This is a genomic window from Achromobacter sp. SLBN-14, assembly GCF_006715415.1.
Taxonomy (GTDB): Bacteria; Pseudomonadota; Gammaproteobacteria; order Burkholderiales; family Burkholderiaceae_B; genus Achromobacter; species Achromobacter mucicolens.
In genome coordinates, this window is the sequence record NZ_VFNE01000001.1 from 5,906,998 (window position 1) to 5,961,569 (window position 54,572).

General features: G+C 65.6%; 60 protein-coding genes (2 of these 60 only partly in view). 16 read left to right on the forward strand and 44 right to left on the reverse strand.

Annotated elements, in window-relative coordinates:
• Nucleotides 1-158: the start of a tetratricopeptide repeat protein gene (locus FBY20_RS27115; RefSeq protein WP_082586181.1), read on the reverse strand. The gene continues 175 nt to the left of window position 1, outside the view; only the first 158 of its 333 coding nucleotides appear in the window; the start codon lies at nt 156-158; its stop codon lies beyond the left edge, outside the window.
• A 158-nt stretch (nt 159-316) separates the two neighbouring features.
• On the opposite strand from FBY20_RS27115, the gene FBY20_RS27120 reads away from it, so the two are divergent.
• Nucleotides 317-808: a glutathione peroxidase gene (locus tag FBY20_RS27120; RefSeq protein WP_056316888.1), complete on the forward strand. Its 492-nt coding sequence runs from the start codon at nt 317-319 to the stop codon at nt 806-808.
• Here the strand turns inward: FBY20_RS27120 and FBY20_RS27125 are convergent.
• Nucleotides 805-1,272: an Lrp/AsnC family transcriptional regulator gene (locus FBY20_RS27125; protein WP_056318685.1), complete on the reverse strand. Its 468-nt coding sequence runs from the start codon at nt 1,270-1,272 to the stop codon at nt 805-807. The genes FBY20_RS27120 and FBY20_RS27125 overlap by 4 nt on opposite strands.
• Nucleotides 1,273-1,394: 122 nt before the next feature.
• Here FBY20_RS27125 and FBY20_RS27130 point away from each other — a divergent pair, with 122 nt between their 5' ends.
• The 6 genes from FBY20_RS27130 (at nt 1,395) to FBY20_RS27155 (ending at nt 5,558) form a co-directional block, all read left to right on the forward strand.
• On the forward strand, nt 1,395-2,300 hold the full coding sequence (locus tag FBY20_RS27130; protein ID WP_142055657.1) for a DMT family transporter: 906 nt from the start codon (nt 1,395-1,397) through the stop codon (nt 2,298-2,300).
• 140 nt (nt 2,301-2,440) lie between these two features.
• Complete coding sequence (locus FBY20_RS27135) at nt 2,441-3,142, forward strand: glutathione S-transferase N-terminal domain-containing protein (RefSeq protein WP_142055659.1); 702 nt, start codon at nt 2,441-2,443, stop codon at nt 3,140-3,142.
• Nucleotides 3,143-3,159: 17 nt separating this feature from the next.
• On the forward strand, nt 3,160-3,624 hold the full coding sequence (locus FBY20_RS27140) for a GNAT family N-acetyltransferase (protein WP_142055661.1): 465 nt from the start codon (nt 3,160-3,162) through the stop codon (nt 3,622-3,624).
• 36 nt (nt 3,625-3,660) lie between these two features.
• Nucleotides 3,661-3,936, forward strand: a complete 276-nt coding sequence (locus tag FBY20_RS27145) for a lipoate protein ligase C-terminal domain-containing protein (protein ID WP_056318682.1) — start codon at nt 3,661-3,663, stop codon at nt 3,934-3,936.
• On the forward strand, nt 3,933-4,709 hold the full coding sequence (locus tag FBY20_RS27150; protein ID WP_142055663.1) for a biotin/lipoate A/B protein ligase family protein: 777 nt from the start codon (nt 3,933-3,935) through the stop codon (nt 4,707-4,709). Before FBY20_RS27145 ends, FBY20_RS27150 begins: the two co-directional genes overlap by 4 nt.
• 30 nt (nt 4,710-4,739) lie before the next feature.
• A complete protein-coding gene (locus FBY20_RS27155; protein ID WP_142055665.1) occupies nt 4,740-5,558 on the forward strand; it encodes an RsiV family protein in 819 nt (272 codons plus the stop codon).
• 135 nt (nt 5,559-5,693) lie between these two features.
• On the opposite strand, the gene FBY20_RS27160 is transcribed toward FBY20_RS27155, so the two are convergent.
• The 11 genes from FBY20_RS27160 to mltG form a co-directional block, all read right to left on the reverse strand.
• The gene (locus tag FBY20_RS27160) at nt 5,694-6,983 is read right to left on the reverse strand and encodes a Glu/Leu/Phe/Val dehydrogenase (RefSeq protein WP_056316875.1); all 1,290 of its coding nucleotides are present in this window, start codon (nt 6,981-6,983) and stop codon (nt 5,694-5,696) included.
• 314 nt (nt 6,984-7,297) lie between these two features.
• Complete coding sequence (hutG, locus tag FBY20_RS27165) at nt 7,298-8,245, reverse strand: formimidoylglutamase (protein WP_142055667.1); 948 nt, start codon at nt 8,243-8,245, stop codon at nt 7,298-7,300.
• Entirely contained in the window at nt 8,242-9,030 is a 789-nt protein-coding gene (locus FBY20_RS27170) for an amino acid ABC transporter ATP-binding protein (protein ID WP_056316871.1), read from the reverse strand. The genes hutG and FBY20_RS27170 overlap by 4 nt, the downstream gene beginning before the upstream one ends.
• Entirely contained in the window at nt 9,027-9,695 is a 669-nt protein-coding gene (locus FBY20_RS27175) for an amino acid ABC transporter permease (RefSeq protein ID WP_056316867.1), read from the reverse strand. Before FBY20_RS27175 ends, FBY20_RS27170 begins: the two co-directional genes overlap by 4 nt.
• Nucleotides 9,692-10,435 carry a glutamine ABC transporter substrate-binding protein gene (locus FBY20_RS27180; protein ID WP_142055669.1) on the reverse strand — a complete coding sequence of 248 codons (744 nt, stop codon included), beginning with the start codon at nt 10,433-10,435 and terminating at the stop codon, nt 9,692-9,694. Before FBY20_RS27180 ends, FBY20_RS27175 begins: the two co-directional genes overlap by 4 nt.
• A 55-nt stretch (nt 10,436-10,490) precedes the next feature.
• On the reverse strand, nt 10,491-11,231 hold the full coding sequence (locus FBY20_RS27185; protein WP_142055671.1) for an IclR family transcriptional regulator: 741 nt from the start codon (nt 11,229-11,231) through the stop codon (nt 10,491-10,493).
• 204 nt (nt 11,232-11,435) lie between these two features.
• A complete protein-coding gene (locus FBY20_RS27190) occupies nt 11,436-12,317 on the reverse strand; it encodes an ankyrin repeat domain-containing protein (RefSeq protein ID WP_142055673.1) in 882 nt (293 codons plus the stop codon).
• Between the two features lie 38 nt (nt 12,318-12,355).
• Entirely contained in the window at nt 12,356-13,126 is a 771-nt protein-coding gene (locus FBY20_RS27195) for a TatD family hydrolase (protein WP_056316856.1), read from the reverse strand.
• Nucleotides 13,127-13,192: 66 nt separating this feature from the next.
• Nucleotides 13,193-14,242, reverse strand: a complete 1,050-nt coding sequence (gene holB / locus FBY20_RS27200) for a DNA polymerase III subunit delta' (RefSeq protein WP_056316853.1) — start codon at nt 14,240-14,242, stop codon at nt 13,193-13,195.
• Nucleotides 14,239-14,862, reverse strand: a complete 624-nt coding sequence (gene tmk / locus FBY20_RS27205) for a dTMP kinase (protein WP_056316851.1) — start codon at nt 14,860-14,862, stop codon at nt 14,239-14,241. Before tmk ends, holB begins: the two co-directional genes overlap by 4 nt.
• Complete coding sequence (mltG, locus tag FBY20_RS27210; protein ID WP_370458358.1) at nt 14,859-15,956, reverse strand: endolytic transglycosylase MltG; 1,098 nt, start codon at nt 15,954-15,956, stop codon at nt 14,859-14,861. The genes tmk and mltG overlap by 4 nt, the downstream gene beginning before the upstream one ends.
• 160 nt (nt 15,957-16,116) lie before the next feature.
• Here mltG and FBY20_RS27215 point away from each other — a divergent pair, with 160 nt between their 5' ends.
• On the forward strand, nt 16,117-17,115 hold the full coding sequence (locus FBY20_RS27215; RefSeq protein ID WP_142055676.1) for a folate-binding protein YgfZ: 999 nt from the start codon (nt 16,117-16,119) through the stop codon (nt 17,113-17,115).
• 54 nt (nt 17,116-17,169) lie between these two features.
• Here the strand turns inward: FBY20_RS27215 and FBY20_RS27220 are convergent, their stop codons facing one another.
• The 7 genes from FBY20_RS27220 to FBY20_RS27250 all read right to left on the reverse strand — a co-directional run bounded on the left by FBY20_RS27220 (nt 17,170) and on the right by FBY20_RS27250 (nt 22,699).
• Nucleotides 17,170-17,859, reverse strand: coding sequence for a VIT family protein (locus FBY20_RS27220; protein WP_056316842.1), 690 nt, complete (start codon nt 17,857-17,859; stop codon nt 17,170-17,172).
• A gap of 74 nt (nt 17,860-17,933) precedes the next feature.
• Nucleotides 17,934-18,371, reverse strand: coding sequence for a PaaI family thioesterase (locus FBY20_RS27225; RefSeq protein WP_255452514.1), 438 nt, complete (start codon nt 18,369-18,371; stop codon nt 17,934-17,936).
• Between the two features lies 1 nt (nt 18,372).
• Nucleotides 18,373-19,263: a 3-hydroxyisobutyrate dehydrogenase gene (gene mmsB, locus FBY20_RS27230; protein ID WP_056316836.1), complete on the reverse strand. Its 891-nt coding sequence runs from the start codon at nt 19,261-19,263 to the stop codon at nt 18,373-18,375.
• Between the two features lie 89 nt (nt 19,264-19,352).
• Entirely contained in the window at nt 19,353-20,528 is a 1,176-nt protein-coding gene (locus FBY20_RS27235) for an enoyl-CoA hydratase/isomerase family protein (RefSeq protein WP_142055678.1), read from the reverse strand.
• Complete coding sequence (locus tag FBY20_RS27240; RefSeq protein ID WP_062841365.1) at nt 20,525-21,679, reverse strand: acyl-CoA dehydrogenase family protein; 1,155 nt, start codon at nt 21,677-21,679, stop codon at nt 20,525-20,527. The genes FBY20_RS27235 and FBY20_RS27240 overlap by 4 nt, the downstream gene beginning before the upstream one ends.
• Nucleotides 21,680-21,927: 248 nt before the next feature.
• A complete protein-coding gene (locus FBY20_RS27245) occupies nt 21,928-22,275 on the reverse strand; it encodes an RnfH family protein (protein ID WP_056316828.1) in 348 nt (115 codons plus the stop codon).
• Nucleotides 22,265-22,699, reverse strand: a complete 435-nt coding sequence (locus tag FBY20_RS27250) for a type II toxin-antitoxin system RatA family toxin (RefSeq protein WP_056316825.1) — start codon at nt 22,697-22,699, stop codon at nt 22,265-22,267. The genes FBY20_RS27245 and FBY20_RS27250 overlap by 11 nt, the downstream gene beginning before the upstream one ends.
• A gap of 191 nt (nt 22,700-22,890) precedes the next feature.
• On the opposite strand from FBY20_RS27250, the gene smpB reads away from it, so the two are divergent.
• Nucleotides 22,891-23,364 (forward strand): SsrA-binding protein SmpB, encoded by a 474-nt coding sequence (smpB, locus tag FBY20_RS27255; protein WP_056316820.1) that lies wholly within the window; start codon nt 22,891-22,893, stop codon nt 23,362-23,364.
• A 1-nt stretch (nt 23,365) separates the two neighbouring features.
• On the opposite strand, the gene FBY20_RS27260 is transcribed toward smpB, so the two are convergent.
• The 3 genes from FBY20_RS27260 to FBY20_RS27270 all read right to left on the reverse strand — a co-directional run bounded on the left by FBY20_RS27260 (nt 23,366) and on the right by FBY20_RS27270 (nt 26,032).
• The gene (locus FBY20_RS27260) at nt 23,366-24,553 is read right to left on the reverse strand and encodes a GGDEF domain-containing protein (RefSeq protein ID WP_056316817.1); all 1,188 of its coding nucleotides are present in this window, start codon (nt 24,551-24,553) and stop codon (nt 23,366-23,368) included.
• Nucleotides 24,554-24,578: 25 nt separating this feature from the next.
• Nucleotides 24,579-25,505 (reverse strand): SPFH domain-containing protein, encoded by a 927-nt coding sequence (locus tag FBY20_RS27265; RefSeq protein WP_056318680.1) that lies wholly within the window; start codon nt 25,503-25,505, stop codon nt 24,579-24,581.
• A 95-nt stretch (nt 25,506-25,600) separates the two neighbouring features.
• A complete protein-coding gene (locus FBY20_RS27270; protein WP_142055680.1) occupies nt 25,601-26,032 on the reverse strand; it encodes an NfeD family protein in 432 nt (143 codons plus the stop codon).
• 169 nt (nt 26,033-26,201) lie between these two features.
• Here FBY20_RS27270 and FBY20_RS27275 point away from each other — a divergent pair, with 169 nt between their 5' ends.
• Complete coding sequence (locus FBY20_RS27275) at nt 26,202-26,942, forward strand: glutamine amidotransferase (protein WP_056316812.1); 741 nt, start codon at nt 26,202-26,204, stop codon at nt 26,940-26,942.
• Between the two features lie 151 nt (nt 26,943-27,093).
• Nucleotides 27,094-27,939: a bifunctional transcriptional activator/DNA repair enzyme AdaA gene (locus FBY20_RS27280; protein ID WP_142055682.1), complete on the forward strand. Its 846-nt coding sequence runs from the start codon at nt 27,094-27,096 to the stop codon at nt 27,937-27,939.
• An 81-nt stretch (nt 27,940-28,020) separates the two neighbouring features.
• On the opposite strand, the gene ppsA is transcribed toward FBY20_RS27280, so the two are convergent.
• Nucleotides 28,021-30,387 (reverse strand): phosphoenolpyruvate synthase, encoded by a 2,367-nt coding sequence (gene ppsA, locus FBY20_RS27285; RefSeq protein ID WP_056316805.1) that lies wholly within the window; start codon nt 30,385-30,387, stop codon nt 28,021-28,023.
• Nucleotides 30,388-30,601: 214 nt separating this feature from the next.
• Here ppsA and FBY20_RS27290 point away from each other — a divergent pair, with 214 nt between their 5' ends.
• Complete coding sequence (locus FBY20_RS27290; RefSeq protein WP_056316802.1) at nt 30,602-31,429, forward strand: pyruvate, water dikinase regulatory protein; 828 nt, start codon at nt 30,602-30,604, stop codon at nt 31,427-31,429.
• A 72-nt stretch (nt 31,430-31,501) separates the two neighbouring features.
• On the opposite strand, the gene FBY20_RS27295 is transcribed toward FBY20_RS27290, so the two are convergent.
• The 20 genes from FBY20_RS27295 to rpsB form a co-directional block, all read right to left on the reverse strand.
• Entirely contained in the window at nt 31,502-31,981 is a 480-nt protein-coding gene (locus tag FBY20_RS27295) for a DUF2846 domain-containing protein (RefSeq protein WP_056316799.1), read from the reverse strand.
• A gap of 22 nt (nt 31,982-32,003) precedes the next feature.
• Nucleotides 32,004-32,483, reverse strand: coding sequence for a DUF2846 domain-containing protein (locus tag FBY20_RS27300; protein ID WP_056316797.1), 480 nt, complete (start codon nt 32,481-32,483; stop codon nt 32,004-32,006).
• On the reverse strand, nt 32,480-32,812 hold the full coding sequence (locus tag FBY20_RS27305; RefSeq protein ID WP_226849033.1) for a hypothetical protein: 333 nt from the start codon (nt 32,810-32,812) through the stop codon (nt 32,480-32,482). Before FBY20_RS27305 ends, FBY20_RS27300 begins: the two co-directional genes overlap by 4 nt.
• A gap of 166 nt (nt 32,813-32,978) precedes the next feature.
• Complete coding sequence (locus tag FBY20_RS27310; protein WP_062841373.1) at nt 32,979-33,446, reverse strand: DUF2846 domain-containing protein; 468 nt, start codon at nt 33,444-33,446, stop codon at nt 32,979-32,981.
• A gap of 125 nt (nt 33,447-33,571) precedes the next feature.
• Nucleotides 33,572-34,360: an RNA methyltransferase gene (locus FBY20_RS27315; protein ID WP_056316793.1), complete on the reverse strand. Its 789-nt coding sequence runs from the start codon at nt 34,358-34,360 to the stop codon at nt 33,572-33,574.
• On the reverse strand, nt 34,357-34,965 hold the full coding sequence (gene rnhB / locus FBY20_RS27320; protein ID WP_056316790.1) for a ribonuclease HII: 609 nt from the start codon (nt 34,963-34,965) through the stop codon (nt 34,357-34,359). The genes FBY20_RS27315 and rnhB overlap by 4 nt, the downstream gene beginning before the upstream one ends.
• A complete protein-coding gene (lpxB, locus tag FBY20_RS27325) occupies nt 34,952-36,148 on the reverse strand; it encodes a lipid-A-disaccharide synthase (RefSeq protein WP_056316787.1) in 1,197 nt (398 codons plus the stop codon). Before lpxB ends, rnhB begins: the two co-directional genes overlap by 14 nt.
• Complete coding sequence (lpxA, locus tag FBY20_RS27330) at nt 36,145-36,939, reverse strand: acyl-ACP--UDP-N-acetylglucosamine O-acyltransferase (protein ID WP_062841377.1); 795 nt, start codon at nt 36,937-36,939, stop codon at nt 36,145-36,147. Before lpxA ends, lpxB begins: the two co-directional genes overlap by 4 nt.
• On the reverse strand, nt 36,940-37,395 hold the full coding sequence (gene fabZ, locus FBY20_RS27335) for a 3-hydroxyacyl-ACP dehydratase FabZ (RefSeq protein WP_006385190.1): 456 nt from the start codon (nt 37,393-37,395) through the stop codon (nt 36,940-36,942).
• Between the two features lie 67 nt (nt 37,396-37,462).
• Complete coding sequence (gene lpxD / locus FBY20_RS27340; protein ID WP_142055684.1) at nt 37,463-38,560, reverse strand: UDP-3-O-(3-hydroxymyristoyl)glucosamine N-acyltransferase; 1,098 nt, start codon at nt 38,558-38,560, stop codon at nt 37,463-37,465.
• An 18-nt stretch (nt 38,561-38,578) separates the two neighbouring features.
• A complete protein-coding gene (locus tag FBY20_RS27345) occupies nt 38,579-39,139 on the reverse strand; it encodes an OmpH family outer membrane protein (protein ID WP_056316777.1) in 561 nt (186 codons plus the stop codon).
• A 109-nt stretch (nt 39,140-39,248) separates the two neighbouring features.
• Nucleotides 39,249-41,582, reverse strand: a complete 2,334-nt coding sequence (gene bamA, locus FBY20_RS27350) for an outer membrane protein assembly factor BamA (protein ID WP_056316774.1) — start codon at nt 41,580-41,582, stop codon at nt 39,249-39,251.
• Between the two features lie 53 nt (nt 41,583-41,635).
• Nucleotides 41,636-42,967: an RIP metalloprotease RseP gene (gene rseP / locus FBY20_RS27355; RefSeq protein ID WP_142055686.1), complete on the reverse strand. Its 1,332-nt coding sequence runs from the start codon at nt 42,965-42,967 to the stop codon at nt 41,636-41,638.
• A gap of 54 nt (nt 42,968-43,021) precedes the next feature.
• Complete coding sequence (locus FBY20_RS27360; protein ID WP_142055689.1) at nt 43,022-44,221, reverse strand: 1-deoxy-D-xylulose-5-phosphate reductoisomerase; 1,200 nt, start codon at nt 44,219-44,221, stop codon at nt 43,022-43,024.
• Entirely contained in the window at nt 44,218-45,075 is an 858-nt protein-coding gene (locus FBY20_RS27365) for a phosphatidate cytidylyltransferase (RefSeq protein WP_056316764.1), read from the reverse strand. Before FBY20_RS27365 ends, FBY20_RS27360 begins: the two co-directional genes overlap by 4 nt.
• 51 nt (nt 45,076-45,126) lie before the next feature.
• Nucleotides 45,127-45,891: a polyprenyl diphosphate synthase gene (gene uppS, locus FBY20_RS27370; RefSeq protein ID WP_056316763.1), complete on the reverse strand. Its 765-nt coding sequence runs from the start codon at nt 45,889-45,891 to the stop codon at nt 45,127-45,129.
• 176 nt (nt 45,892-46,067) lie between these two features.
• Entirely contained in the window at nt 46,068-46,628 is a 561-nt protein-coding gene (gene frr / locus FBY20_RS27375; RefSeq protein ID WP_056316760.1) for a ribosome recycling factor, read from the reverse strand.
• 15 nt (nt 46,629-46,643) lie between these two features.
• A complete protein-coding gene (pyrH, locus tag FBY20_RS27380; protein ID WP_056316757.1) occupies nt 46,644-47,360 on the reverse strand; it encodes a UMP kinase in 717 nt (238 codons plus the stop codon).
• Nucleotides 47,361-47,539: 179 nt separating this feature from the next.
• Nucleotides 47,540-48,418, reverse strand: a complete 879-nt coding sequence (tsf, locus tag FBY20_RS27385; protein WP_056316754.1) for a translation elongation factor Ts — start codon at nt 48,416-48,418, stop codon at nt 47,540-47,542.
• Nucleotides 48,419-48,598: 180 nt separating this feature from the next.
• Nucleotides 48,599-49,348 carry a 30S ribosomal protein S2 gene (gene rpsB / locus FBY20_RS27390; protein WP_056316750.1) on the reverse strand — a complete coding sequence of 250 codons (750 nt, stop codon included), beginning with the start codon at nt 49,346-49,348 and terminating at the stop codon, nt 48,599-48,601.
• 899 nt (nt 49,349-50,247) lie between these two features.
• Here rpsB and map point away from each other — a divergent pair.
• From map to FBY20_RS27410, 4 genes are all read left to right on the forward strand, one after another.
• Nucleotides 50,248-51,069, forward strand: a complete 822-nt coding sequence (gene map, locus FBY20_RS27395; protein ID WP_142055691.1) for a type I methionyl aminopeptidase — start codon at nt 50,248-50,250, stop codon at nt 51,067-51,069.
• Between the two features lie 16 nt (nt 51,070-51,085).
• Complete coding sequence (locus FBY20_RS27400; protein WP_056316745.1) at nt 51,086-53,692, forward strand: [protein-PII] uridylyltransferase; 2,607 nt, start codon at nt 51,086-51,088, stop codon at nt 53,690-53,692.
• A gap of 68 nt (nt 53,693-53,760) precedes the next feature.
• Complete coding sequence (locus tag FBY20_RS27405) at nt 53,761-54,474, forward strand: MarC family protein (protein ID WP_056316742.1); 714 nt, start codon at nt 53,761-53,763, stop codon at nt 54,472-54,474.
• Nucleotides 54,475-54,523: 49 nt separating this feature from the next.
• Nucleotides 54,524-54,572, forward strand: the start of a protein-coding gene (locus FBY20_RS27410) for a disulfide bond formation protein B (RefSeq protein ID WP_056316739.1). 434 nt of this gene lie beyond the right edge of the window; 49 of the gene's 483 nt are visible here — the first part of the coding sequence; it begins with the start codon at nt 54,524-54,526; its stop codon lies off the right edge, out of view.

Here is a 54,572-nt window from a genome sequence, read left to right on the forward strand (position 1 = left end):
GAATAAGTGGGATCGAAAGCCAGCGCCGCGCGCAGATGGGTGCAGGCCTCGGCAAAGCGTTCCTGTTCCGCGTAGGCCTTGCCAAGCGAAAACCGCAGCAGCAGATTGTCGGTGCCCTTGGCCAGCATCGCCTCCAGTCGCTCGATCATTCCTTCCATGCGGCCCCTCCTTTCCAGCGTCTTCGGTAAACCCGCATCATAGGCCGGGCCCTGCCGCGGCGCCGCAAAGCCCCCACGCGCGTCTGCGGCGCTACACTCCAAAGTCCGCCTCAACGCCCGCGCCGACGCGCGGACGACGCCCGATTCCAGGAGCCCGCATGAGCACAATCCATGATTTCTCCGCCCGCGCCATCGACGGCACGGAACAGTCCCTAGAGACGTACCGCGGCCGCGTGCTGCTGGTGGTGAACGTTGCCTCCAAATGCGGGTTCACGCCGCAGTATGCCGGTCTGGAAGAGCTTTACCGCGCGTTCCACGACGACGGCCTGACCGTGCTCGGTTTTCCGTGCGACCAGTTCGGCCACCAGGAGCCCGGCGACGAGGCCGAGATCCGCAATTTCTGCAGCACCCAGTACGACATCACCTTTCCGCTCTTTGCCAAGATCGATGTCAACGGCCCGAACGCCCACCCGCTGTACCAATGGCTCAAGGGCGAAAAGCCGGGCGTCTTCGGCACCGAAGGCATCAAGTGGAACTTCACCAAGTTCCTGGTCGGGCGCGACGGCCGCGTGATCAAGCGCTACGCGCCCACCGACACGCCGGCCAGCCTGCGCGACGACATCACCGCGGCCCTGTCCGCCCCCGTCTAACGCAGCGGCGGCAGCCGCCGGCGCACCGTGTGCGACTTGACGATGGCGGTGTTGGTCTCGGCAAATTCGGTCACCCGCTCCAGGATGCCGTCCAGGTGCGTGATGGACCGGAGCACCATGCGGGCGATGAAGCAATCATCGCCCGTTACCTTGTCGCACTCCACGAATTCCGGGATCTGCTGGATCAGGCCCTCGACATGGCGCAACTGCCCGGGCAATGGACGGATGCGCACAACGGCCTCCAGCGAATAACCCAGCGCCACCGGATCCACGTCCAGCGTGTATGCGCGAATTACGCCGGATTCCTCGAGCCGCCGCATGCGATCGGCGACGCTGGGCGCCGACATGCCCACCTGCCGCGCCAGGTCGGCCGTGGTGGTGCGCGCATTGGCAGACAGCATCTCCACGAGACGGCGGTCGATCCCATCCAAAACCGGACTTTCATTTTTTAGGTCGTTCTGCATAAATTCCACCCAAAGCAAGGTTGAATCGCGAAAGTGCCACGGCAACATCATATAAGCGGATGAAACCGCCTGGGATAATTTCTCCATCGAATTCCTGGCCAGATGGCCTTTGGAGAACCACCATGATCCCCTCGACCGAACGCACGGGCCTCGCGCAGATGGCGGCCGCAATGACCCTGTCGGGCACGCTCGGCGTCTTCGTTCTGGAGTCCGGGCAAAGCGCCTGGAACGTAGTTTTCTTTCGCTGCGTGTTCGGCGCCCTGTCGCTCTTTCTGTACTGCTGGGCGCGCGGCTTGCTCAAGCCGGGACTTTTTACCCCGAAAACGCTGGCCCTGGCGCTGGCCGCCGGCGCCGCGCTGGTGCTGAACTGGGTGCTGCTGTTCTCGGCCTATCGGCTGGCGTCCATTTCGCTGGCCACCGCGGTCTACAACGTGCAGCCGTTCTTCCTGATCGGGCTGGGCGTGCTGTTCCTGGGCGAGCGCCCCTCGCGCGGCAAGGTGGCGTGGTCCCTCGTGGCGTTCGCCGGGCTGCTGCTGGTGCTGCGTCTGAGCGATGGCGGCGCGGCGGGCGGCGGCGCCTATCTGACGGGTCTGATGCTGGGCCTGGGCGCGGCGGCGTTGTACGGCATCACCGCCATCATCGTAAAGCGCCTGAAGGGCATCCCCCCGCAGGTGCTGGCGCTGGTGCAGGTGACGCTGGGCGCGGTGATGCTGCTGCCGATGGCCGACTTCAATGCCCTGCCCGCCCAGCCTGTGCAATGGGGATACCTGGTGGCGCTGGGTCTCATCCACACGTGCCTCATGTACATCCTGATGTACTCGGCCATCCAGAAGCTGCCCACCACGTCCACCGCGGCGCTCAGCTTCATCTATCCGGCCGTCGCCATCCTGCTCGACTTCGTGGTCTACGGCCACCGCATGGACGCCTCGCAGATCGCGGGCGTGGCGCTGATCTTCCTGGCCGCCGCCTCGGTCAGCCTGAACTGGACGTGGCGGCTGCCGCGCAGCCCGCGTCCGGGCGCGGTCTGACCCCAGGGCGCCGGGGGGCCCTGCGCGGAAACCCGCATCCGCCCCCCGGTTATTCAGGCATCCGTCCGGTGTGCGCCGCTATCATGGCCCTTCCATCCGCGGGCGCTTGCCCGCGGCGCCATGACACACAGGACACCCCCATGATCGATCTCTATTACTGGACGACCCCCAACGGCCACAAGATCACGCTGTTCCTCGAAGAAACTGGCCTGCCTTACAAGATCCACCCGGTCAACATCGGCCGCGGCGACCAATTCAAGCCCGAATTCCTGGCCATCGCGCCCAACAACCGCATCCCCGCCATCGTGGACCACGCGCCCGCCGACGGCGGTGCGCCGATCTCGTTGTTTGAATCCGGCGCCATCCTGCAATACCTGGCCGAGAAGACCGGCAAGTTCCTGCCCCCCGACGTGCGCGGGCGCGCCGAAGTGTCGCAGTGGCTCTTCTGGCAGATGGGCGGCCTGGGTCCCATGGCCGGCCAGAACCACCACTTTTCCGGCTACGCGCAGGAACGCATCACCTACGCGATCGAGCGCTACGTCAAGGAAACCAATCGCCTGTATGGCGTGCTGAACAAGCGCCTGGCCGACCGCGAGTTCGTCGCGGGCGACTATTCCATCGCGGACATGGCGGCCTATCCGTGGATCGTGCCGCACGCCAAGCAAAGCCAGGACCTGAACGAATTTCCGCACCTCAAGCGCTGGTTCGAAGCCATCCGCGCGCGCCCGGCGACGCAACGCGCCTACGCGCTGGCCGACACCATCAACACCGCCCCGTCGGTCAGCGACGAAGCCTCACGCCGCATCCTGTTCGGCCAGACCGCCCAGAACGTCGCCCGCTGACCGCGAAGGAGCACGCCATGACTGCCCCGCAACGCGTTTTTCGCCGCGCTCGCGCGGCCGATCTGCCCGCCATCGTGGCCATGCTGGCCGATGACGGCCTGGGCGCAGGCCGCGAGGACGCCTCGGTCCCGCTGAACCCGCGCTACCTTGCCGCCTTCGAGGCCATCGAGCAGGATTCCAACCAATTCCTCGCCGTGGTTGAGCAGGATTCACAACTGGCGGGCTGTTTGCAGTTATCGTTCATACCCGGCCTGTCGCGGCGGGGTATGTGGCGGGGCCAGATCGAAAGCGTGCGCATCGCCTCGGCGTTTCGCGGCGCGGGACTGGGCCACGCCATGTTCGAATGGGCCATCGAACAATGCCGGATCCAGGGCTGCGAACTGGTCCAGCTCACCACCGACCGCGCGCGTCCCGATGCGCGCCGGTTCTATGAAAGCCTGGGTTTCAAGGCCAGCCATGACGGCATGAAGCTCAGCCTGTAACGTCTGATTCTGATTTGAAAGGAGCGCCCAATGCCTTTGCATGGCGAATACAAAGTCCCCGGCGGCAAGCTGGTCGTCGCGGATCTGGAAGTGCGCGATGGCCGCCTGGCCGACGTGCGCATCAGCGGCGACTTTTTCCTTGAACCGCCCGAGGCGCTGGAAGCCATCAACCGCGGCCTGAACGGCATGCCCGCGGACGCCGGCGAACTGGAGCTGGCGGTTGCCGTGCAATCGGCCCTGCCGGCCGACGCCGAAATGTTCGGATTCTCGGCCGAAGCCATCGCCGTGGTGCTGCGGAGGGCGCTGGCATGAGCCGCACCGACTGGAACGATTACGACTGGCAGCTGATCCACGAAGGCCCGCAGCCGCCCGCGCTGCACATGGCGCTGGACGCCGTCATCACCGACGAAGTCGGCGCCGGCCAGCGCCCGCCCACCCTGCGCATCTGGGAATGGTCCGCGCCGGCCGTCGTGATCGGCCGCTTTCAATCCCTGAAGAACGAAGTCGATCCGGACGGCGCCAAGCGCCACGGCATCGAAGTGGTGCGCCGCGTGAGCGGCGGCGGCGCGATGTTCATCGAGCCGGGCAACTCCATTACGTATTCGCTGAGCGCGCCGCAGGCGCTGGTCCACGGCATGAGCTTCCAGGAGTCGTATGCCTTCCTGGACGCCTGGGTGCTGACCGCGCTGCAGGGCCTGGGCATCAAGGCCTGGTATCAGCCGCTCAATGACATCGCCTCCGACATCGGCAAGATCGGCGGCGCCGCGCAGGCTCGCCGCGCCGGCGCCGTGCTGCATCACGTCACCATGTCCTACGATATCGACGCCGACAAGATGGTCGAGGTCCTGCGCATCGGGCGCGAGAAGCTTTCCGACAAGGGCACCACCAGCGCCAAGAAGCGCGTCGATCCGCTGCGCACGCAGACCGGGCTGGCACGCGAGGTCATCATCGACCGCATGGTGGAAACTTTTGCCGGGCTGCATCGTCTGACCCCGGGTAGCGTGGGCACGGAAACGTTGGCGCGCGCGCAGGCGCAGGCGGACGAAAAATTCTCCCGCGCCGACTGGACAGGCGTCGTGCCCTGACGGCGCCTTGCGTTTTCTGGAGGTAATTGCATGAATCGCAGCTTCACGCCGGCTGGCGCGATACGCGGTCTGATCCTGGGCGCCGCCCTGCTGGCCTTGGCCGGCTGCGGCAGCACGCCCCCCTCGAACATCACCCTGGCAACGCCCGATGCCTCGTCTTCGGCCACGCCGGAAAAGCTGGGCGACCTGTCCACCGAACGCATCAAATGGGCGGCCAGCAAGCCGGGCTGCGAAGGCGACTGCCCGCGCATCGAAATCGACAGTGTGGCGTTTCCGGGCATCCCGAAACTGACCGCGCTGGTGGACCACGTGCTTGCCTACATGACCGGCACCGACGCCAATCGCCGCGGCCCCTACGAGACGCTGTCGGAATACACGCAGTATTTCTGGTCCACGGCGCGCCCGCGTGATGCGACCTACTTCAAGGCCAGCGTGAAGGACACGGTGGGCGACATCGTCGCCGTCGAACTGCACACGGAACAGTACCTGACCGGCGCCGCGCACGGCATTCCGGCCACCCAGTACCTGAACTGGGAACGCAGCCGCGGCCGCGTCATGAGCCTGGACGAAGCACTGATCCCGGGACGCCGCGCCGAATACGTCGCCGCGTTGCAGCGCGCGCATGCGAAATGGCTGACGGGCAACCCCGACGCCAAGCGCGACCCGGCGGCCTACAACAAGATGTGGCCCTTCCAGGAAAGCGACAACTTCGCGATCACGCGCGATGGCATCGTGGTCAAGTACGACGCCTACTCGATCGCGCCGTATTCGCACGGCGAGCCGGAGCTGACGATTTCGTACCAGGATCTGCGCGGCATCCTGAAGCCTGAATTGCTGCCGGCATCGTGAAGCCTCGGCCAGCCCGGGTCTTGACGTAAAAATGCCGGGCATCTGCCCGGCATTTTTCATCACCACAAATAGGAATCGCCCCTTGCGGAGCGATTCCGGCATGGCGCCCGCGAAGGCGCCATGCCGGTTCAGTCTTTACGGGTACAGGCCACGCACCTGGCGGGCCTGCAGGATGCGCGTGCAAGCAACGATGAACGCGGCGGTACGCAGCGTCACCTTGTGCTCGCGCGACACCTGCGCCACCGACGCGTAGGCTTCGCGCATCAGGCGCTCGAGGCGCTGGTTGATCTCTTCTTCGCTCCAGAAGAAGCTGGAGAAGTCCTGCACCCACTCGAAGTAGCTGACCGTCACGCCGCCGGCGTTGGCCAGCACGTCGGGCACCACGTACACGCCGTTCTCGGCAAGGATGTCGTCCGCTTCCGGCGTGGTCGGGCCGTTGGCGCCTTCCACGACGATCTTGGCGCGCACCTTGGCGGCGTTGTCGACCGTGATCTGGCTTTCCAGGGCTGCCGGGATCAGGAACTCGGTTTCCAGCGTCCAGAACTCGTTCTTGTCCAGCGCCTGGCCACCCGAGAAGCCGCCCACGCCGCCGGTTTGCGACACGTGCGACAGCAGCTTGTGCACGTCCAGGCCGGCCGGGTTGTGAACGGTGCCGGTGTGGTCCTGCGCGGCGATGACCTTGGCGCCGGCCTCGTGGAACAAGCGGGCGGCGGTGCCGCCCACGTTGCCAAAGCCTTGCACGACAACGCGTGCGCCGGCCACATCGATGTTCCTGTCGCGCGCGGCTTCGCACGCCACGACGAACACGCCGCGGCCCGTGGCTTCGACGCGGCCCAGGCTGCCGCCCAGCGCGATCGGCTTGCCCGTGACCACGCCCGTGGCGGTGGCGCCTTCGTTCATGGAGTACGTGTCCATCATCCAGGCCATCGTCTGGGCGTTGGTGTTCACGTCAGGCGCGGGAATGTCCTTGGACGGTCCGATGATGACGCCGATCTCGCTGGTGTAGCGGCGGGTCATGCGTTCGAGTTCCGACGCGGAGAGCTTGCGCGGATCGACACGGATGCCGCCCTTGGCGCCGCCGTACGGCAGGTTGACCGCGGCGTTCTTGACCGACATCCAGGCCGCCAGCGCCATCACTTCGGACAGCGTGACGTCCTGGTGGAAACGCACCCCACCCTTGCCCGGGCCGCGCGACACGTTGTGCTGCACGCGGTAGCCCTCGAAGTGGGCGATGGTGCCGTTGTCCAGTTCGATCGGCACATCGACGATCAGCGAGCGCTTCGGACGCTTCAGCGTCTCGACCCACCGGCTCAGGGAACCGAGGTACGGCGTGACCCGGTCGACTTGTTGCAGGTAATTACCCCAAGGGCCGAGGTCCTCGGCATTCAGATAAGACGGCAAGGCATGGGTGGGAGTTTGAGACATGAGCATGCTCTCCTGACAAAGTTGCGCCATTTTATCCACGAAACTAATACCGTCCCTATTTAAAGTCTAAATTTTTTAAATAGGGACGTATAGATGTTGCGGATACCGAACGGGTCGCAGGCGGGGCCGGAAGCTGCACCTATCCTAAGCCGCGAAACCGGGCGCGTCCAGCCTGCACAGGGCGCCACGGCCGATAAAAAAGGGCGGCCCTCGCAAAGAGGATCCACCCTGCATCTGCCCCGGTGTCTGACACCCTGGTGAGACGGTCTACAGCCTGCACCATCGCAACAAGGGTGTCAGACACCGCTTCCGAATCACGCCGACAACAACTGCCAGGCCAAACGCGCCGCCGCGCGCGCGCCGTGGCCGTCGACGTCGAACTTGGGGTTGAATTCCGCCAGGTCGGCCAGCCGCAGCTTGCCGCTGGCTTTGACACGCAGGACGATTTCCTCGACCACCGCCATCGGCACCCCGTAAGGCGCCGGCGCGGACACCCCCGGCATCACCCCCGCGGGCAGCACGTCCAGGTCGATCGTCAGATACACATGCTGCGCCTTGGCCAGCAACCCATCCACGTCGGCCAGCCGCGCCTCAAGATGACGCTCCTGCATGTCCCGGTCCTCGACCCACTCGGCGCCAATTTCCGCGGCGCGGGCGTACAGTGCGGGCGTATTGGCCAGCCGCGAGACGCCCAGGCAGGCGTATTGCAGTTCGCGCCCGCGCGCCTCGCTGTCTGCCGCAATCTGGTCGAACGGCGTGCCCGAGCTGCCGGGACGGCCCGTACGCAGATCGAAGTGCGCGTCCAGGTTCAGCACCAGCACGGCGCCGGCGTCGCCGCGCGCGTCCAGCCAGCGGGCCAACCCCTGGAAACTGCCCCAGGCGATTTCATGCCCGCCGCCCAGCACGACAGGCCGGGCGCCCCGGCCCATCAGTTCGGCCAGACGCAAGCCCAGGCGCTCCTGTGCGTCCTCCAGCTTGTCGCCGTGGCATTCGACGTCGCCGGCATCCAGCAGGCGCGTCAGACCGTGCGCCGGCAATCCCGCCAGGTACTTGCGGATACCGGCCGGCCCCGCGGCGGCGCCCACGCGCCCCTGGTTGCGCGCCACGCCCGCATCGCAGGCAAAGCCCAGCAGCACGGCTTCGCCCATTTCGCCCTGCCCCGCTTCGGGCTCGACGATATGCGCCAGCCGGCGGGTGTCGCCCTGCTCGGCGCTGTCGTCGCGCGCCTTCCACACGCTCTTGTCCAGTTGCGATGCGTTCATGCTGCCGCCCCCGGACTCGCGCTCAGCACCGCCTGCAGGAACTCGCGGGTGCGGGCCTCGCGTGGCTGGGTGAAGATCACGTCCGGCGGACCGGACTCCAGGATCACGCCGCCGTCCATTACGGCCACCACATCGGCCACGTCGCGGGCAAAGCCCATTTCATGTGTCACGACCATCATGGTCATGCCTTCGCGGGCCAAGAGCTTCATGACCTGCAGCACTTCGCCCACCAATTCCGGGTCCAGCGCCGACGTCGGCTCGTCGAACAGCATGACCTGCGGCTGCATGGCGAGCGCCCGTGCGATGGCCACGCGCTGCTTCTGACCGCCCGACAGGCTGGCGGGCATGGCCGCCATTTTCTGCGACAGGCCCACCTTGTTGAGAAGGTCCGCGGCCAGCCCATTGGCCTCTTCGCGGCCCATGCCGAGCAGCGTGCGCGGGCCGACCGTCACGTTGTCCAGCACCGACAGGTGCGGGAACAGATTGAAGCCCTGGAACACCATGCCCACCTGCGTGCGCAACGCGTTCAGCTCGGCCTCCGGCAACAGCGCGCCGTTGTCCTGCAGTGTCTGGCCGCAGATGTCCACGGTGCCGCGCTGCGCCACTTCAAGGCCGTTGCAGCAACGCAGCAAGGTGCTCTTGCCCGACCCGCTGGGTCCGATGACCACGACCACTTGCGACTTCAGCACATCGAAATCGATGCCGCGCAGGACGGCGTGATCGCCGTAGGATTTATGCAGGCCGCGGATGCGGATCATTTCCTGCCCTTCGATGACGAGGCTCATTGCACCATTCCTCCAGCGCGCAGGTGATGTTCGATCTTGCGCAAAATCACCATGGCGATCGTGGTCAGGGCCAGATAGATCAATGCCACCACCAGGTAGGTTTCCAGCGAGCGGTAAGACACGCTGATGATCTTCTGCCCTTCGTGCATCAGATCGTGAATGGTCAACAGCGACACCAGCGCGGAGTTCTTGATCAACGCGATGAACTCGTTGCCCAGCGGCGGGATCATGCGCACCACTGCCTGCGGCAGGATGATGATGCGCATGGCCTGGCCGGACGACATGCCCAGCGAACGCGCCGCCTCCGTCTGGCCGCGATCCACCGACTGGATCGCGCCCCGCACGATTTCCGACACGTAGGCCCCGGAGTACATGCCCAGGCCCAGCACGCCGCAGGCGAATGCCGGCAGCGTCACGCCGAACTGAGGCAGCCCGAAGAACCAGATGAAAAGCTGCACCAGCAGCGGCGTGCCCCGAAAGAACAGCAGATAGGTGCTGCACAGGTGATAAATGACGCGGCGCTGCGGGTTGAGCCTGCCGATACCGACCAGCAGTCCCATCACGCAGCCCAGCAGCAAGGCGCCGGCGGTCACCTCGATGGTGACCACCGCGCCCCGCAAGAGCGCGTCGAAGTCGGCGAAGACGGGAGAAAAATCCAGGTTCATTTCGCGGGCGCCTCGAACCACTTGTTGACGATGGCCTGGTAGCTACCATCAGCCTTCAACTTCTGCAGCGCGGCGTTCAGGTCGCGCGTGAGCTCAGGCTTGTTCTTGGGCACGGCGATGCCGTAGTCCTCGGTCGTGATCTGCTCGTTCAGCACGGTCAGGCCATTGGTGCTTTGCGCGAACAGCTTGGCGGCGGGCTTGCCCGTCACCGCGGCATCGGCGCGGCCGATCTGCACCAGGTTGAACATCTCCTGGTTCTTTTCGACTTCCACGCGCTGGACCTTGGGGAAATGCTCCTTCAGGTAGTTCACCGATTTCGTGCCGACCTGCACCGACACCTTGCGGCCTTCCAGATCCTTGAGCGTCTTGATGGGACCGTCGGCCTTGGTCAGGACCACCAGACCGCCCGCGTAGTACGGGTCGGTGAAGTCGACGACCTTGCTGCGCTCGGGCGTGATGTAGATGGCGGACACCGCGATGTCGGCGCGGCCGGCTTGCAGCGCGGGAATCAGGCCCTTGAAGTCGATGTCGATCCACTCGACCTTCTTGCCCATCGCACCGGCCAGCGCCTCGACCAGTTCGATGTCAAAGCCGGTGCGCTTGCCGTCCTTGACGAATTCCATCGGCGGGAAGGTGGCGTCGGTGACGGCGCGGATCGTTTCCTGGGCGTGCGCGGAGCCAGCGGCGCAGGCGAGGCTCAGGGACAGAGCGGCGGACAGCAGAGTGCGGCGATTCATCATGGTGGGTCCTATGGAAGTGGGTACGACGGGAGGTAAGAGGGTGTGCAATGCAGCGTCAGGCGGCCTTCAGGCGTTCGGAGATGCGGCGGGCGGCTGCCAAGGTCATGTCGATCAGCGCGTCGGGATGCTGCGCGGCGCGGGTGGACGGCGCCATCAGCGTGATCGAGGCCACGGCCTGGTTGGGCCGCTGGAAGATCGGCACGCTGACGCCCCAGACGCCGGCGTCGACTTCGCTGTCGGTCACGGCATAGCCCTGGTCGCGAATGGCCTCCAGCTCGCTCGCCAGCCGGTCGGCATCCACGGCGGCCTCGTTGGCCAGGTAGGCAAGCGCTGCCTGCAGCCGGGCCTGCGGCATGAACGCCAGCAGCGACTTGGCCGACGCGCCCCGCGCCAGCGGCAGTCCGCGGCCCTTGGTGAACGAGCAGCGCAGCGGATGCTGGCTTTCCACCATGTCCAGGCACACAGCCTGGTCCTTCACGGCGACGAGCAGTCCGATGGTTTCGCCGGACGATGCGGCAAGCGCAGCCATGTCGGGCTGCGCCTCATGAATCAGGAAAGACGACTGGTCAAAGCCCCACGCAAGCTGCACGCACAGCGGCCCGGGTCCGTACTCGCCGTCGTGTTCGGCGACAAAACCCCAGCGCTTGAGGAGCGCAATCTGCCGGTACAGCGTGCTTTGCGCCAGGCCCGTCTTGTCGGCCAGCGCGGCAATGCTGAGCGGGCCGTCGTGCCGGGCCAAGGTGGCCAGCACATACAGGACGCGATCCGCGCCCGCCCCGACAGATGTTTCCGACATAACGACTCAACTCCCAGCAATATGGACGCGAGATTATCAATTTGTGGCGGTTTAGCTTCTATTTTTTCCCACCTAATGAGAATCACAAGGGAAAACCCCGAATGCCGGGCGCAAAAAAACCCGCCGGGAGGCGGGTTTGGTGCATTGGCGGCGTCTGTGGCGGTTGGGTCAGACCGCGGGGCAGATCACGGACAAGACCGAGGATCAGGGCGCGGGCGGCTTCTCGTAATCCGACAGTCCGACGCCGGAGACACCCTTCACACCGCCGCCAGATGCCGGCGCGGCGGCGGCCGGCGCGGGTGCCGGGACCGGCGCAGGCGCCTCGGCGGGTTGCCCCGCGCCCGTGCCAGCGGCGCCCGCCTCCTGCGGCGCCCCTTGCGCCGACGCGCGGCGTTTGCGCTTGGCGTCCGCTTCCTTCTGGGCCATGGCCGAAAGCTCGGCGGCCAGCGACTCCGACTTGCCCGTGGCCGCCCACGCGGCCGCATCCTGCCCCTTCGTGTCCTGCGTGGTCACGTCGGCCCCGGCCCGGATCAGCAATTCGACCATGGGTTTGCGGCCAGACAGCGCCGCCATCATGAGCGGCGTCTCGCCATTGGGCGCCGGCGCGTTGACCATCGCCTTGTTCGCGAGCAGCAGTCGCGCCATTTCCATCTGCCCCTTGGAGGCGGCGTAATGCAGCGGCGTCCATCCCAGGCGGTTGACCTGCGCGCCTCGCGCGATCAGCTTCTTGGCGCGCTCGGTCTGGCCGGCGATGGCCAGGTACATCAGCGGCGTTTCGCCCGCCGGGTTCTCGGCGTTGACGTCGGTGCGCTTGTCCGCGGCGAGCACGTCAAACACCTTCCAGGCGTTGTCCACGACCGCGCGCATGATGGCCGGCTGGCCGTTCTTGTAGCGCACGTTGGGATCCGACCCCTGCGCCAGCAGGTCGCGGATGTCGTCGGGGTAATCGTTGGCGACGTAGACCCACCAGTCGCCCGGATTGGCCGCCTGCACGGTCGGCGCGGCCAGACCGATGGCCAGCGCAAGCAGGCCGGCACGGCTGCACGTCAGAAGGGCTTTGTGGGCGGAGGCGATGCGGATGGCCATGGCAGTCCTAGGATGCAGATTCAAAAAAACGGGCCGACCTATTTCTTCACCTTGCTGAAAAGCTTGAAGAAATTGTCGGTGGAAGCGCGGGCGACCTCGGCTGCCGTGATGCCGCGCAGGTCCGCGATCTTTTCGGCCACGTGGATCACCTTGGATGGATCGTTGAGCTTGCCGCGAAACGGCACCGGGGCCAGGTAGGGCGAATCGGTTTCGATCAGCAGCCGGTCCAGCGGGACCTTGGCGGCCACTTCATGCACGATCTGCGCATTCTTGAACGTCACGATGCCCGACAGCGAAATGTAGAAGTTCTGGTCCAGCGCGGCTTGCGCCACTTCCCACGTCTCGGTGAAGCAGTGCATCACGCCGCCCGCCTCGGCCGCCTTTTCCTCGCGCAGCATGCGCACGGTGTCCTCGGCGGACGATCGCGTGTGCACGATAAGCGGCAGGCCGGCGTCGCGCGCGGCGCGGATGTGGCGGCGGAATCGTTCACGCTGCCAGTCCAGTGGTTCGGACAGACGGTAGTAGTCCAGCCCGGTTTCGCCGATGGCCACGACCTTCGGGTGTTCAGCCAGCCGCACCAATTCCTCGGGCGTCGGGTCCGGCGTGTCTTCGTAGTCGGGGTGCACGCCCACCGAGGCCCACAGGCGGGGCTGCGGCTCGACCAGCGACATCAGGCCGGGCCATTCCGGCATGTTGACGCTGACGACGAGCGCGTGCGTGACCTGATTGGCCGTCATGCGGTCAAGAATGGCCGGCAGATCGTTGGCAAGCTCGGGGAAATTCAGATGACAGTGGGAATCGACGTACATGGTGAGTCTGGTGTTGCGAACCGGGGCGCGTCGTGAAGCGAAGCAAAGCGCCGCCGGATCAAGGACTTACGCCTGGCAGGATAGCACCACGCGCTGCAAGGTGGCGTGGGCGAACAGCTTGGCGTTCAAGGGGTGGGTGGCCAGCGCGCGCTGGCGCGTCAGCCAGCGGGCGGCCTCGGCCACGCGGGCAGGATGCATGCGGGCGGCCACCTGCGCCACACCGGCCGCCAGCGACGGAAAATAGCGCACCGGCGCGCCGGCGCTGGCCAGCATCAGATCCGTGTACAGCCGTTGCAGGGCATCGATCCATTCTGGCGCGGCCACTTTCTCCAGCGCTTCGGCCAGCGTGCCCACGTCGGGCGTCTGCCCCTTGGCCAGCGGGTTGACCAGTTGGCCCAGCCACGCCGGACAGGCGGATTCGCCGGATTGCGCCAGGCGCAGCGCCGCCAGCGGCGCGCCGCCCGCCGCGGCCAGCCATTCGCGCGCGGGCTCGACGTTCTGGTCCCGCAGCCACTGCAACGCCGTATCCGCATCGGGCGCGGGCAGCGGCAAGCGGCGGCAGCGCGACACCAGCGTGGGCAGCAAGCGGTCCGGCGCGTCCGCGACCAGCAGGAATACCGTATGGGGAGGCGGTTCTTCCAGCACCTTGAGCAAGGCGTTGGACGACACGACATTGAGCGCATGGGCCGGGTACAGCAACGCCACGCGCCAGCCGCCGCGGTGCGTGGCAGTGTTGAACCAGGACTCCAGCGAACGGATCTGGTCGATGCGGATTTCCTTGGACGGCGCGCGCTTGGCGGCGCCTGTCGCCGGCTCGGCGTCTTCGGCCTGTTCGGCGGCGTCCGCGCCCTCTTCCACGGCCACTGCCTCGGGGCGGATGCGGCGCAGGTCGGGATGGTTGCCGCTGGCGAACCACGCGCAGGCGGCGCAGTGGCCGCAGGCCAGCCCGTTTTCAGGCGTTTCGCACAACAGGCTGGCCGCCGCTGCGATGGCGAAATCAAGCTTGCCGATGCCAGCCAGCCCATGCACCAGCCAGGCATGCGCAAAGCGGTCGCGATTGCCCAGCCAGGCGCGGGCCGTGTCCATCTGCCAGGGGTGAAACTGGGGCGCGCTCATGCGGGAACGGCCAACAGCTCGCGCAGGCCGGCTTCCAGGTCGGCGCGGATCTCAGGGATGGCGCGCGTCGAATCGACGACGCGGATACGGTCCGGATCGGCCTTTGCGCGGGCATGGTAGGCCTCGCGGGTGCGCTCGAAGAACGCCGCGCCCTCGCGCTCGAAGCGATCGGGTTCGCGCGCGTCTGCCAGGCGCGCCCGGGCGACTTCCAGCGGCACGTCAAAGAGCCAGGTGCGGTCCGGCCGGCCGGCATGCATCCAGGCTTCCAGAACCGCCACGCGCTCGGCGCCCAGGCCCCGGCCGCCGCCCTGGTAGGCGTAGCTGGCGTCGGTATAGCGGTCGCAGACGACCCATGCGCCGCGCGCCAGCGCAGGCTCGATCACCTGGCGCGAATGTTCGCAACGCGCCGCGAACATCAGCAGGGTTTCCGTATCCAGCCCCATCGGATCGTTCAGGACCAACGCGCGCAGCTTCTCGCCCAGCGGCGTGCCGCCGGGCTCGCGGGTGGACACGACCTCAAGACCCTGCGCGCGCAGGAAATCCGCGATCCAGACGGTGTGCGTGCTCTTGCCCGCGCCGTCCACGCCCTCCAGCGTAATGAAACGTCCGCGTGAGGTCATTGATCTTGTCCTTGTGCTGATTCGGGTTCGGGCGCTGCCGGGGCCGCCGGCGCGGGGGTGGGCGCGGGCGTGGGGGTGGGCGTGGGGTTGGACCGCTGACCAAGAATGTAGCGGGCCACGTTGCGGTTGTGTTCGGACAGGTTGGCCGAGAACTCGCTGGTGCCGTTGCCCCGGGACACGAAATAAAGAAACTTGTGCTGCTCGGGCTGCACGGCGGCCAGCAAGGCCGCCCGGCCGGGCGCGGCAATCGGCGTGGGCGGCAGGCCCGGACGCGTGTAGGTGTTCCAGGGCGTGTCGGTCTGCAGGTCGCGCTTGCGGATGCGGCCCTGGTAGGCCTCACCCATGCCGTAGATCACGGTCGGATCGGTCTGCAGCAGCATGCCGATCTTCAGCCGGTTGGTGAACACGCCCGATACGCGCCGGCGCTCCGGGCCATGGCCGGTTTCCTTTTCGATGATGGAGGCGAGCACCAGTGCTTCATAGGGCGTGGACACCGCCACGTCCGATTGGCGCTTGTCCCAGGTGTCGTTCAGGATGCGCTGCCCTTCCTGGTAGGCGCGGCGCAGCAGGTCGAAATCCGTGCTGCCGGGCGTGAAGACGTAGGTATCCGGAAAGAACAGGCCTTCCGGGTGTTTGATGGTCGATCCCAGCCGCTCCATCAGTTCTTCGTCGCTGACATCGCCCAGCGTCTGCTTGACGTCGGGGTTCTCGCGCAGTGCCTGGCGGATCTGGCGATAGGTCCAGCCTTCCAGAAAGGTGATCTGGCGCTGCGTCATGTCGCCGCGGGCCAGGCGTTCGAGCAGCAGCCAGGGCGTGTCGCCATTGAGCGCCTGGTAGCCGCCCGCCTTCATCAGCTTGTCGCGCTCGGACAGGCGCGCCATCCACACGAAACCCGGTTCCCACATCGGCACGCCGGCGGCATTGAGCGCGCGCGCGACGGTGCGCGGGCTGCTGCCCGGATCCACCACAAAGTCGATCTTGTCGGACGACAGCGCCATCGGGCGGTGCATCCAGGTATAGGCGGCACCCACCGCGCCGCCCACGGCCAGGACGATGAGCAACAGGAACCACAGGACGAAATTTCGGAGTCGCATCTTCATAAGTGTCGGAAGTTTAATGGATCGCGGGCCGCTGCCGTGACACAACGGGGGCCGGATCGCGCGGCGCGCCCCTTTGCGCATCGGGGACATGCCCGGGCCGGCCCGGGAACACGGCTATCATCAGCACTTTGATGACGCGATAACTCCCGCCGCCATGCACGCCTATTACGCTTCGATTCCTGTCCGCGCCGAAGGTTGCGCGCAATGCGCTCCGCTGGAAGATCTGGCGGTCTTCACCGCTTCGGGCGCCGACGCCCTGTCCTTCCTGCACGGCCAGCTCACGCAGGACGTCACGGGCCTGCCCCAAGACGCCGCGCGATTGGCCGGCTATTGCACCGCCAAGGGCCGCCTGCTGGCCACGATGGTCATGTGGCGCGGCGCCGGCGATGCCGATGATTCCCCCCAGTTCTACGGCATGGTTCGCCAGGACCTGTCCCAAGCACTGATCAAGCGCCTGTCCATGTTCGTCCTGCGGGCCAAGGCCAAGCTGGCCGCCGCGCCGCTGCACGTGGCCGGCGTGCAGGCCACCCCGGAACAGGCTGCCGCGCTGGAAGCCGTGACGGGCACCTTGCCGCGCGCCACGTGGCAGCGCGCCGACCTGCCGTCCGGCACCTGGATCGTCGCGCCGTCGGCCGACGACCGCCTGCGCTGGTGGTGGATTGCCTCTGACGAGCAGCTGGCACAGTCCGCCGCGCTGACTCAGACCCTGGGACTGGCCTCGGCGCAGCAATGGCAGGCGGCTGACCTGGCGGCTGGCATCCCCTGGATTGCCGCGGCCACGCAGGACGTCTTCATTCCGCAGACAGTCAACCTGGACCTGATCCAGGGGGTCAGCTTCACCAAGGGCTGTTATCCCGGGCAGGAAGTGGTGGCGCGCAGCCACTACCGGGGCACCGTCAAGCGGCGCATGGCCTTCGGCACTGTTGCCGACGCCAGCCTGCAGGGCCCGACGCTGACGGGGGTGGACGTGTTCGATGCCACGCAACCGGGCGAGGCCATTGGCCGCGTGGTGCAAGCCGCCAGCGATGCCGGCGTGGTGTCGGTGCTTTTCGAAACCACCCTGGCCGCATTGCCCGAGGGCGATCTGCGTCTGGCCAGCGCCGACGGTCCGCGCATCGCGCCCGCCCCGCTGCCCTACGCCATCAATCCCTGACCCTGCCGCGCCCGTGCGCGCCAATTCCGGCGCGCACGAATCTGGCGTTCGTCTTCAGACCGCCACGCCGAACAGCGCACCCACGCCCGCCGTCACCGCCATGGCCGCCGCGCCAAGCACCGTGACGCGCAGCGCGGCGGGCAGCTTGGGCGCGCCCCCCGCCTTTGCTGCCATGGTGCCCAGCGCCGCCAGGCAACAGACCGATGCGCCGATCACCCACCCGATCAGGGGCGGTCCGGGCGACACCGCCGCCACGGCGAGCGGCACGGCGGCCCCGCCGGCAAACGACGCCGCCGACGCCAACGCCGCCTGGACCGGGCGCGCGCGGTTGTGCAGCGAAATTCCCAGCTCGTCGCGGGCGTGCGCATCCAGCGCATCATGGCTGGTGAGCTGGCGCGCCACCTGCTCGGCCAAGTCGCGGGTCAGCCCGCGATCGACGTAGATGTCGACCAGTTCCGCCAGTTCCTCGCCGGAGTTGCGCTTGAGCGAGCGCTGTTCAAGCCGCAGGTCGGCGGCTTCGGTGTCGGCTTGGGTGCGCACGGACACGTACTCGCCCGCTGCCATCGACAGCGCGCCGGCCACCAGGCCGGCCAGTCCGGAAGTGAGAATGGCGCCGTGCGAGGCTTGGGCAGCCGCGACGCCGGTGATGAGGCTGGCCGTGGAGACGATACCGTCGTTGGCGCCCAGCACTGCGGCGCGCAGCCAGTTGCTGCGGAAAATTCTGTGGTGTTCTTTTGCTGGCATTGCCGGAAAACCCATGCAACGCGTGACGGGCGCCGGGCATGCGAGGCGATGGCCCCGGCATGCCCCGGCAGCGTTCATCGCGGCGTCACGCGCACCGCGGTGAGCAAGCCTATCACGCACAGCGTGGCTTGTTCTCCGTCGTGCGCAAACATCTCCACCTGGCAGACCGAAAGACGCTTGCCCGGCTTGACCACGCGGCCGGTCGCGACGAACCGGTCGCCTTTGGCGGGCGCCAGGAAGTTCATCTTGAATTCGGACGTCAGTACATCCTCGCCCGGTCCGAAGAGCGTGTAGGCTGCATAGCCGCCCGCGCTGTCCGCAATGGTGGTGGAAATGCCCGCGTGCAGAAAGCCGTTCTGCTGGCAGAGGTCCTGCCGGTACGGCAGGACGATGTCCACCCTGCCCGGCTCGACGCTATGCAGCCGCGCGCCCAGCAGCGCCATGATGCTCTGCTGATCGAAGCTGGCCTGGACCCGCGCGGCCGGGTCTTCCGTGGCGTTGACGTGCGCCACGTCAGTCCTGCTCGCGCTTGACCAGATTGACGATGCTGGAAAAGTCCAGCTTGCCCGAACCGCCCGCGCTGTGCAGCGAATACAGGTTGCGCGCCAGTTCGCCCAATGGAATGGACGCGCGCGCCGACAGGGCGGCCTCGGCGGCCAGTCCCAGGTCCTTGAGCATCAGGTCCACGCCGAACCCGCCGGCATAGCCCTTGGAGGCCGGCGCATGCTCCATCACGCCCGGCCACGGGTTATAGAGCTCGGTCGCCCAGTTGCGGCCCGAGCTCTTGGCGATGATGTCCGACAGCACCTTGGGATCCAGGCCGTTCGCCACGCCCAGCGCCAGCGCCTCGGACGTGCCGGCCATCAGGATGCCCAGCAGCATGTTGTTGCAGATCTTGGCGACCTGTCCCGCCCCGGCCGGGCCCGCGTGAAAGATGTTCTTGCCCATCTTTTCCAGCACGGGCCGCGCTCGCTCCAGCGAGGCGGCCGCGCCGCCCACGATGAAGGTCAGCGTGCCCGCCGCCGCGCCACCCGTACCGCCCGACACCGGCGCATCGATCATGGCGATGCCGCGCGCCTCGGCCGCCTGGGCCACCTTGCGCGCCGAATCCGGCGCAATGGTGCTGCATTCGATGACCAGCGCGCTCGACGAGATTTTGCCCAGCAGGTCCTGGTCCAGGTACAGGCCCTCGACGTGCTTGCTGGCCGGCAGCATCGAGATCACGACCTCCGCGCCCTGGACCGCCTCCGACGCGGACGCGGCCGCCGTCGCGCCGGCATCGGTCAGCAGCTTGATGGCCGCCGGCACCAGATCGAACACCTTCAGGCTGTGGCCAGCCTTGACCAGATTCAATGCCATGGGCGCACCCATGTTGCCCAAACCGATAAACGCGATGCTGCTCATGATGTCTTGTCTCCTGTTGCTATTGCTGTAGGTATGGATTCATCGTGACCTGCGTGGCGGATCGGCCGGCTGGCGGGCCGGCCGGCGGATCAGCGCCCTTCCTGGCCCAGGTCGGCAAGCGGATGCGGCTCGCCCTCGGGCCAGGGTTCTTCAAAGAATTTCTGCACCCAGGCGTCGGTCGCCATGTCGATGACCGCGGGGTTCCAGCGCGGGTTCTTGTCCTTGTCGACCAGCAGCGCGCGGATGCCTTCGGCAAAGTCGCCGTGCGCCGTGCAAGCCAGCGCGGCGATGTACTCGACGCGAAACACATCGTCCAGCGACCGCAGGCGCGTGCGCTGCTGCAAGGCAAACGCCAGGCGCACCGATCCCGGCGAGCCCGCCAGCATCGTCTTGGCCGCGCGCGAGAGCCACGGGTCTTCGTGGTCCTTCAGGAAGGACAGCTCATCGTAGATGTCGTCCAGCCGGTTGCCGTTGCACAGGTTGTTGACGACGAACGAGTGCTGGCGCAGCGGCCCGGGTTCGAGCGGCGTGGGCGGTTCAAGCGCGGTCAGCGCGCGGCGCAGCAGGCCGTCGTTGATCGAGCGCGGAGGAATCGCGTCCTCGGCCGCATCCGCGGCCTGGCCGGCCCACGGCTGCTGCTCCAGCGACGCCAGCAACGCCGGCCAATCCGCGCTGTTCAGGCGGAAATCCGCCAGCCCCGCAAAGAAGGCGTCGGACGTGTTCAGTTGCGCGCCCGTCAGCGCCAGGAAGACGCCGCTGCGGCCCGGCATGCGGTTCAGCAGCCAGCTGCCGCCCACGTCCGGGAACAGGCCGATCGACACTTCCGGCATGGCCAGGCGCGAGGTCTCGCTGACGACGCGGTGGCTTGCGCCCATCATCAGGCCGATGCCGCCGCCCATGACGATGCCATGGCCCCAGCACAGAACGGGCTTCGGATACGTGTGGATGCGATAGTCCAGCCGGTACTCGCGTTCGAAGAAGGTGCGCGCGTAGGTGTTGCTCCAGCTGGGCTTGCCCGCGTTCTCGGTCATGCTTCGATACAGGCCATGCAGGTCGCCGCCGGCGCAGAACGCCTTGTCGCCCGCGCCCTGCAGCACCACCAGCGCAACACCGGGATCACGCGCCCAGGCGTCCAGGCGGTCGGCCAGCAGGTCAACCATCTCGAGCGACAGGCCGTTCAGCGTTTGCGGCGCATTCAGCGTCGCAATGCCGAAACGCATTCCATTGGCGGCGGATCTTTCTTCGAACAACACCGGTGCATTCATCTTATGTCGGCTCCTTTTTCCAACAATTGGCGGGCAATGATCACGCGCATGATCTCGTTGGTGCCCTCCAGAATCTGATGAACGCGAGTATCGCGCACCAAACGCTCCAAGGGATAGTCTTTCAGGTAACCATAACCACCATGGATCTGTTGCGCGTCCAGGCATATCTGGAAGCCCATGTCGGTGGCGAAACGCTTGGCCATCGCGCAGTAGGTGGACGCATCGGGCGCGCCGGCGTCCAGCTTGCAGGCGGCCAGCCGAACCATCTGGCGCGCCGCCACCAGGTGCGTGGCCATGTCGGCCAGCTTGAACTGCAGGGCCTGGAATTCCGCCAGCCTGCGGTTGAACTGGCGGCGCTCGTCCATGTAGCGGCGGGCGGCGTCCAGCGCGCCCTGCGCTGCGCCCACCGAGCACGTGCCGATGTTGATCCGGCCGCCATCCAGGCCCTTCATGGCGATCTTGAAGCCCTCGCCCTCCACGCCCAGCATGTTGGCGGCCGGCACGCGGACGTTCTCAAAGGTGATGGGACGCGTGGACTGGCTGTTCCAGCCCATCTTCTCTTCCTTGCGGCCATAGCCGATGCCTTCGCTGTCTGCGGGGATCGCAAAGGCGCTGATGCCCGCGGCCCCCTCGCCGCCGGTGCGCGCCATCACGACCAGCAGGTCGGTGTCGCCCCCGCCGGAGATGAAGGCTTTGGCGCCGTTGACGATGTAGCTGTCGCCATCGCGCTGCGCGCGCGTGGACAGCGACGCCGCGTCGGAGCCCGCGCCGGGCTCGGTCAGGCAATAAGAGGCCAGCTTTTCACCGCTGGCGAGCAAGGGTCCCCAGGCTTGCCGCAAGGCCGGCTGGCCCCACTTGCCGACCATCCAGGTCGCCATGTTGTGTATGGTCAGGAACGCCGTGGTGGACGGATCCACCGCCGCCATTTCCTCGAATACCAGCGTGGCGTCCAGGCGCGGCAGGCCCAGGCCGCCGATGTCCTCGCTGGCGTAGATCGCGCAGAAACCCATCTCGCCCGCCCGGGCAAAGGCTTCACGCGGGAAAATGCCCTCGGCGTCCCAGCGCGCGGCGTGGGGAGCCAGTTCGCCCTCAGCGTAGTCGCGCGCGGCCTGCGCGAACGCGCGCTGCTCGTCGGTCAGTTCCAAGTCCACAGCCTGTCTCCTGTTGTAGTCGGTATTGTCTCGTGGCGTTGCTGCCGTCTCGTGAACGCCAGCCCGTCGATTTTGACATGACGTTGACGTAAACGTAAGCGGGAATCCGGCTCAATGTTACGCCCGAAGCGGCCGGGCGCTTTGTCTTATTGATGACAATGTGCGGGGACGGGCCGAAAGCAAAACGCCACCGGCGGATGTCGACGGTGGCGTGCGGGGCGCCGGGCCAGGGTGCCGTCAGTTCGCCGTTACAGCAGCCCTGCCGGCCGGATGCGCCCGTTGCGGGCCGTCTTGGCCCGGCGATGCTCGGCGCGGCGGCGGCGCGACTCCTTCGGGTCGAAGGTCAGGCCGCGATAGATTTCCACACGGTCTCCGTCAGCCAGGCGCGCCTTGGGTTCGGTGGCGCGGCCGAAGATGCCCACGCCCGCTTCCCACGGCTTGACGACAGGAAATGCCTGCGCAAAACCGCTGGCCGCCAACGCGTCCTCGACGGTCGCGCCGTCCGGCAAGCGCACATCGCGCTGCCAGGCGTGGCCGGGCAAGGCGTAGCAGACGATGACGCCGATCTGCCCGCCCGCGGACCCTTCACTCGCCATACTTGGCCTGCGCGCGCTTGGTGAAGGAATCGATGAAGCTGGTCGCAATGCGGTTGAAGACCGGGCCCACGACCATTTCGAGCGGCCGGTTCGAGAACGCGTACTCCATGGTGAACAGGACCTTGCACGCGTCTTCGGCCAGCGGCTGGAACACCCAATGACCAACCAGGCTGGAGAACGGACCATCCACCAGCTCCAGGTCGATCCGCTCGGGGTAGACGTGGGTATTGCGGGTGGTGAAGCGCTGCTTCATCCCCGCGAAGGAAATCAGGATGGAGGCCTGCATGCCGTGTTCGTCGCGGGTCTGCACCTCGGCGCCGCCACACCACGGCATGAACTCGGGGTACTTCTCCACGTCGGCAACCAGGTCGAACATCTGGGCGGCGCTGTAAGGCACCAGGACGGATCGTTGTACTTTGTGCATCGACTATCGCAAATGGCTAGAATGGCAAGATTTTACCGGCACAGCGCTTTGTGGGCTTGGATGGGCCGAAACTGCGGCCAAAGCATTGAACAAAGCAGCGGCAAAAGACAGCCGTCAGGATACCGAGCAATCGCCGCCCGCAACAACCCGCAATCCGCCGGATTCGCAGAATCCCCCAGCAAGAAGGCTTTATGAGCATCATCGACAATCGCAAGGCCACGCACGACTATTTCATCGAAGACCGCTTTGAAGCCGGCCTTGTCCTGCAAGGCTGGGAAGTCAAGGCGATCCGCGACGGCCGCGTGCAGCTCAAGGAAAGCTACGTCATCGTGCGCGATGGCGAACTGTTCCTGCTTGGCATGCACGTCAGCCCCCTGCCCACGGCCTCCACGCACATCCACCCCGACGCCATGCGCACGCGCAAGCTGCTGCTCAAGGCCGAGGAAATCAGCAAGCTCATCGGCAAGGTCGAGCAGCGCGGCTATACGCTCGTGCCGCTGAACCTGCATTACAAGAACGGCCGCATCAAGCTGGATTTCGCGCTGGGCCGCGGCAAGAAGCTGTTCGACAAGCGCGACACCGCGCGCGAGAAGGACTGGGCGCGCGAAAAGGAACGCATCATGAAGCACGACACCCGCGCCCCCCGCCGTAGCAAGGACGATTGATTCAGGCGGCCACTGGCAGCGCCGGGCGTTCGGCCTCGTGGCCGGGGCCCACCACGCGGTTGCGCCCCGCCGATTTGGCCGCATAGAGTTTGCGGTCGGCCCGTTCAAACAGCACCTGCAGGTTTTCGCCCGGGATCCAGTCCTCGACGCCCGCGCTGAACGTATACGAAATCGTGCTGCCCCCGTGCGCGCAAGGCGTGCGCCGCACCGAATCCAGCAGGCGCTCGGCCACCTCCAGCACCGCGTCGCTGCGCATGTCCGCAAACAGCACGCAGAATTCCTCGCCCCCCACCCGTCCCACGTGATCGCCGGTTCGTAGTGTTGCAGTCGCCAGCAAGCCGAAATGGCGCAGCACCGCATCGCCGGCCGCATGGCCATGCGTGTCGTTGATGCGCTTGAAGTGGTCGATGTCCAACAGCAGCAAGGTCAGCGGACGGCGCATGCGCAGGGCCTGGGCGCAATACCGTTCGGCCTGCAGCCACCACGCCTTGCGAGACATCAGACCCGTCAGGAAGTCGGTATTGGCCTCTTGTTCGCGGTCGGCCAGCATGCGGTCGTGGATGATCATGATGGTTCCCAGCGTCAGGCATGGCATGATCAACACGCCCAACGTCAGGAACGCTACGCCCCATACCGTGGGTTCAAGAAAGGCGGCCACCGTGTCCAGCCCCGCCAGGTAGACCCCGGCGCGAAGCGCGCAGACCACGGCGGAGATCAGCGTCACCGCCCACACGAAACGGTAGGCGTAGCGCGAGCGATGCTTGGGCATGTTGCGCTGGACGACGATGGCCACGGCCAGCATGAAGCCCATTTGCAGCAGCGACATCGCGACGATGCGCGGACTTACTTGCCAGTCCACGTAGGTGTAGGTGGCCACCACCGACAGCGCCGCCAGGCAGCCCAGGGTCATGAGATGCCGGGGCACCGCAAGACCGAGCAACCGTCGCACGCCCGCGTAATACGCACAAAGGGCCAGCGCGATCGCCGCGTTCGGCACCAGGATGGACGCCCAGAGCGGCGCCTCGGTGTTCTGCAGCGCAAATGTGGAAAACGCCAACAGCGTGAGCAGGTTGGCGCGTATGGTCTCGCGGATGCCGGCCATGCCGCTGCGCGCCAGGGATCCCAGCACGCACAGCGAAAGCACTCCCGCCAGCGCTGCTATCAGAAGCAAATTAACGGGAGCGATCATGGGCGGCGCGCCGCGAGGCGCGGTATCAGGTGTTGCGCGTGGACTTCACGATAGTCATGGCGGAGGCGATCATCCCGCCCACGTCGGACAGATTGGCCGGCAGGATCAGCGTGTTGCCTTCCTTGGCCACGTTACCGAACGCCTCGACGTAGCGCTCGGCAACCTTCAGGTTGACCGCTTCCATTCCGCCCGGCTGACGAACCGCATCGGCAACCTGCGTGATGGCCTTGGCGGTGGCTTCGGCAATCGCCAGCACCGCGGCCGCCTCGCCTTGCGCCTGGTTGATCTGCGCCTGCTTCTCGCCTTCGGATCGCGCGATTGCCGCTTCGCGTTCGCCGGTGGCGATATTGATCTGCTCCTGGCGGCGGCCCTCGGAGGCGGCGATCAGCGCGCGCTTCTCGCGTTCCGCCGTGATCTGGGCCTGCATCGAACGCAGGATCTCGTTGGGCGGCGTCAGATCCTTGATTTCATAGCGCAGCACCTTCACGCCCCAGTTCAGCGCCGCCTCGTCCAGCGACGAGACGATGTTGCTGTTGATGGAGTCGCGCTCTTCAAAGGTGCGGTCCAGTTCCATCTTGCCGATGACCGAACGCAAGGTGGTCTGGGCAAGCTGCGTGATCGCCGAAATGTAGTTGGACGAACCGTACGAGGCGCGCATCGGATCCGTGACCTGGAAATACAGCACGCCGTCGACCTGCAGCTGGGTGTTGTCGCGCGTGATGCAGACCTGGCTGGGCACATCCAGGGGGATTTCCTTCAAGGAATGCTTGTAGGCCACCCGTTCGATGAACGGAATCACGAACCCGGCGCCCGGCGACAGGACGCGGTCGAACTTGCCCAGCCGCTCGACCACCCAGGCATGCTGCTGCGGCACGATGGCGATCGCCTTGACGACGATAAGGATCGCCAGCGCAACGATGACAAGCAGCACGACGGTTGAAGTATCGATCATGGTGTGAAGCCTCTTGTTGATGGATGCGCCGGCCTGCCCCGCCATGCTGGCCGGGGTTCCGGCGATTGCCCGCGGCGCTGCGCGGGTGCGTTCTGCTATGCCGATCGGCCGCGCTTGGGTGTCAGCACGAGGATCGAGCCGCGCAATTCGGTAATGATGTGTTCGCCGGGATGGGCGGCGTGTCCCTTGGCCAGATCGGCCTGCCAATGCGCGCCCCGGTACCAGACGCGCGCCGCCCCGCTGTCGGACCACGCCTCTACGACGACGGTCTGGCCGATGTCCAGGTTGACGTCGGCGTTGCGGGCGGAATTGACCTCACGTTTTTTCAGTACCCGGGTCTTGCGCAGCACCAATAGCCCCAGCAGCAGCACGACGCCGCACGCCACCAGCTCCCATTGCAGGCCGGCGCTCAGCCAGGCCGCAATGCCGCCGGCGGCCAGCCCTAAAGCGACCAGCAGCAAATAGAAGGTTCCTGTCGCCAGCTCTCCGATGAGCGCCAGCGCGGCCAATCCCAGCCAAATCCACATAGTATTGAGAATCGTCTGTAAGGATGAGTATCTGAGCGGATTGTACGTATTTCCGGGACGGAGCGGGAGCCGCAGTGCGCCGACGGGAACATTTTCGCTGGATTACTATGTGCGCTGGCGCGTCAGGTCGCGGGACCAACGCGCCGCCCTCATCCACCTATATGCTTTTATGACCGCCGCAACTCCTTCTGCTCTTCCCGTCCTGATCCTGCACACCGGCGATCCGGACGATACGCTCAAAAGCCAGTTCGGCGGCTATGCCGAACAAATCATGACGGCGGCCGGCCTGGCCGCCAGCAACGTCGAGATCGTCGCGGTATACGAGGGCCAGCGCCCGCAGGCGCCCTCCAGCTACCGCGCTGCCCTGATCACCGGTTCGCCCGCCATGGTGTCCGACAAGGAACCCTGGAGCGAAGACACCGCCGCCTGGCTGCGCGAGGCCGTCGACGCGGGCCTGCCGATGTTCGGCGTCTGCTACGGGCACCAATTGCTGGCGCACGCGCTGGGCGGCAAGGTCGGCTACAACCCGTCGGGCCGGGAAGTGGGCACCCAGACCGTGGAATTGCTGCCGACCGCCTCCGGCGACCAGCTCATGGCCGGCGTGCCGTCCACCTTCCCTGCGCAGATGCTGCATGCGCAGACCGTGCTGCAGCTGCCCCCGGGCGCGGCGGTGCTGGCGCGCTCGGATCTGGACGACCACCAGATGATCCGCATCGGCCGCAACGTCTTTTCGACCCAGTTTCACCCCGAGTTCGGGCCGGATTTCATCCTGGCTCATCTCGAGCGTTATGGCCGCCGCTACGCCGCCGAAAACCTCGACATGCCCGATCTGTCGGCCAACGTGCGCGCGACGCCCGTGGCGGCAGGCCTGCTGCGGCGCTTCCTGGAGACCTACGCGCCCGGCGCCTGAGTTCCGCGGGCGTCCCGCCGGCCTTGCCGGGACGCCACGGGGGTGCGCCAAAGGCCAAGGCTGCGCCGCAACAAGCGGAGTGCCGGGGCCGGCCAGTCTTGAGACGATAGCGTCAAACGTTACGCCAATACGCGCCAGTCAGGAGTCCCCTATGAGCCCCGCCGCCGCCCCCCTGAGCAAACAGCACGCCGCCGCCGTCGAGCGCGCCTGCCGCGCCCTGGAAGCCGAGCAGCCGCCCGATCTGTCGACGCTGGCCGAACAGGCCGGCATGAGCCGCTTCCATTTCCACCGCGTTTTCAAGGCCGCCACGGGCATCACCCCCAAGGCCTACGCCAACGCCCTGCGGGCCAGCCGCGCGCGCCAGCGCCTCGAAGAAAGCGCCAGCGTCACCGACGCCATGTACGACGCCGGCTTCAATTCCAGCGGACGCTTCTACGAGGCCGCCCCCGCCATCCTGGGCATGACGCCCACCGCGTTCCGCAAGAACGGCGAAGGCGTGGACATCCGGTTCGCGGTCGCGCAATGCGCATTGGGCGCGCTGCTGGTGGCGGCAAGCAGCACCGGCATCTGCGAAATCGCGCTGGACGACGACCCTGACCGGCTGGTCAAGAACCTGCAGGACCGTTTCCGCGCCGCCAGGCTGATCGGCGCCGATCCCCAGTTCGAAAGCTGGGTTGCGGACGTGGTCGGCTTTGTCGAAGATCCGGCGCGTGGCCTGGACCTGCCGCTGGACGTGCGCGGCACGGCGTTCCAGCGCAAGGTCTGGGAGGCGCTTTGCGAGATCCCGCTTGGCGAAACCGCCACCTACGCGCAAGTGGCCGAGCGCATCGGTGCGCCCACCGCCGTGCGCGCCGTCGCCCGCGCCTGCGCCACCAACAACATCGCGCTGGCCATTCCCTGCCATCGCGTGGTGCGCACCGACGGCTCGCTGGCCGGCTACCGTTGGGGCATCGACCGCAAGCGCGAACTCATTGCCCGGGAAGCCAAGGCGGCCTGAGCGGCAGGGGTCAAAATAGCGAGCGAATAAAAAAAACCCCGCGTCCCAAAAGACGCGGGGTTTTTCGTTTCAACCGGCCAATCAGTTCTTGGCCAGGCGCTGCCACGTATCGACAACGGTGTCCGGATTCAGCGACATCGACAGGATGCCTTCGTCCTTCAGCCACTGCGCGAAGTCCGGGTGATCGCTGGGGCCTTGGCCGCAGATGCCGACGTACTTGTTGGCAGCCAGGCAAGCCTTGATCGCACGGCGCAGCATGAACTTGACGGCCTCGTCGCGCTCGTCGAAGTCGGCGGCCAAGAGCTCCATGCCCGAATCGCGGTCCAGGCCCAGCGTAAGCTGGGTCATGTCGTTCGAGCCGATGGAGAAGCCGTCGAAGTACTGCAGGAACTCGTCGGCCAGGATGGCGTTGGACGGCACTTCGCACATCATGATCAGCTTCAGGCCGTTTTCGCCGCGCGCCAGGCCGTGCTTGGCGAGCAGGTTCACGACCTTCTCGGCCTGACCCAGCGTGCGCACGAACGGCACCATGATCTCGACGTTCGTCAGGCCCATTTCATCGCGCACCTTCTTGAGGGCTTCGCATTCCATGCGGAAGCACTCGGCGAAGTCTTCGGCGATGTAGCGCGACGCGCCGCGGAAGCCCAGCATGGGGTTCTCTTCCTCGGGCTCGTAGCGCGAGCCGCCCACCAGCTTGCGGTACTCGTTGGACTTGAAGTCCGACATGCGCACGATGACCGGCTTGGGGTAGAAGGCGGCGGCAATCGTCGCCACGCCTTCGGCCATCTTCTCGACGAAGAAGGCGCGCGGGCTGGCATGGCCGCGAGCGGCCGATTCCACGGCCTTCTTCAGTTCGCCGTCCACGTTCGGGTAGTCCAGGACTGCCTTCGGGTGGATGCCGATGTTGTTGTTGATGATGAATTCCAGGCGAGCCAGGCCGACGCCGCCGTTCGGGATCTGGGCGAAGTCGAACGCCAGTTGCGGGTTGCCCACGTTCATCATGATCTTCAGATCGATGGCGGGCATGTCGCCACGGCGCACTTCCTCGACTTCGGTCTCGATCAGGCCGTCATAGATGCGGCCTTCGTCGCCTTCGGCGCAGGACACGGTCACGGCTTGGCCTTCCTTGAGCACGTCGGTCGCGTTGCCGCAGCCCACCACCGCCGGAATGCCCAGTTCACGCGCGATGATCGCGGCGTGGCACGTACGGCCGCCGCGGTTCGTCACGATGGCCGAGGCGCGCTTCATCACGGGTTCCCAGTTGGGATCCGTCATGTCGGTGACCAGCACGTCGCCCGGCTGGACCTTGTCCATGTCGGAGATGTCACCCACCACGCGCACCGGACCCGAACCGATCTTCTGGCCAATGGCACGGCCGGTGATCAGCACCTGGCCGGTCGCCTTCAGGCGGTAGCGCTGCTGCACGTCGTTGGCGCCCTGCTGCGACTTCACCGTTTCGGGGCGCGCCTGCAGGATGTAGATCTTGCCGTCCACGCCGTCGCGGCCCCACTCGATGTCCATCGGACGCTGGTAGTGCTTTTCGATGATGACGGCGTAGCGGGCCAGTTCGTTGACCTCGTCGTCGGTCAGCGAGTAGCGGTTGCGTTCGGACACGGGCACGTCCACCGTACGCACGGCACGGCCTTCGGGGCGCTCGGGATCGAATTCCATCTTGATGAGCTTGGAGCCGATGCGGCGGCCGACGATGGGATAGTGGCCTTGCTCCAGCGTGGGCTTGAAGACGTAGAACTCGTCAGGGTTGACGGCGCCCTGCACGACAGTTTCGCCCAGGCCGTAGGACGAGGTGATGAACACCACATCCTGGAAGCCCGATTCGGTGTCGATGGTGAACATGACGCCGGCGCTGCCCTTGTCGGAACGCACCATGCGCTGGATGCCGGCCGACAAGGCGACGTCGGCATGGGCGTAGCCCTTGTGCACGCGATAGGAAATGGCGCGGTCGTTGTACAGCGACGCGAACACGTGGCGGATCTTGTCCAGCACGTCGTCGATGCCCACCACGTTCAGGAAGGTTTCCTGCTGGCCGGCGAACGAGGCGTCGGGAAGGTCTTCGGCCGTGGCGGACGAGCGCACGGCGAACGAGCCCTTGCCATCGGCGTCGAGCTTGGCGAAGGCTTCGCGGATCTGCGATTCGAATTCCGGCGAGAACGGCGCCTCGACGATCCATTGGCGGATCTGCGCGCCGGCGGTGGCCAGTTCGCGCACGTCTTCGGGATTCAGCGTGGTCAGGCGTTCAGCGATCCGCTTGTCCAGGCCCGAAGCCTTCAGGAAATCGCGGAAGGCATCCGCGGTCGTGGCAAAGCCGCCCGGCACGCGGACACCCGCGCCAGACAGCTGGCTGATCATTTCGCCAAGAGATGCGTTCTTGCCTCCTACCGAGTCCACGTCCGTCATGCGGAGCTGCTCGAACAAAACAACATACGACATTGAAGTCACCTTTTACAATGGAATGAAAGCGAGTTTGGTCAATGGATGAAATGCGCTGTTCTGGGTGCCGGAGAAACGCTTTTTCCGGCTTGTGCAGACACGCTTTCAGACGCTGACCAAACTGGCCTTGGACCGCCCTTGGGGTGACTTATAGGGGCCTGATTGTACTCGGTGGAGTACGTCCGGCCATCTGCCTGGTTGGAATTTTTTACACATGACATCTACCCCTATCGTACGCACGGTATACATCGTTTCCGACAGTACCGGCATCACCGCGGAAACCTTCAGCCAGTCAGTACTTTCGCAGTTCGAGGAGGTCAATTTCAAGCCCATCCGCCTGCCCTTCGTGGACACGCTTGAAAAGGCCGCGGAAGTGGCCATGCGGATCGATCGCAGCGCCCAGGACGCGGGCGTGCCGCCCATCGTTTTCAGCACCCTGGTCAACCCTGAAATCCTGGCACGTGTTCGCCAGGCGAACGGCATCTTCCTGGATCTGTTTGGCACGTTCGTCAGCCACATCGAACAGGCGTTGGGCCTGAAATCCAGCCACTCCATCGGCCGCTCGCACATGCAGGCCAACTCGGAAAAGTACCGGAACCGGATCGACGCCATCAACTTCAGCCTGGCGCATGACGACGGCCAGTTCGTGAATCAGCTCGATCAGGCCGACGTGATCCTCGTCGGGGTCTCGCGCTGCGGCAAGACGCCCACCAGTCTGTACCTAGCCATGCAGTACGCCATCAAAGCCGCGAATTTCCCGCTCACGCCCGACGATTTCGAACGCGGCACCCTGCCCTCGACCATTGCGCCTCACCGGGGCAAGCTGTTCGGCCTGTCGATCCAGCCCGAGCGCCTGGCCGAAGTGCGCAACGAGCGCCGCCCCAACAGCCGCTACGCGCAACTTGAGCAATGCCGCTACGAAGTGGCGGAAGCCGAACGCATGATGCGCCGCGAAGGCATTTCGTGGCTGTCCAGCACAACGAAATCGATCGAAGAGATCGCGACCACCGTCTTGCAGGAAGTCGGACTGGATCGCGGATAAAGAAAAAGGGCGCGTTCAGGCGCGCCCTTGATTGGCCGGCGATTTCAGCCGCCGAATGTTCACTGAGAATATTCAGGGACGCAGCTTGACGCGCTCTCGCGATCCCGCGCCCCAGTACTTCAGCGGCGACATCTCCTGTTGGGCAATCTTTTCGGATTCCTCCAGGCGCATGTCCTGCCGCCCCACGCTGGCGGCATTTCCGGTTGCGCCCTCGATGCTCAGGCGCACGTACCGCGTCTGGCCCGGCGCCAGGTCGAACGTCAGGGTCTCGCCATCGCGCAGCGTATCGATCTCGTACTTGCCCGCCGGACGGTTCACGTAGAAGAAGCTGCCCGGCTTGGACCGGCCGACTTTCACGCCATTGACGCGCAGATACGGTTGATTCGACACCACGCCAATCGGCGCCGGCGGCTGGTAGAAATAGATGCGGCCCGTATCCGGGACCATGACGGGAATGGTGCCCGCCACGTCCTTGTAGCGGGGACCGCCGCAACCGGCCAACAAGGCGGCGCCCAGCGCGGCGGCGGCCATCATCTTCAAACTGCTCTGCATGGATTTCTCTTCAGATTTGGGTCTAACGCAAGCCCGGAGCCTGCTCGGGCGTAGCCGCGCCCCAATAGCGCATCTTCAGGAGCTCGGTTTCAGCGAGTTCGGGCGGATCGACCATTTCCATGGACAGCTTGCCCACCGTGCCCGTGCTGCCCAGCGATTCGGCCTTGATGCGCACATAGCGCGTCTGACCGGGATCAAGCTTGAAACTCACGCCGTCGCCCGTCCAATACAGGTTGGTCACGACATAACTGCCTGCCGGGCGGTCCACGAAAAAGAAGCTGCCCGGCTTGTTGCGCCCTACGACGTCGCCGTTCACGCGCAGCTTTTGCTGCGCCACCGCGGCCGCCGACGCCTGCGCCTGCGGCTGGTAGAAGTAGATGCGCCCATCGCCTTGCGCGATTGGCGGCATGCGCCCCTGAAGGGATTGGTATTGCGGACCAGCGCACCCGGCCAGCGCAACCACCGTCGCGGCCGTCGCCGCCAATTTCAGCCAGATCTTCATTGACGCATTTCCACAGGCAGGGTGACAGGACGGTTCAACGGCAGATAGGCCATTTCACCAGGCAGGTAAAAGCCAACGAGCTTTCCGGAGGACGCCACGAGATAGGCCTCTCCCTGGCGCCGCGTCTGGACCGTGAACAGGCCGCCAAGCGACCGGTAGACGTCGCCTTGCGGTAAGGCGCCCACGCGCTGCCATTGCGACGCCGCCGGCAGATTCGCGATGCTGTCATTGGGAAGCTGGGCGGTGACCAAGCGCGACAGCTGGATCACGTTGACCGGGTCCGCCGGCGCCACGGGCACCAGGTTCGCCCGCTGTGTCGACACGGACATGCACGCGCTCAAGGAGAGCATGCCTGCGACGGCCAACAGGGCAAACTTGCTCAGGCGGGACGCGCCCGCGATTTTTGGAACTTCCGACGACACCATGGATACCCCGGCAACGAATGAAGTGCGTAAGTATAGGGGTGCGTCAGAAATCTACAAAACGTATCCTCGCTCAATAGCGCAGCGCCTCGCGCTCGCGCCGGCCCGCGCCCCAATATCGCAAGTCGGCCAGCGCTTGCTGCGCGGCGTCGGGCGACTGCTCCAGGCGCAGCACTTGCTTGCCCCCCGCGACGTCCACCCGGACGTATTGGGTCTGCCCTGCCGCTAGCGGCACGACCAGCGGGTCCTTGCGTTCCTTGCGGTCCGTTGCCGTGATCACTTCGAGCGTCCCGGCCGACCGGTCCACGAAAAAGAAGTGGCCTGCCTTGGATTTGCCGACGCGGGCGTTGTCGACCAGGATGGCCGGATGCGGCACCTTGTCGCCATTTGACGTCTTGGGCTGGTAGAAATAGATCCGCCCTTCGCCCGGCTCCAGTGCGGAGATCTTGGCCGCCACGTCGCCATACCGGGGCCCTGCGCAGCCCGCCAGCACGGTTGCGGCGCCCAGCGCGGCCAGGCTCAGTTTGATCCAGTGTTTCACGTGTCCCCTCCCCGGGTTCGAAATGCGGGCCGCGTCAGTGCGCCGCCCACGTTGCACAAGCGCGGCAGTATAGGGGGCAGATTCGCCGATCAATCGGTGGAAAAACGGGGGGATCCCGCGCCGGCTCAGGCGGGATGGCGCTGGGTCGCCTGGCGGCGTTGCTCGAACAGGCAGATCGCTGCGGCGGCGCCGACATTCAGCGACTCGACGGCGGCGGCGTCGTGGTCTATGCGCACTTTCAGGCTGGCAGCGGCCAGCAGCGCGGGCGCCACACCCTGGCCCTCATGCCCGAACACCCACGCGCACCGCTCAGGCAGGCGGTCCGCGTAAAGGTCGCGCGAGCCGTCCAGCGCCGTCGCCACGAGTGGCACACGCAAGCGCGGCAGCAAGGCCTGGAGATCGACATGCTCGTGGATATCCAGGGCAAAATGCGCGCCCTGGCCGCTGCGAAGCACTTTGGGAGACCAGGCTGCCGCCGAGCCCGTGGCAAGAAACACCCGCTTGATGCCGGCCGCGGCGCACGTGCGCAGCAAAGTGCCCACATTGCCAGGGTCCTGGATGCGGTCGAACAGCACGCAGGTTTCATCCACCTGTTCAGGCAGCGCGGGCACCGGCGGCGTGACCAGGAAGGCGACGCCCTGCCCGCTTTCGACGGCGGCCACGGCGTGCATCAGGCGCGCGTCCAGCGCGAGGCTGACGTTGTCCGGCACGGCCGCGGCAAGCGCCGCGATGTCCGGCTGGGAAAGGCGGTCCACGTCGAAAATCGCCCGATCCGGCGCGCCGTGGTGCTGCAACCATGCCTGGCAAAGGTGCACGCCATCGAGCAGCACCGGGGCGCCACGCTTGCCCGCGGTGCCGGCCAACTTGACCAGCGCCTTGACCGCCGGGTTGTCCCGGGAACTGATGTGCTTCATGAAACCAGGCCGAAGGCCTTGATGGGTGCGAAGCTGCGCCGGTGTTCGGCGCACGGACCGTGCTCGCGCAGCCGTTGCAGATGCAGCGCCGTGCCGTAGCCCTTGTGCTGGTCGAACGCGTATTGCGGATACAGGGCGTGCAGGCGAAGCAGGTCGGCGTCGCGCGCGGTCTTGGCAAGGATGGAGGCGGCCGAGATCGCCGGCACCCGCGCATCGCCCTTGATGACGGTCTGCACGGTGCAACGCAGTTTGGGCGCCTGATTGCCGTCGACCAGCGCCAGTTGCGGCACGGTGGCCAGGCCCTGCACCGCGCGCTGCATCGCCAGCATGGTGGCGCGCAGGATGTTCAGGCTGTCGATTTCCGCGACCGTGGCGCTGGCGATGCACCAGGCAAGCGCCTGTTCCTTGATCTGCAGCGCCAGTTCCTCGCGGCGCACGGCGGTGAGGACCTTGGAGTCGGCCAGGCCGTCAATGAAGCGTGACGGATCCAGAATGACCGCCGCCGCGTAGACCTCGCCAGCTAGCGGGCCGCGGCCCGCCTCGTCGACGCCGGCGGTCAGCAGCGCGGGCTGCTCCGGCGCCACGAAAAGCTCAGGCTGCTCCATCGGCCACCTCCAGGATCGCCTGCGCGGCCAGCGCCGGCGTATCGCGTAACAGGTCTTGGTGCATGGCAGTGAAACGGGCCTCCACGCGGGCGATCAGGGCGTCGTCGGTCAACGCCTGCCAGGTCGCTTCGGCCAGTTTATCGGGCGTCGCGTCGTCCTGCAAAAGTTCGGGAACGACGAAGTCGCGAAGCAGCACGTTGGGCAGGCCCACCCAGGGCAGGTACGGGCGCTGCTGACCGGATTTCCACGCCATGATCCGCCGCATCCAGGGCGACAGGACGTAGGAGATGACCATGGGCCGTTTGAACAGCGCCGTCTCCAGCGTGGCGGTGCCGCTTGCGACCAGGACGGCCGTGGCGGCTTCCATGACAGACCAGGCCACCGGCGCCTTGCGGTCCCCGCCCTCGCCGTGCAGATCGTGCGCGGTGACGCAGCGCAGACCGGGCACCGGGTTCTGGGCCAGGATTTCCAGGAACTCGGCCCGCCGCTGGTCATTGACCATGGGCACGATGCACTGCAGGGCCGGATCCTTCTTCAGCAGTTGCTGGGCCGCCTGCAGAAACCGCGGCGCGAGCAGACGGATCTCGGAGGACCGGCTGCCGGGCAGGATCGCCAGCACACGGGCGTCTTGATCGATGCCCAGGCGCTCGCGGGCCGCCGCGCGGTCCGGCTGCATCGGCACGGCGCCGGCCAGCGGATGGCCCACGTACGTCACCGGTATGCGTTCCTTGCGGTATATCTCTTCCTCGAACGGAAACAGCACCAGCATGTGCGAGACCGATTCGCGGATCTTGTGAATGCGCTCGTAGCGCCAGGCCCAGATCGAGGGGCCGACGAAATGCACCGTCGGCGTGCCCGCCTGGCGAAGCTGGTGCTCCAGCCGCAGGTTGAAGTCGGGTGCGTCGATGCCCACGAAGACGGACGGCGGCTCGGCGAGCCAGCGGCGCTTGACGTCGCGGTAGGTGGCCAGCAGGCTGGGCAGGCGCTTGAGCGCGTCCACGTAGCCAAACACGGTCAGCGCGTGCATCGGATGCCAGGCGTCGAAGTCTCGCGCCTGCATCTGCGGTCCGCCGATGCCCTCGCAGCGCACGCCGCTGTCGCGCGCTTGCAGACCGGCAATGATGCGTCCGGCCAGCAGGTCGCCCGAAGGCTCGCCGGCCACCATGCCGATCCGAGCGCTCATGGGCGGATGATGCCGCGGGAGGCGACGTCCAGGAAGTCCAGCAGCGTCTGCAGATGCTCCGCGGCTTCAGGGGTGGATTGCTGGCGCTCGCGCAGTTCGGCGCGCGCCGCGTCCAGGGGCAGGCCCCGGCGGTAGATGATCTTGTAGGCTTCGCGCAGGGCCGAAATCGAGGCCGCGGAAAAACCGCGGCGTTTCAGGCCTTCGACGTTGATGCCCACCGGACGGCACGGGTTGCCGGCCGCCAGCACAAAAGGCGGGGTGTCCTGCATGAGGGAGCTGTTGCCGCCCGTCATGGTGTGCGCGCCCACGCGCGAGAACTGGTGCACGCCGGTCAGGCCGCCGATGATCGCCCAGTCGCCCACGTGCACGTGGCCGCCAAGCTGCACCGAATTGGCCAGGATCGTGTTGCTGCCGATGTGGCAGTCATGGGCCACGTGAACGTAGGCCATGATCCAGTTGTCGTTGCCCAGCGTTGTTTCACCGCCATCCTGCGTCGTGCCGGTATTCAGCGTGACGAATTCGCGCACCGTGTTGCGGTCGCCGATCGTCAGGCGCGTCGGCTCGCCCGCGTACTTCTTGTCCTGCGGCATGCCGCCGATGGAGCAATAGCGATAGAAGCGGTTGTCGCGACCGATGGTGGTCACACCGTCGATCATGCAGTACGGGCCGATTTCGGTCCCCGCACCGATGGTCACATCAGGCCCCACCACTGCGAACGGGCCGATGACCACGGTCGGGTCGATTTTTGCCGCCGGATCGACAACAGCGGTGGGATGGATGTTTCCTGCCATTTACTCTTCCAGGCTGCGAATCGCGCACATCAGCTTGGCGGAAGCCACTTCCTGGCCGTCGACCGTCGCGCGTGCTTGATACTTACAGATGCTGCGGCTCAGGCGTTCCGCTTCGACCTCGATGCGCAGCTGGTCACCCGGGACGACGGGGCGGCGAAAGCGCGCGCCGTCGATGCCGACCAGGTAATAGGCGGTCTTGGCGCCTTCGCACTTGAGGCCGCCGTTCTCGTCCGTGAACGAGAACAGCGCCGAGGCCTGGGCCATGGCTTCGACGATGAGCACGCCCGGCATCACCGGATGGTGAGGAAAGTGACCGTTGAAAAACGGCTCGTTGATCGAGACGTTCTTGATGGCGACGATGGACTTGCCAGGCACCATTTCCACGACACGGTCAATCAGCAGCATCGGGTAGCGATGCGGCAGCCTCTCCATGATCCCCTTGATGTCGAGTTCCATTTTTCTATGCGTTCCTGCGAAATTAAATAATGTGGCGGCGCGGGCGCGCCAGGGCGGCGAACGCGCCCTAGTCCTTTTCCAGCGTGCGCACGCGGCGGCGCAATTGCGCCAACTGTTGTATCACGGCGGCGTTGCGCTGCCATTCGCCATGCTCCGCGTACGGGAAGACCCCGGTGTAGCGGCCAGGCTTGGAAATATTGGACGTCACTGCCGTGCCGCCCGAGATATGCACGTCGTCGCCCAGCACCAGATGCCCCGAGAGCATCGCGGCGCCGCCGATGGTGCAGCGCTCGCCGATGGTGGTCGAGCCCGCCACACCCACGCAGGCCGCCATCGCGGTATGTGCGCCGATGCGGCAGTTGTGGCCGATCATGATCTGGTTGTCGAGCTTCACGCCATCCGCCAGGACGGTGTCTTCAAGGGCGCCGCGGTCGACGGTGGTGTTGGCACCGATTTCGACGTCATCGCCCAGCGAAACGCCGCCGAACTGCGGGATCTTGCCCCAGGCGCCCTTGCCCAGCGAAGGATCCGGCGCGAAGCCGAAACCATCGGCCCCCAGCACCGAACCGCTGTGCAGGATGACTCGGGCGCCGATCTTGACGCCTTCGTACAGCGTGACGTTGGCATGCAGCCGGCCATCGGGCCCGATGGACGATCCGGCGCCGATGACGCAACCTGGACCCAGCACCGTGCCCCTTCCGATGCGCACGCCGGCTTCGACGACGCAGTTCGGGCCGATACGCACGCCTTCTTCGATGATCGCGTCGGGCGCAACCACGGCGGAGGGGTGGGTTTCAGCAGGCAAGGCGGGTCTGCGGGCAGTGTCGAACCACTGCGCGACGCGCGCGTAGAGCAGATAGGGATGCTTGCAGACGACCAGCGCGAATGGCGGGCGGTCGCTGCCCTGGGCTTCGAGCGCCTCGGCGACGTCGGAAGAGACGATGACCGCCCCCGCTCCGGTTGCGCCAAGCTGGCTTTGGTAACGGGGATTGGACAGGAAAGTGATTTCCTGGGGGCCGGCCGAAGACAGGGTCCCGATGCCGCAGACCCGCATGGGGTCTGCGCCGGGAACCGCACTGATACGCCAGTCCATACCCTGGGTATTGGCGGCGCTCAACAATGCTTCGAGTGTCGGCGCGCGGGCAAGATCCAGTAAAACCGGCATGACTAGACGGGTATCGCTTTACTTGCCCAGGCTCTGGATCACCTTGTCGGTGATGTCGATGCGCGGGTTGACCGTCACCGCGTCCTGGATGATCAGGTCGTAGTTTTCCTGTTCGGCAATGCGCTTGATGGCGTCATTGGCCTTGGACACGATGCCCGAGAATTCTTCGTTGCGGCGGCGGTTGAAGTCTTCCTGGAACTCGCGGCGCTTGCGCTGCAGGTCGGTGTCCAGGTTGGCCAGTTCGCGCTGGCGCTTGACGCGGTCGGATTCCGACAGGACGGGGGCGTCCTTGTCGAACTTCTCGGCTTGCGAGCGCAGGCTGTTGTTCAGGCGCTGGAGTTCGTCGTCGCGCTTCTTGAATTCGGCTTCGATCTTGCTTTGGGCAGTCTTGGCCGGACCCGATTCGCGCAGGATGCGTTCGGTATTGACGAAACCGATCTTGGTGCCTTGCGCTTGCGCGGGGATCGCGGCAGCCGAACCGAGAATGAGCGCACCCACCAGGGCAATGGAGCCGCCCAGCTTGCCACGGCGCTTGGCGCCCAGCGTCTTCGATGATTTAAGTGCGAAATCAGACATCATGAAAATCTCACCTTCCAGTAAGGCAAAGCCAAAGTGTGTATTGTGCCACTAAACAGCAAGGACGCTGGACCAGGGGGCCGCGCCCTTGTTTTCAAGAGTAACGCCTCGCTCAGAATCCCGTCCCGATCTGGAACTGGAAGCTTTGCTTGTCGTCGCCCGGCTTGGAATTGAGCGGCCGCGCATACGACAGCTGCAGCGGGCCCATCGGCGATTGCCAAGACAGGCCGATACCGGCCGAGAAACGCCAGCCGCACGGATCCTCGACCTCGGTGTTGTCGCGGCCGCGGGTGCAGGACAGGCCGCTGCCCGCCGACACCTGACCGGCGTCGCTGAAGATGAACCAGCGCAGGGTGCGATCCTTCGAGGCGCCCGGGAACGGCAGGTACAGCTGGGCGTTGGCCACGATGCGGCGCGTGCCGCCCAGGTAATCGCCCGTCTTGACGTCGCGCGGACCCAGCGACGAGCCTTCGTAGCCGCGGACGGTGCCGATACCGCCGGCATAGACGTTCTTGATGACCGGGTAATCCTTGCTGCCGTAGCTCTGGCCCCAATCGACCATGCCGTTCAGCGCCAGGGTGTACGAGCCGCCCAGCGGCACGTAATACTGCTGTTGCGCCGTCAGCATCGTGTATTGCAGATCGATGGTCGACACGTCGGCCTTCAAGCGCGTGTACGAACCCTTGGTCGGCGCCAGCGCGCTGTCACGCGTGTCCTTGGACCAGCCGGCGCTCAGGATCACCGAGTTCGTCGCGTCGCCATACTGGTCAACGAAACTTTCGTAGGCCGCCGGCGAGTTGTTGTACAGGTCGATCTGGTTGCGTTCGAAGTTGCCGCCCAGGAAGATGCGGTCGTACTCCGAGATCGGGATACCGAAGTTCATGCCCAGGCCCAAGGCCTTGACGCGGTAGTCACCGTCGTTGTTGTTCCAGGGCTCGGTCACGCGGTAGTACGCCGACGTGGTGCGGCTGATGCCGTCCTTGGTCCAGTACGGATCGGTATGCGACAGCACCACGGCGCGGTTCGTCTTGCTGGTGTTCAGTTGCAGCGTCAGGTTGGTGCCGCTGCCGAAGACGTTGTCTTCGCTGATACCGGCCGACAGAATGGCCTTTTCGGACGAGCCGTAGCCCACGCCCAGGTTGATCATGCCGGTGGGCTTTTCCTTCACGTCGACGTTGACGTCGACCTGGTCAGGGGAGCCCGGGACCGGCTCGGTCTTGACGTTGACGTCGCTGAAGTAACCCAGACGGTCGACGCGGTCGCGCGAGGTCTTGATGTCGCCGGCGTCGTACCAGGCGGCTTCCTGCTGGCGCATTTCGCGGCGCACGACTTCGTCGCGGGTACGGGTGTTGCCGCCGATCTGGATGCGGCGCACGTAGACGCGGCGGCTCGGATCGACGTAGAACGTCAGGTCGGCTTCGTGCTTGGCGCGGTCCAGTTGCGGGTTCGGGTTGACGTTGGCGAACGCGTAGCCCAGCTCACCCAGGTAGTCGGTGATCGCCTTGGCGGAATCGTTGGTCTTGGCGGCCGAGAAGGTCTCGCCTGCCTTGATCTGCACCAGGTCGTTGATTTCCTTGTCCAGGCCCAGCAGGTTGCCGGCCAGCTTGACGCTGCGCACCTTGTAGGGCTCGCCTTCGTGGACGGTAATGGTGATGCGGATGTCCTGGCGATCCGGCGAAATGGTGACCTGCGGCGGCTCGACCGAGAACTCAAGGTAACCCTTGTCCAGGTAGAACGAGCGCAGCCGTTCGAGGTCGCCCTCGAGCTTTTCGCGCGAGTATTTGTCGGTATCGGTGTACCAGGTCAGCCAGCCGGGGGTGGTCAGCTTGAATTCGTCCAGCAGGTCGCTTTCGGAAAAGGCCTTGTTGCCGACGAAACGGATTTCCTGGATGCGGGCAACCGAGCCTTCGAACACGTCGAAGCTCACGCCGACGCGGTTACGCGGCAGCGGCGTGACGGTGGAAGTGACTTCGACGCCGTATTTGCCCTTGGACAGATACTGCTGCTTCAATTCGTATTCGGCGCGCTCGAGCATGGAGCGGTCGAAAATGCGGCCTTCCGCAAAACCGACCTGCGCCAGCGAGGTGGTGATGGCCTTGGAATCGAATTCGCGCATGCCGTTGAAGTTAACGGACGCGATGGTGGGACGTTCTTGAACGACCACGACGACGACATTATTGTCCGTCTGGATCTGAACGTCGGTGAAAAAGCCCGTGCCATACAAACGGCGGATGGCTTCGGTGGCTTCTTCTTCGGTGAATTTCTCGCCGACCTTGACAGGCAGATAACCAAAGACGGTGCCGGCGTCGGTTCGTTGAATACCCTCTACGCGGATATCCCGCACGACAAAGGGTTCGAAGGCGTGGGCCAAGGCCGGCAACATCAGCGCGGCTACGAGACCCGGCAGTACACCCTTTTTGTGTTGAAACATCCGGCGAAAAGACATCCTTGAGTATCCTCGGTCGTGCAAATGGCGGGGGATTTTATGCTAAATGGCGTTCAAGTGAACAAACGCGTGAAATCGTTGAACAGCGCAAGCCCCATCAGGCTTGCCAATATGCCTATGCCGGCGCGTTGTCCGATGTCGATCCATCTTGCGGGCGGGGGGCTGCCCCGCACAATTTCGACGAGATAGTACAGCAGATGGCCGCCATCCAGCATAGGAATGGGAAGCAAATTTAAAACGCCCAGGCTGATACTGATCAATGCGATATAGGCGATATACGCAACAATCCCGATCCGGGCGGTCTGGCCGGCGTAGTCCGCAATCGTGACCGGGCCGCTCACATTGCGCCACGACACGTCGCCCGTCACCATGCGGCCCATCATGCGCAGCGAAAACCAGGCGGTGTCCCAGGTGCGGACGGCGCCGCGCCAGAGGCTGTCGAAGACGCCATAGCGCACGGTCACCATCGGCACGTTGCCGCCCAGTTGCACGCCCAATCGGCCGATTTCCTGGCCGTTGACGACTTCAGGGCGGGGCGTGACATTCAGGGTGACGTTGGCGCCATCCCGGACCACGGTCAGGGCGAGCGGCTTGCCGGCGCTTTCCTGGATCTGCTTGACGAGCGCGCCGGTGTCGGGCGCCGGCTGGCCATTGACGGCCACGACCAGATCGCCCGCGCGCAGGCCGGCGGCCTGCCCTTCTCCGCCGTCGATCACCGCGCGCACCGCGGGCTTGGGCTGGGCCAGACGCACGCCGGCCGCGGCAAGCGGGTCGCCCTCGGCCGGGTCCATCGTATTGGGGGGAAGATCGAGTTCGCGCCGCTGGACGGCGCCGGACGGCGTGCTGACCTCGATGCTGGCGCGCCCGCCGGTGGACATGACGTCCATCAGGCGCCAACGGGCGTCGGACCACGACGCGACTTCCTGGCCATCGATGGCCAGGATGCGGTCGCCGGCCAACAGGCCAGCCCGGGCGGCAGGGGTCTCGGCCGCGGGCGGCGCGATGATGGCGACGGGTTCCTCGGTGCCGGCCATGTTCAGGCATGCATACAGGAACACCGCGAGGATCAGGTTGAAGATGGGGCCAGCGGCCACGATGGCGATGCGCTGGCCCACAGGCTTGGTGTTGAAGGCCGAAGCCGCCACGGCCGGCGAGGCCCCAGGCGGCGCATCGTCCAGCATCTTGACGTAGCCGCCCAGCGGCAGCGCGGATACCGCCCATTCGGTGCCGTGCCGGTCGGTGCGGCGCAGGATGACCTTGCCAAAGCCCACCGAGAAACGCAGGACCTTCACACCGCAAAGGCGGGCAACCCAATAGTGCCCAAGCTCATGGAAAATGATCAGTGAGCCGAGCGCTACCGCAAAGGCCAGCAAGGTGAAAAGCATGGGGTCGGAATCTAGGAAATCAGAGGCAAACGCAGAGGCAATCGCGGCCCGCCATCAGGCCAGTCCGAGGTTGCCCGCAAAGGCGCGCGCCTCGGCGTCAAGCGCAAGTACGTCGTCAAGACTGCTGAGCGTAACAGATGCTTGCCGCGCCTGCCACTCGAGCGCAGCCTCGATGACCCGCGGAATCCAGGTGTAGGCCAGCCGCCCGTCCAGAAATGCGTCAACCGCCACCTCGTTGGCCGCATTGAGCACCACGCACGCGCCCTGCCCCGCCCGCATCGCGGCAAAGGAATGCGCCAGGCACGGAAAGCGGGTCAGATCCGGCTTTTCGAAGTCCAAGCGGCCATGCCGGGTCAAATCCAGCGGGCTTACGCCGCTCTCGATGCGGTCGGGAAAGGCAAGGCCGTACGCGATGGGCGTGCGCATGTCCGGCTGGCCCAGCTGCGCGAGCACCGAACCGTCGTCGTACTCGACCATCGAATGCACGACGCTCTGCGGGTGCACGACCACGTCGATCCGATCGGCCGGCATCGCGAACAACCAGTGCGCTTCGATGACCTCAAGCCCCTTGTTCAGCATCGTGGCCGAATCGACGGAGATCTTGCGGCCCATGCTCCAGTTGGGGTGGGCGCAGGCCTGTTCGGGGGTGATGTCGTGCAGGTCTTCCAGGTCGCGGCCGCGGAAAGGCCCACCCGACGCGGTCAGCAGCAAACGGCGCACGCCCTTGGCCGGCTGCTGCGGCGCATCGGCACGGCCTTGGTGCGGCAGACATTGGAAGATGGCGTTGTGTTCGCTGTCGATGGGCAGCAATTCGGCGCCGTTGTCGCGGATGGCCTGCATGAAAAGCGTGCCGGCGGCGACCAGCGCCTCCTTGTTGGCGAGCAGCACGCGCTTGCCGGCGCGCGCGGCGGCAAGCGCCGAAGGCAGGCCTGCGGCGCCCACGATGGCGGCCATCACGGTGTCGCACTGCGAATCCGCGGCGGTGTCGGCCAGCGCCTGTGCACCCACGCGGATCTCGGGCATGGCTTGTCCGCCCGTCCAGGCATCGATGAATTTCTGGCGGGCGGCGGCGTCGGGCACCACGACGACCGCGGCCCGGCTGGCCAGCGCCTGCTCGGCCAGCCGTTGCATCCGGCTGTGGGCCGAAAGCGCGTAAACCGCCATCCGCTGCGGGTGGCGGGCAATCACGTCCAGCGTGCTTTCACCAATCGAACCGGTCGATCCCAGCACGACGACACGTTGAAAAGCCGTCAAAACAAGACTCCAGACAAAAGTAGCGCGAACGGCGCGACGGGAAGAATCGCATCGATCCGGTCATAGACGCCGCCATGGCCAGGCAAGAGTGTGCTGGAATCCTTGCGGCCCGCGCGGCGCTTGAGCAGCGACTCGAACAGATCCCCAACAATGGACAGCACGCCCAGCACCGCGGCGATCGGCAGGGCGAGCCAGAAAGTCCAGCGTTCCACCAGGGCGTGACCGAAGGTGCCGTCCCACAGGCTGGACAGCCCGATCCACACCACCGCGCCCAGGACGCCGGCAATGGCGCCTTCGATGGTCTTGCCCGGACTCACTCGCGGAGCCAGTTTACGCTTGCCGAAGGCCCGGCCGGCAAAGTAAGCGGCAATATCGGCCACCCAGACGAGGGCCAGCAGCGACACGACGAACACGGCGCCGCGCGCCACGTACATTTGCGCCAGCACCGCCCAGGCCGCAAAGGCGGCCGGGACGGAGAAGACCGACCACGCCAGACTGGCCGGCGGCGCGTCGGCGCGCCCGCGCACCACGGCGGCCACGCCCGCAAACAGCCAGACGGCCGACACGGCCGGCACCAGATAGCGCAGCACCCAGCCGGGATCGCCCGCGCCGGTCCGGTCACCCGCCAGCCAGGCGGACGTCAGCACCAGCATGCCAGCGAACAGCAGGACGGCGACACCGATGGAGATCAGGGGGGAAGGCGGTTGCGGCAGCGTCAGGCGCAGCCACTCCCAGTTGGCGCAAGCGGCCGCAAGGGCCAGCAGCGCGACGAACCACCAGGGATTGGCGCTCGCCATGGCGGCGGCCAGAATGGCCAACAAAACGACGGCGGTAACGATACGCTGGCCCAGCATGTGACGGTCTCCTCTTGTGCAGCCTGGAAAGACGCGCGCGTCGCGTTCAGCTTACTTTGCAGCCGCTTCGCTGACTTGTGCGCTGGTGCGGCCGAAGCGGCGCTCGCGCGTGCGGTACCAATCAAAGGCGGCCATGAGTTCATTGGCGCCGAAATCCGGCCAGTAGCGGTCCGTGAAGTAGAACTCCGCGTACGCCATCTGCCAGATCAGGAAATTGGAAATGCGCTGCTCTCCGCCGGTGCGGATGAACAGGTCGGGCTCGGGGGCCCATGCCATGGAAAGGTGCCGGGAAAGACGCTCCTCGTCCACCCGTTCTGGGTGCGCGGCCAGGTCGGGCTCGGCCGCCAGCATGGCGCGGGTGGCTTGCAGGATGTCCCAACGGCCGCCGTAGTTGGCGGCGACGGTCAGGTGCAGCCGGTCGTTATGCGCGGTGCGCTCTTGGGCAGCGGCGATCAGCTCGCGCAGGCGCGGCTCGAAGGCGCTCAGGTCGCCAATGACGTGCAGGCGCACGCCCTGCTCTTGCAGCTTGCCGACCTCGCGCTCAAGCGCCTGCACGAACAGGCGCATCAGGAGCGAGACTTCTTCGGCCGGACGGCGCCAGTTCTCGGAACTGAACGCAAACAGCGTCAGGTAGCGCACACCCGCGCGACCGCAGGCCTCGACCACGCGGCGGACCGCCTGCACGCCTTTGGCGTGCCCGGCCGTGCGAGGCAGCAGACGCCGCGTCGCCCAGCGGCCGTTGCCATCCATGATGATAGCGACGTGCTCGGGGATGTCGCGGATATCGGGAACCGCCTGAGTCGAACTTGTTGCCATTAGTTTGGGGGCTGCGCGCGGCGGACCGGCGAAAGACACGAATACGGGAAAAAACCTGCGCCGTCGTTTCCATCGCTACGAGGAAGTACCGCGAGGCAATGGACAGGACGGCGCATGTGCAACGAAATCCTGACGCCACGCGGGCCGACAAAGCGGCGCCGCGTGGCGTGTTGGGATTATACGGTCATGATTTCGGCTTCTTTCTGGACGACCATCTTGTCGATGTCGGCGACGGCACGATCCGTCAGCTTCTGGACGTCGTCCTGCGAACGGCGTTCGTCGTCCTCGGAGATTTCCTTGTCCTTGACCAGCTTCTTGAGCGCTTCGTTGGCCTCACGGCGCAGGTTGCGCACAGCGATCTTGGCGTCTTCGCCTTCGCTGCGCACGACCTTGGTCAGGTCGCGGCGGCGTTCTTCGGTCAGCGCGGGCATCGGAACGCGGATCGTGTCGCCCATCGAGATGGGGTTCAGGCCCAGGTCCGACTCACGGATAGCCTTTTCGATCGGGCCGGCCATGTGCTTTTCGTACGGCTGCAGGCTGATGGTGCGGGCATCGACCAGGTTCACGTTGGCAACCTGGCCGACCGGCACGGGCGAGCCGTAGTATTCGACCTGCACGTGGTCCAGGATGCCGGTGTGGGCGCGGCCCGTGCGGATCTTGGCCAGGTTGGTCTTGAGCGTATCAAGCGACTTGGCCATCCTGGCTTCGGCGGATTTGCGGATTTCTGCTGCGCTCATGGAATTTCCTTTTCTTTAAACGTGTACCAACGTGCCTTCGTCCTCGCCGCTCACGACTCGCTTGAGCGCGCCGGACTTATTGATCGAAAACACCTTGATCGGCAATTTCTGGTCGCGGCACAACGCGAAGGCGGTGGCGTCCATGACTTCAAGGCGGCGAACGATCGCCTCGTCGAAGCTGATGCGCGCGTAACGCGTCGCGGTGGGATCCTTGTTGGGATCCGCACTGTAGATGCCGTCCACCTTGGTGGCCTTCAGCACGATCTCCGCGCCGATCTCGGCGCCGCGCAGTGCCGCAGCCGTGTCGGTGGTGAAGAAGGGATTGCCGGTACCCGCGGCGAAGATCACGACCTTGCCCTCTTCGAGGTAACGCAAGGCCTTCGGCCGGATGTAGGGCTCGACGACCTGATCGATATTCAGCGCGGATTGTACCCGGGTGTCGATACCCTTGTGCTTGAGCGCGTCTTGCAGCGCAAGCGCGTTCATGATGGTGGCCATCATGCCCATGTAGTCGGCGGTGGCGCGGTCCATGCCCTGCGCGCCCGGGGCGACGCCACGGAAGATGTTGCCTCCGCCGATGACGATGGCCAATTCGACGCCTGCGGCGGCGACTTCAGCGATCTCATCGGTCATACGGACGATGGTGGAGCGATTGATGCCAAATGCATCGTCGCCCATCAGCGCCTCGCCGGAAAGTTTGAGAAGAACCCGTTTGTATGCCCTGCTGCTCATAGGTGATATCCCGAAGAACAATCCGACGAAAGTGTAAGACAAGAATGGGGTTGACCCCCAGCACCGCGCCCGCCTGGCGGGTTGGCTGCCCCATCGGCGTCTGCCTTTGGGGGCCCATGCGGCGAAAAAGGCCGGACTAGAATTTAATCTAGCGCCGGCCTTTAAGCACTACCTAGAGGTCAGGCGGCGCCAGCGGCGGCGGCGGCAACCTCAGCGGCAAAGTCGCTGGTCTTCTTCTCGATACCTTCGCCGACGACGAACAGCACGAACTTGCTGATCGACGCGCCCTTTTCCTTCAGGTGCTGTTCGACCGTGTGCTTGTCGCTCTTGACGAACGGCTGCGACAACAGCGTCACTTCCTTCAGGAACTTCACGACCGAGCCTTCGACCATCTTGGCGACGATGTCGGCCGGCTTGCCGGATTCGGCGGCCTTCTGCTCGGCAACCGAGCGCTCGGCGGCGATGTCGGCGGGGTTCACGCCGTCGGCGTTCAGGGCCTTGGGCTTGGTGGCGGCGATGTGCATCGCCAGGTCCTTGCCCACTTCCTCGGCGCCGGTGTATTCCACCAGCACGCCGATCTTGCCGCCGTGCACGTAGCTGGCCAGCGAGTTGGCGGTCTCGATGCGCTCGAAGCGGCGGATCGAGATGTTTTCGCCGATCTTGCCGATCAGGGCGGTACGGGTGGTTTCGACGGTGCCTTCACCGAAGGGCAGCGCCGACAGCGCGGCCACGTCGGCCGGGTTCTGCGTGGCGACCAGCTCAGCCAGCTTGTTCACGAAGCCGACGAAGTCGTCGTTCTTGGCGACGAAGTCGGTTTCGCAGTTGATTTCGATGACGGCGCCCTTCTTGGCGTCGGCGGAGATGAACAGACCGATCAGGCCTTCGGCGGTGACGCGGGCGGCGGCCTTGCTGGCCTTGTTGCCCAGCTTGACGCGCAGGATTTCCTCGGCGCGGGCCAGGTCGCCTTCGGCTTCCGTCAGGGCCTTCTTGCATTCCATCATGGGCGCGTCAGTCTTTTCGCGCAGTTCCTTGACCAGGGCAGCGGTAATTTCAGCCATGTTTGCTCCAAATTTTGCTAAGACACGCCCCGGCGGGCCGGGGCTGTGATTTGATTCGATGAGACGCCCGCACGTGGCGGGCCTGGAAGATGGGAGCCCAGCTTCGCAGCGCCGGCGGGGCGAAAGCGGACCAGATTCGGCGCCGCTTCCAGACCTTACCCGCCGGACATGACAACAGGCTTAGGCCTGGTTGTCTTGCACTTCGACGAACTCTTCCTGACCTTCGCCCAGCTCTTCGACCAGACCGTTCAGGTTTTGCTCGCGGCCTTCCAGGACGGCGTCGGCGATGCCCTTGGCGTACAGCGCGATGGCCTTGGCCGAGTCGTCGTTGCCGGGGATCACGTAGTCGATGCCTTCGGGCGAGTGGTTGGTGTCAACCACGGCGACCACGGGGATGCCCAGGGTCTTGGCTTCGGCGATGGCAATCTTGTGGTAGCCGACGTCGATCACGAACATGGCATCGGGCAGACCGTTCATGTCCTTGATGCCGCCGATCGACTTGTTCAGCTTGTCCAGTTCGCGTTGGAACAGCAGGCCTTCCTTCTTGATCATGCGCTCGGCGCCGCCTTCGGCGACCACGACTTCCATGTCCTTCAGGCGCTTGACCGAGGTCTTGACCGTCTTGAAGTTGGTCAGCATGCCGCCGAGCCAGCGGGCGTCGACGTAGGGCATGCCGCAACGGGCGGCTTCAGCAGCGACCAGCTCGCGAGCGGCGCGCTTCGTGCCGACGAACAGGATGTTGCCGCCGCGAGCAGCCAGCTGCTTCACGAACTTGGTGGCTTCCTGGTACTTATCAACCGTCTTTTCGAGGTTGATGATGTGAATCTTGTTGCGGTGACCGAAGATGTACTGAGCCATCTTGGGGTTCCAGTAACGGGTCTGGTGACCAAAGTGGACACCCGCTTCCAGCATTTCGCGCATCAAAGACATTTAATTCTCCAAGGGTTGGTTTCTTGCGCCGCACCTGCATCAGCATCTTGCTGACACCCTGGGTGGTGTTGCGCGCGATTTCCCGCAAAACGCGGGATGACAAAGATTTTAACCGGGCCGGCCGATCACTGCCGCAATAACTACGACGCTCCAGGCGCGTTGCCTGTAGCGGCTCGCCTTTAACGACTTCTACTACGCTGCCGCGATAAACCCAGACGGCCGCCACCACAAGATTCTTGCATTGCGTCTTTCCGACACTCCAGGAGATTCCTGGAAGTTTCTTCGAGACGCACCCGGAGTTGTTTTGTTGGCGGCGAAATCCAGTTCTTCGCAAACGTGGCCGCTAGGCCAGCCCGCGCATCAGGCCGCTGTGGCAGTTCTTAAGGATCCTTTTCAGGAATGCCCTTTTCAGGGCGCGCTTTTCAGCGCATTTCCAAGAACTTAATCCAGCGCCCATACCGAACCTGCATCGCCGCTCGAAAACACTTCCGGGCTTGCAAGCACACCGCGCCCAGCTGGCGGCGGCATTCATGTCCCGAACGCATCCGGCTGGATCCCGACCGACGCCCGGCTGCTTCCCAACGCCCTGCGGCTTGCCCGAATTCGCTCCACAACCTTCGCTTGCGGTGAAACTTCAGGGCCTGCCGCGTGATCTTAAGAAGAATCGCGCATGACCGAAAAATCCTGCCGGGTGTGCCCAGGACCCAAAGGCCAGCACCCGCCGGGTTTGGCTGGGGGTCAGACTGCCTGAGCGTTGGCTTTTGCCGAAGCTCTTGCCATGGCGCTGGCGGTGCAGACCCTTCTTGCCGGTAACCCGATTGCTCCCCAAATTTTTAGGGAAGCCTATAATTCTACTATTCTTTCAAGCAGACATTCAAGCGACACATCGCAAGCTTTCCATGGGCACAATCACTGATCCGGCCGACCTGGCCAAGATGCGCGCCGCCTGCCAGGACGCCGCCAAAGTTCTCGATTTCATCACGCCGCACGTCAAACCGGGCGTTACCACGGGCGAACTCGACCGCCTCTGCCTGGAGTACCTGACCGACGAACTGAAGGTGAAGTCCGCCACGGTCGGCTACGCGCCTCCCGGCTACCCGCCCTTCCCCGGCGCCATCTGTACCTCCGTGAATCACCAGGTGTGCCACGGCATCCCGGGCGACAAGGTGCTAAAAAATGGGGACTCATTGAACATCGACGTCACCATCATCAAGGATGGCTGGTTCGGCGACACGAGCCGGATGTACGCGGTGGGCGAACAGTCCATATTGTCCCGGCGCCTGTCCGACATCACGTTCGAGTGCATGTGGAAGGGCATCCAGCAGGTCAGGAACGGCGCCACCCTGGGCGACATCGGCAATGCGATCCAGAAGCACGCCGAGTCCAACGGATTTTCGGTGGTGCGCGAATTCTGCGGCCACGGCATCGGGCAGCGCTTTCACGAAGATCCCCAAGTCCTGCACTACGGCAAGCCCGGCACGGGCGTGAAGCTGGTGACCGGCATGCTGTTCACGATCGAGCCGATGATCAACGCCGGACGCCGCGAGATCCGCCAACTGGCCGACGGCTGGACCGTCGTCACGCGCGACCACAGCCTGTCCGCGCAATGGGAACACGCCGTCTGCGTGACGGAGACTGGCTACGAGGTCCTGACCCTGTCGCCCGGCATGCCCCAGCCGCCCGCGTTCATCACCGAACCCATCGTCATTCCCGCCGTCTGAAGCACCGCAGCCACCCATGACCGCCGAAATCCTTACCCAGCTGCGCGAACGCATTCAGGAATCCCGGCGGGCCGCGGTGGCCCAGTTCCGGGAACACGAACGTCCCGACATCCTGCTGACCGAACTGCGGCGCATCGTGGATGCCGCCCTGCGGGATCTGGTCAAGCATTGCCCGCTGCCGGTCGGCGCCACGCTGGCGGCCGTGGGCGGCTATGGCCGCGGCGAGCTCTACCCCCACTCCGACGTCGATCTGCTGATCCTGCTGCCGCATGCGCCGACGCCCGACGAGGAAAGCGCGATCGAAAAGCTGGTGGCGTCGCTGTGGGATCTGGGACTGGAGCCGGGCCACAGCGTGCGCACCATCGAGGACTGCGAACGCGAGGCGGACGCCGACATCACCGTGGAAACCGCCCTGCTGGAATCCCGCTGGCTGGCCGGCAGCCGCGTGCTGATGCGCAAGTTCGACGCGGCCACCAAGTCGCGGCTCGATCCGCAAGCTTTCTTTCTGGCCAAGCGCGTCGAAATGCAGCAGCGCCACGGGCGCTACCACGACACGCCCTACGCGCTGGAACCCAATTGCAAGGAATCGCCCGGCGGGCTGCGCGATCTGCAGGTCATCCTGTGGATGGCCCGGGCCGCCGGGTTTGGCAACAACTGGCGCTCGGTGGCGCAGGCGGGTCTGCTGACCTCGTCCGAGGCGCGCGACCTGCGCAAGGCCGAGCAAGCCTTCAAGCGCCTGCGCATCGAACTGCACCTGCTGGCCAACCGGCGCGAAGACCGGGTGCTGTTCGACCTGCAGCCCGCGCTGGCCGAGGTCTACGGCATCCATGCGACTGCCACGCGGCGCGGCAGCGAACTGCTGATGCAGCGCTACTACTGGGCGGCACGGCTGGTGACGCAGCTGAACGGCATCCTGGTGCAGAACATCGAAGAGCGGCTGTTTCCCCGTCCCGACAGCGACGCGCGCGACATCGACGACGATTTCCGCAACCTGCGCGACCGCCTGGACATCATTCGGGACGACGGCTTCGAGCGCAATCCCACCCTGCTCCTGCGCGCCTTTTTAGTGATGCAGCAGCACCCCGAGCTGACAGGCATGTCTGCCCGCACGCTGCGCGCCATCTGGCATTCGCGACACCGCATCGACGCGCAGTTCCGCCGCAATCCGGTCAACCGCAAGCTGTTCCTGCAGATCCTGCAGCAGCCGCGCGGCATCGTCCACGAATTGCGGCGCATGACCATGCTGAACATCCTGCCGCGCTACCTGCCGGTGTTCCGCCGCATCGTGGGCCAGATGCAGCACGATCTTTTCCACGCCTATACGGTGGACCAGCACACGCTTGCGGTGGTGCGCAACCTGCGCCGTTTCACCATGCCCGAGCACGCGCAGGAATATCCGTTGGCCAGCCAGCTGATCGCGGGCCTGGACCGTCACTGGCTGCTGTACGTGGCCGCGCTGTTTCACGACATCGCCAAGGGCCGCGGCGGCGACCATTCTGAACTGGGCGCGCGCGAGGTGCGCAAGTTTGCCGCCGACCACGGCATGGATCCCGAAGACGCCAAGCTGGTGGAGTTCCTGGTGCGCCAGCATCTGCTGATGTCGGCAGTGGCGCAAAAGCGTGATCTGTCCGACCCAGACGTGGTGAAGGAGTTTGCCGCGACGGTCAAGGACGAACGCCATCTGACCGCGCTGTATCTGCTGACGGTGGCCGACATCCGCGGCACCAGCCCCAAGGTCTGGAACGCCTGGAAGGGCAAGCTGCTGGAAGACCTGTACAAGCTGACGCTGGCCGCGCTGGGCGGCGCCCATGCCGACGCCCATACGGTGCTGGCCGAACGCAAGGAAGAAGCGGCGCGGCTGACGCGCCTGGCCGGTCTGCGCGACGACGCGCGCGAAGCCTTCTGGAATCAGCTGGACGTGGCGTACTTCCTGCGGCACGACGCCTCGGACATCGCCTGGCACACGCGCCACCTGTACCACCAGGTCGAGCCCGCGCGCGCGGTGGTCAAGGCGCGCCCTACCGAACAGGGCGAAGGCCTGCAGATCATGGTCTACACGCGCGATGCCCCCGACCTGTTCGTGGCGATCTGCGGGTATTTCGACGCCAAGTCCCTGTCCATTCAGGACGCCCGCATCCACACGACCCGACATGGCTGGGCGCTGGACAGCTTTATCGTGCTGCTGCCAGAAGGCGCCAGCGACCTGCGGGCGCAGGCCACACTGGTCGAGCACGAACTGGCCGAGCGGCTGAAGGACCCGCAGGCAGCCGCGCAGGCCCAGCCCGGGCGCGGCGGATGGTACGGACGCGGCCGGCAGTCGCGCGTATCGCGCGTCTTTCCGGTCATGCCGCAAGCTGAACTGCAGCCGGACGAGCGCAGCACATCGTGGCGGCTGTCCGTCACGGCGACCGACCGGCCGGGTCTGCTGCATGCCCTGGCGCGCGTCTTTGCCCGCCACGAGGTCAACCTGCTCATGGCCAAGATCATGACGCTGGGCGACCGCGTCGAGGACGTGTTCATCGTGGACGGATCCGCGCTGGCGCGCCCCCGCAGCCAGATGCAGTTCGAACGCGACATCCTGGACGCGCTTTCCGGCGACGAGGCCCAGCAGCGCGCCGCCTGAGCCCGCATCGCCAGACCCCGCCCGGACCGCATACAATCCGGGTTTTCGGCCAGGCGATGCTTGCTCCCATGCAGCTCAATGACTATCTGCGCGTTTTCGGTGGCAGCTTTTTCTTCGCGCTGGCCACCCTGCTGCCGTTTCTGAACCCACCCGCGATCGCCCCCATCTTCCTATCGCTGACCGAGGGCGCTTCGTCCGCCACGCGGGTGGTGCTGGCCAAGCGGGTCGCCACCAACGTGTGCCTGATGCTGATCGTGGCCATGGTGGCGGGCAACGTGCTTCTCAGTTTCTTCGGCATCTCGCTGTCGATCGTGCGCGTGGGCGGGGGCATGCTGGTGATCGCCAGCGCCTGGCGGCTGGTGAACTCGCCAGATGCCGACACCGAACGCGTCGCCCGCATGGCCGAATCGTTCACACCCGAAATGGCCAAGGCCCGCGCGTTCTATCCGCTGACCTTTCCCATCAGCTGCGGTCCCGGCTCCATCGCGGCGGCCATCACGGTCGGGGTCTCGCTGCGAGACCAGAATCACGCATTGAGCCTGGTGCGCCTGGCCGGCTCCATTCCTGGCATCATCGTCGTTTCGCTCACGCTTTATGTCTGCCTGCGCTTTGCGGCCCAGATGCTGCACCGCCTGGGCGACAATGGCACCGCTGTCTTCATGCGGTTGTCGGCCTTCATCATGCTGTGCCTGGGGGTGCAGATCTTCTGGGAGGGCGCCCGGGAACTCCTTTTGGGCGTGCTGACCCAGGTGATGCAACCAATTCCCGTCCCGAAGGCCTAAGCATGGCCGGCCGTCGCGCCGGCCTCGTTTAACCCATTCCAACGCAACAATGACCTCTCGCTCAGAACGCCTGCTCCGCCTGATCGCCCTCTTCTCCT

What these genes read in the sequence shown, in the direction of transcription:
- FBY20_RS27270 (WP_142055680.1), bottom strand. Translation starts at nt 26,032, where the DNA reads ATGTGGATTTGGCTGGGATTGGCCGCGCTGGCGCTCATCGGAGAGCTG.
- FBY20_RS27275 (WP_056316812.1), top strand. Translation starts at nt 26,202, where the DNA reads ATGACCGCCGCAACTCCTTCTGCTCTTCCCGTCCTGATCCTGCACACC.
- FBY20_RS27135 (WP_142055659.1), top strand. Translation starts at nt 2,441, where the DNA reads ATGATCGATCTCTATTACTGGACGACCCCCAACGGCCACAAGATCACG.
- rseP (WP_142055686.1), bottom strand. Translation starts at nt 42,967, where the DNA reads ATGCTTTTCACCTTGCTGGCCTTTGCGGTAGCGCTCGGCTCACTGATC.
- hutG (WP_142055667.1), bottom strand. Translation starts at nt 8,245, where the DNA reads ATGAACGCATCGCAACTGGACAAGAGCGTGTGGAAGGCGCGCGACGAC.
- FBY20_RS27175 (WP_056316867.1), bottom strand. Translation starts at nt 9,695, where the DNA reads ATGAACCTGGATTTTTCTCCCGTCTTCGCCGACTTCGACGCGCTCTTG.
- lpxA (WP_062841377.1), bottom strand. Translation starts at nt 36,939, where the DNA reads ATGGCAGGAAACATCCATCCCACCGCTGTTGTCGATCCGGCGGCAAAA.
- tsf (WP_056316754.1), bottom strand. Translation starts at nt 48,418, where the DNA reads ATGGCTGAAATTACCGCTGCCCTGGTCAAGGAACTGCGCGAAAAGACT.
- FBY20_RS27405 (WP_056316742.1), top strand. Translation starts at nt 53,761, where the DNA reads ATGCAGCTCAATGACTATCTGCGCGTTTTCGGTGGCAGCTTTTTCTTC.
- FBY20_RS27280 (WP_142055682.1), top strand. Translation starts at nt 27,094, where the DNA reads ATGAGCCCCGCCGCCGCCCCCCTGAGCAAACAGCACGCCGCCGCCGTC.
- FBY20_RS27400 (WP_056316745.1), top strand. Translation starts at nt 51,086, where the DNA reads ATGACCGCCGAAATCCTTACCCAGCTGCGCGAACGCATTCAGGAATCC.
- frr (WP_056316760.1), bottom strand. Translation starts at nt 46,628, where the DNA reads ATGAGCGCAGCAGAAATCCGCAAATCCGCCGAAGCCAGGATGGCCAAG.
- FBY20_RS27345 (WP_056316777.1), bottom strand. Translation starts at nt 39,139, where the DNA reads ATGATGTCTGATTTCGCACTTAAATCATCGAAGACGCTGGGCGCCAAG.
- smpB (WP_056316820.1), top strand. Translation starts at nt 22,891, where the DNA reads ATGAGCATCATCGACAATCGCAAGGCCACGCACGACTATTTCATCGAA.
- FBY20_RS27295 (WP_056316799.1), bottom strand. Translation starts at nt 31,981, where the DNA reads ATGCAGAGCAGTTTGAAGATGATGGCCGCCGCCGCGCTGGGCGCCGCC.
- rpsB (WP_056316750.1), bottom strand. Translation starts at nt 49,348, where the DNA reads ATGTCTTTGATGCGCGAAATGCTGGAAGCGGGTGTCCACTTTGGTCAC.
- pyrH (WP_056316757.1), bottom strand. Translation starts at nt 47,360, where the DNA reads ATGAGCAGCAGGGCATACAAACGGGTTCTTCTCAAACTTTCCGGCGAG.
- FBY20_RS27180 (WP_142055669.1), bottom strand. Translation starts at nt 10,435, where the DNA reads ATGATGAATCGCCGCACTCTGCTGTCCGCCGCTCTGTCCCTGAGCCTC.
- fabZ (WP_006385190.1), bottom strand. Translation starts at nt 37,395, where the DNA reads ATGGAACTCGACATCAAGGGGATCATGGAGAGGCTGCCGCATCGCTAC.
- lpxB (WP_056316787.1), bottom strand. Translation starts at nt 36,148, where the DNA reads ATGAGCGCTCGGATCGGCATGGTGGCCGGCGAGCCTTCGGGCGACCTG.
- bamA (WP_056316774.1), bottom strand. Translation starts at nt 41,582, where the DNA reads ATGTCTTTTCGCCGGATGTTTCAACACAAAAAGGGTGTACTGCCGGGT.
- holB (WP_056316853.1), bottom strand. Translation starts at nt 14,242, where the DNA reads ATGAGCGCGCCCCAGTTTCACCCCTGGCAGATGGACACGGCCCGCGCC.
- FBY20_RS27160 (WP_056316875.1), bottom strand. Translation starts at nt 6,983, where the DNA reads ATGTCTCAAACTCCCACCCATGCCTTGCCGTCTTATCTGAATGCCGAG.
- FBY20_RS27235 (WP_142055678.1), bottom strand. Translation starts at nt 20,528, where the DNA reads ATGAATGCACCGGTGTTGTTCGAAGAAAGATCCGCCGCCAATGGAATG.
- FBY20_RS27220 (WP_056316842.1), bottom strand. Translation starts at nt 17,859, where the DNA reads ATGCCAGCAAAAGAACACCACAGAATTTTCCGCAGCAACTGGCTGCGC.
- FBY20_RS27290 (WP_056316802.1), top strand. Translation starts at nt 30,602, where the DNA reads ATGACATCTACCCCTATCGTACGCACGGTATACATCGTTTCCGACAGT.
- mmsB (WP_056316836.1), bottom strand. Translation starts at nt 19,263, where the DNA reads ATGAGCAGCATCGCGTTTATCGGTTTGGGCAACATGGGTGCGCCCATG.
- FBY20_RS27365 (WP_056316764.1), bottom strand. Translation starts at nt 45,075, where the DNA reads ATGCTGGGCCAGCGTATCGTTACCGCCGTCGTTTTGTTGGCCATTCTG.
- FBY20_RS27150 (WP_142055663.1), top strand. Translation starts at nt 3,933, where the DNA reads ATGAGCCGCACCGACTGGAACGATTACGACTGGCAGCTGATCCACGAA.
- FBY20_RS27120 (WP_056316888.1), top strand. Translation starts at nt 317, where the DNA reads ATGAGCACAATCCATGATTTCTCCGCCCGCGCCATCGACGGCACGGAA.
- ppsA (WP_056316805.1), bottom strand. Translation starts at nt 30,387, where the DNA reads ATGTCGTATGTTGTTTTGTTCGAGCAGCTCCGCATGACGGACGTGGAC.
- tmk (WP_056316851.1), bottom strand. Translation starts at nt 14,862, where the DNA reads ATGACCTCACGCGGACGTTTCATTACGCTGGAGGGCGTGGACGGCGCG.
- FBY20_RS27170 (WP_056316871.1), bottom strand. Translation starts at nt 9,030, where the DNA reads ATGAGCCTCGTCATCGAAGGGCAGGAAATGATCCGCATCCGCGGCCTG.
- map (WP_142055691.1), top strand. Translation starts at nt 50,248, where the DNA reads ATGGGCACAATCACTGATCCGGCCGACCTGGCCAAGATGCGCGCCGCC.
- FBY20_RS27300 (WP_056316797.1), bottom strand. Translation starts at nt 32,483, where the DNA reads ATGAAGATCTGGCTGAAATTGGCGGCGACGGCCGCGACGGTGGTTGCG.
- FBY20_RS27190 (WP_142055673.1), bottom strand. Translation starts at nt 12,317, where the DNA reads ATGGCCATCCGCATCGCCTCCGCCCACAAAGCCCTTCTGACGTGCAGC.
- FBY20_RS27260 (WP_056316817.1), bottom strand. Translation starts at nt 24,553, where the DNA reads ATGATCGCTCCCGTTAATTTGCTTCTGATAGCAGCGCTGGCGGGAGTG.
- rnhB (WP_056316790.1), bottom strand. Translation starts at nt 34,965, where the DNA reads ATGGAGCAGCCTGAGCTTTTCGTGGCGCCGGAGCAGCCCGCGCTGCTG.
- FBY20_RS27305 (WP_226849033.1), bottom strand. Translation starts at nt 32,812, where the DNA reads ATGTCCGTGTCGACACAGCGGGCGAACCTGGTGCCCGTGGCGCCGGCG.
- FBY20_RS27185 (WP_142055671.1), bottom strand. Translation starts at nt 11,231, where the DNA reads ATGTCGGAAACATCTGTCGGGGCGGGCGCGGATCGCGTCCTGTATGTG.
- FBY20_RS27155 (WP_142055665.1), top strand. Translation starts at nt 4,740, where the DNA reads ATGAATCGCAGCTTCACGCCGGCTGGCGCGATACGCGGTCTGATCCTG.
- FBY20_RS27195 (WP_056316856.1), bottom strand. Translation starts at nt 13,126, where the DNA reads ATGTACGTCGATTCCCACTGTCATCTGAATTTCCCCGAGCTTGCCAAC.
- FBY20_RS27130 (WP_142055657.1), top strand. Translation starts at nt 1,395, where the DNA reads ATGATCCCCTCGACCGAACGCACGGGCCTCGCGCAGATGGCGGCCGCA.
- FBY20_RS27265 (WP_056318680.1), bottom strand. Translation starts at nt 25,505, where the DNA reads ATGATCGATACTTCAACCGTCGTGCTGCTTGTCATCGTTGCGCTGGCG.
- FBY20_RS27315 (WP_056316793.1), bottom strand. Translation starts at nt 34,360, where the DNA reads ATGAAGCACATCAGTTCCCGGGACAACCCGGCGGTCAAGGCGCTGGTC.
- lpxD (WP_142055684.1), bottom strand. Translation starts at nt 38,560, where the DNA reads ATGCCGGTTTTACTGGATCTTGCCCGCGCGCCGACACTCGAAGCATTG.
- mltG (WP_370458358.1), bottom strand. Translation starts at nt 15,956, where the DNA reads ATGCGACTCCGAAATTTCGTCCTGTGGTTCCTGTTGCTCATCGTCCTG.
- FBY20_RS27245 (WP_056316828.1), bottom strand. Translation starts at nt 22,275, where the DNA reads ATGGCGAGTGAAGGGTCCGCGGGCGGGCAGATCGGCGTCATCGTCTGC.
- FBY20_RS27215 (WP_142055676.1), top strand. Translation starts at nt 16,117, where the DNA reads ATGCACGCCTATTACGCTTCGATTCCTGTCCGCGCCGAAGGTTGCGCG.
- FBY20_RS27125 (WP_056318685.1), bottom strand. Translation starts at nt 1,272, where the DNA reads ATGCAGAACGACCTAAAAAATGAAAGTCCGGTTTTGGATGGGATCGAC.
- FBY20_RS27140 (WP_142055661.1), top strand. Translation starts at nt 3,160, where the DNA reads ATGACTGCCCCGCAACGCGTTTTTCGCCGCGCTCGCGCGGCCGATCTG.
- FBY20_RS27250 (WP_056316825.1), bottom strand. Translation starts at nt 22,699, where the DNA reads ATGCACAAAGTACAACGATCCGTCCTGGTGCCTTACAGCGCCGCCCAG.
- uppS (WP_056316763.1), bottom strand. Translation starts at nt 45,891, where the DNA reads ATGGCAACAAGTTCGACTCAGGCGGTTCCCGATATCCGCGACATCCCC.